Origin of the sequence: Pantoea sp. JK, assembly GCF_026130245.1 — a bacterium.
Classification (GTDB): Bacteria; Pseudomonadota; Gammaproteobacteria; order Enterobacterales; family Enterobacteriaceae; genus Pantoea; species Pantoea trifolii.
In genome coordinates this window covers 57,672-115,342 of sequence record NZ_JAINFN010000005.1, presented here as the reverse complement: position 1 = coordinate 115,342, position 57,671 = coordinate 57,672, and the positions used below count along the sequence as shown (strand labels likewise).

The 57,671-nt window shown below is 55.3% G+C and carries 52 protein-coding genes and 1 other RNA gene (2 of these 53 cut by a window edge); 16 read left to right on the top strand and 37 right to left on the bottom strand.

The genetic code is table 11. The features are described 5' to 3' along the window. The 4 genes from PanJK_RS12860 to PanJK_RS12845 all read right to left on the bottom strand — a co-directional run. Positions 1–384 carry the beginning of a bifunctional tRNA (adenosine(37)-C2)-methyltransferase TrmG/ribosomal RNA large subunit methyltransferase RlmN gene (locus PanJK_RS12860; protein ID WP_007884898.1) on the bottom strand. It extends 786 nt beyond the left edge of the window, so the window shows 384 of its 1,170 coding nt (coding positions 1–384); its start codon is at positions 382–384; its stop codon lies off the left edge, out of view. A gap of 188 nt (positions 385–572) precedes the next feature. After that, entirely contained in the window at positions 573–1,004 is a 432-nt protein-coding gene (ndk, locus tag PanJK_RS12855) for a nucleoside-diphosphate kinase (protein ID WP_007884899.1), read from the bottom strand. A gap of 168 nt (positions 1,005–1,172) precedes the next feature. After that, the gene (gene pbpC, locus PanJK_RS12850; RefSeq protein WP_265300187.1) at positions 1,173–3,497 is read right to left on the bottom strand and encodes a peptidoglycan glycosyltransferase PbpC; all 2,325 of its coding nucleotides are present in this window, start codon (positions 3,495–3,497) and stop codon (positions 1,173–1,175) included. Between the two features lie 6 nt (positions 3,498–3,503). Beyond that, positions 3,504–8,390, bottom strand: coding sequence for an alpha-2-macroglobulin family protein (locus PanJK_RS12845; protein WP_265300185.1), 4,887 nt, complete (start codon positions 8,388–8,390; stop codon positions 3,504–3,506). Between the two features lie 147 nt (positions 8,391–8,537). Between PanJK_RS12845 and sseA the strand changes: the two genes are divergently transcribed. Further along, on the top strand, positions 8,538–9,377 hold the full coding sequence (gene sseA / locus PanJK_RS12840; RefSeq protein ID WP_265300183.1) for a 3-mercaptopyruvate sulfurtransferase: 840 nt from the start codon (positions 8,538–8,540) through the stop codon (positions 9,375–9,377). Between the two features lie 43 nt (positions 9,378–9,420). Here sseA and sseB read toward each other — a convergent pair whose 3' ends face one another. The 5 genes from sseB to trmJ all read right to left on the bottom strand — a co-directional run bounded on the left by sseB (position 9,421) and on the right by trmJ (position 14,344). Further along, positions 9,421–10,188: an enhanced serine sensitivity protein SseB gene (sseB, locus tag PanJK_RS12835; protein WP_179449864.1), complete on the bottom strand. Its 768-nt coding sequence runs from the start codon at positions 10,186–10,188 to the stop codon at positions 9,421–9,423. A gap of 49 nt (positions 10,189–10,237) precedes the next feature. Beyond that, positions 10,238–11,524: an aminopeptidase PepB gene (gene pepB / locus PanJK_RS12830; protein ID WP_265300179.1), complete on the bottom strand. Its 1,287-nt coding sequence runs from the start codon at positions 11,522–11,524 to the stop codon at positions 10,238–10,240. Between the two features lie 62 nt (positions 11,525–11,586). Continuing rightward, positions 11,587–12,759: an IscS subfamily cysteine desulfurase gene (locus PanJK_RS12825; RefSeq protein ID WP_265300176.1), complete on the bottom strand. Its 1,173-nt coding sequence runs from the start codon at positions 12,757–12,759 to the stop codon at positions 11,587–11,589. Between the two features lie 208 nt (positions 12,760–12,967). Continuing rightward, positions 12,968–13,465, bottom strand: a complete 498-nt coding sequence (gene iscR, locus PanJK_RS12820) for a Fe-S cluster assembly transcriptional regulator IscR (protein WP_008108287.1) — start codon at positions 13,463–13,465, stop codon at positions 12,968–12,970. Between the two features lie 135 nt (positions 13,466–13,600). Further along, positions 13,601–14,344: a tRNA (cytosine(32)/uridine(32)-2'-O)-methyltransferase TrmJ gene (trmJ, locus tag PanJK_RS12815; RefSeq protein ID WP_008108285.1), complete on the bottom strand. Its 744-nt coding sequence runs from the start codon at positions 14,342–14,344 to the stop codon at positions 13,601–13,603. Positions 14,345–14,465: 121 nt separating this feature from the next. Here trmJ and suhB point away from each other — a divergent pair, with 121 nt between their 5' ends. After that, complete coding sequence (gene suhB, locus PanJK_RS12810) at positions 14,466–15,269, top strand: inositol-1-monophosphatase (RefSeq protein ID WP_008108283.1); 804 nt, start codon at positions 14,466–14,468, stop codon at positions 15,267–15,269. A gap of 35 nt (positions 15,270–15,304) precedes the next feature. Here the strand turns inward: suhB and PanJK_RS12805 are convergent, their stop codons facing one another. The 3 genes from PanJK_RS12805 to PanJK_RS12795 form a co-directional block, all read right to left on the bottom strand. After that, the gene (locus PanJK_RS12805) at positions 15,305–16,318 is read right to left on the bottom strand and encodes a hypothetical protein (protein ID WP_256697125.1); all 1,014 of its coding nucleotides are present in this window, start codon (positions 16,316–16,318) and stop codon (positions 15,305–15,307) included. A gap of 190 nt (positions 16,319–16,508) precedes the next feature. After that, on the bottom strand, positions 16,509–17,489 hold the full coding sequence (locus PanJK_RS12800) for a nickel/cobalt transporter (RefSeq protein WP_265300170.1): 981 nt from the start codon (positions 17,487–17,489) through the stop codon (positions 16,509–16,511). Beyond that, on the bottom strand, positions 17,480–18,106 hold the full coding sequence (locus tag PanJK_RS12795; RefSeq protein WP_061717983.1) for a DUF1007 family protein: 627 nt from the start codon (positions 18,104–18,106) through the stop codon (positions 17,480–17,482). Before PanJK_RS12795 ends, PanJK_RS12800 begins: the two co-directional genes overlap by 10 nt. Positions 18,107–18,261: 155 nt before the next feature. Between PanJK_RS12795 and csiE the strand changes: the two genes are divergently transcribed. Beyond that, the gene (csiE, locus tag PanJK_RS12790) at positions 18,262–19,530 is read left to right on the top strand and encodes a stationary phase inducible protein CsiE (protein ID WP_265300167.1); all 1,269 of its coding nucleotides are present in this window, start codon (positions 18,262–18,264) and stop codon (positions 19,528–19,530) included. On the opposite strand, the gene PanJK_RS12785 is transcribed toward csiE, so the two are convergent. Together PanJK_RS12785 and glyA are read right to left on the bottom strand one after the other, a co-directional pair. After that, positions 19,527–20,666 carry a 3-phenylpropionate MFS transporter gene (locus tag PanJK_RS12785; RefSeq protein WP_265300165.1) on the bottom strand — a complete coding sequence of 380 codons (1,140 nt, stop codon included), beginning with the start codon at positions 20,664–20,666 and terminating at the stop codon, positions 19,527–19,529. The two genes, csiE and PanJK_RS12785, sit on opposite strands and share 4 nt — an antisense overlap. Positions 20,667–20,795: 129 nt before the next feature. Further along, on the bottom strand, positions 20,796–22,049 hold the full coding sequence (glyA, locus tag PanJK_RS12780) for a serine hydroxymethyltransferase (RefSeq protein WP_176971039.1): 1,254 nt from the start codon (positions 22,047–22,049) through the stop codon (positions 20,796–20,798). A 339-nt stretch (positions 22,050–22,388) separates the two neighbouring features. Between glyA and hmpA the strand changes: the two genes are divergently transcribed. After that, positions 22,389–23,573, top strand: a complete 1,185-nt coding sequence (hmpA, locus tag PanJK_RS12775) for an NO-inducible flavohemoprotein (RefSeq protein WP_265300162.1) — start codon at positions 22,389–22,391, stop codon at positions 23,571–23,573. A 48-nt stretch (positions 23,574–23,621) separates the two neighbouring features. On the opposite strand, the gene glnB is transcribed toward hmpA, so the two are convergent. The 5 genes from glnB to purL all read right to left on the bottom strand — a co-directional run bounded on the left by glnB (position 23,622) and on the right by purL (position 31,969). Beyond that, positions 23,622–23,960 carry a nitrogen regulatory protein P-II gene (gene glnB / locus PanJK_RS12770; RefSeq protein WP_007886217.1) on the bottom strand — a complete coding sequence of 113 codons (339 nt, stop codon included), beginning with the start codon at positions 23,958–23,960 and terminating at the stop codon, positions 23,622–23,624. Positions 23,961–24,035: 75 nt separating this feature from the next. Then, on the bottom strand, positions 24,036–25,367 hold the full coding sequence (gene glrR / locus PanJK_RS12765) for a two-component system response regulator GlrR (RefSeq protein WP_256697131.1): 1,332 nt from the start codon (positions 25,365–25,367) through the stop codon (positions 24,036–24,038). A gap of 2 nt (positions 25,368–25,369) precedes the next feature. Beyond that, complete coding sequence (qseG, locus tag PanJK_RS12760; protein ID WP_265300131.1) at positions 25,370–26,041, bottom strand: two-component system QseEF-associated lipoprotein QseG; 672 nt, start codon at positions 26,039–26,041, stop codon at positions 25,370–25,372. Positions 26,042–26,044: 3 nt separating this feature from the next. Next, positions 26,045–27,472, bottom strand: a complete 1,428-nt coding sequence (locus PanJK_RS12755; protein ID WP_256697133.1) for a sensor histidine kinase — start codon at positions 27,470–27,472, stop codon at positions 26,045–26,047. Between the two features lie 606 nt (positions 27,473–28,078). Next, on the bottom strand, positions 28,079–31,969 hold the full coding sequence (gene purL, locus PanJK_RS12750; protein ID WP_265300128.1) for a phosphoribosylformylglycinamidine synthase: 3,891 nt from the start codon (positions 31,967–31,969) through the stop codon (positions 28,079–28,081). A gap of 270 nt (positions 31,970–32,239) precedes the next feature. Between purL and mltF the strand changes: the two genes are divergently transcribed. Continuing rightward, the gene (gene mltF / locus PanJK_RS12745) at positions 32,240–33,697 is read left to right on the top strand and encodes a membrane-bound lytic murein transglycosylase MltF (RefSeq protein ID WP_256697136.1); all 1,458 of its coding nucleotides are present in this window, start codon (positions 32,240–32,242) and stop codon (positions 33,695–33,697) included. On the opposite strand, the gene tadA is transcribed toward mltF, so the two are convergent. Next, entirely contained in the window at positions 33,694–34,188 is a 495-nt protein-coding gene (gene tadA / locus PanJK_RS12740; protein WP_008101500.1) for a tRNA adenosine(34) deaminase TadA, read from the bottom strand. The genes mltF and tadA overlap by 4 nt on opposite strands. Positions 34,189–34,252: 64 nt before the next feature. Next, complete coding sequence (gene yfhb, locus PanJK_RS12735) at positions 34,253–34,891, bottom strand: phosphatidylglycerophosphatase C (protein WP_008101503.1); 639 nt, start codon at positions 34,889–34,891, stop codon at positions 34,253–34,255. Between the two features lie 167 nt (positions 34,892–35,058). Between yfhb and PanJK_RS12730 the strand changes: the two genes are divergently transcribed. Both PanJK_RS12730 and PanJK_RS12725 read left to right on the top strand, forming a co-directional pair. Further along, positions 35,059–35,898, top strand: coding sequence for a MurR/RpiR family transcriptional regulator (locus PanJK_RS12730; protein ID WP_256697137.1), 840 nt, complete (start codon positions 35,059–35,061; stop codon positions 35,896–35,898). Between the two features lie 55 nt (positions 35,899–35,953). Then, positions 35,954–36,202: a YfhL family 4Fe-4S dicluster ferredoxin gene (locus tag PanJK_RS12725; protein ID WP_008101505.1), complete on the top strand. Its 249-nt coding sequence runs from the start codon at positions 35,954–35,956 to the stop codon at positions 36,200–36,202. Here the strand turns inward: PanJK_RS12725 and acpS are convergent. The 11 genes from acpS to rpoE all read right to left on the bottom strand — a co-directional run bounded on the left by acpS (position 36,199) and on the right by rpoE (position 45,545). Continuing rightward, positions 36,199–36,579: a holo-ACP synthase gene (gene acpS / locus PanJK_RS12720; RefSeq protein ID WP_061718003.1), complete on the bottom strand. Its 381-nt coding sequence runs from the start codon at positions 36,577–36,579 to the stop codon at positions 36,199–36,201. The two genes, PanJK_RS12725 and acpS, sit on opposite strands and share 4 nt — an antisense overlap. Then, positions 36,579–37,310, bottom strand: coding sequence for a pyridoxine 5'-phosphate synthase (gene pdxJ, locus PanJK_RS12715; protein ID WP_265300121.1), 732 nt, complete (start codon positions 37,308–37,310; stop codon positions 36,579–36,581). Before pdxJ ends, acpS begins: the two co-directional genes overlap by 1 nt. A gap of 70 nt (positions 37,311–37,380) precedes the next feature. Next, complete coding sequence (recO, locus tag PanJK_RS12710; protein WP_008101510.1) at positions 37,381–38,109, bottom strand: DNA repair protein RecO; 729 nt, start codon at positions 38,107–38,109, stop codon at positions 37,381–37,383. Positions 38,110–38,112: 3 nt separating this feature from the next. Then, on the bottom strand, positions 38,113–39,018 hold the full coding sequence (gene era / locus PanJK_RS12705; protein WP_008101512.1) for a GTPase Era: 906 nt from the start codon (positions 39,016–39,018) through the stop codon (positions 38,113–38,115). 49 nt (positions 39,019–39,067) lie between these two features. Further along, positions 39,068–39,748, bottom strand: a complete 681-nt coding sequence (rnc, locus tag PanJK_RS12700) for a ribonuclease III (protein ID WP_036620136.1) — start codon at positions 39,746–39,748, stop codon at positions 39,068–39,070. 118 nt (positions 39,749–39,866) lie between these two features. Continuing rightward, entirely contained in the window at positions 39,867–40,838 is a 972-nt protein-coding gene (gene lepB / locus PanJK_RS12695) for a signal peptidase I (RefSeq protein ID WP_265300116.1), read from the bottom strand. 9 nt (positions 40,839–40,847) lie between these two features. Further along, a complete protein-coding gene (gene lepA / locus PanJK_RS12690) occupies positions 40,848–42,647 on the bottom strand; it encodes a translation elongation factor 4 (protein ID WP_256697141.1) in 1,800 nt (599 codons plus the stop codon). A gap of 218 nt (positions 42,648–42,865) precedes the next feature. After that, a complete protein-coding gene (gene rseC, locus PanJK_RS12685) occupies positions 42,866–43,330 on the bottom strand; it encodes a SoxR-reducing system protein RseC (protein WP_008101521.1) in 465 nt (154 codons plus the stop codon). Next, positions 43,327–44,283, bottom strand: coding sequence for a sigma-E factor regulatory protein RseB (gene rseB, locus PanJK_RS12680; protein WP_256697143.1), 957 nt, complete (start codon positions 44,281–44,283; stop codon positions 43,327–43,329). Before rseB ends, rseC begins: the two co-directional genes overlap by 4 nt. Further along, complete coding sequence (rseA, locus tag PanJK_RS12675; RefSeq protein WP_265300111.1) at positions 44,283–44,939, bottom strand: anti-sigma-E factor RseA; 657 nt, start codon at positions 44,937–44,939, stop codon at positions 44,283–44,285. The genes rseB and rseA overlap by 1 nt, the downstream gene beginning before the upstream one ends. A gap of 27 nt (positions 44,940–44,966) precedes the next feature. Further along, positions 44,967–45,545 (bottom strand): RNA polymerase sigma factor RpoE, encoded by a 579-nt coding sequence (gene rpoE, locus PanJK_RS12670; protein WP_007886161.1) that lies wholly within the window; start codon positions 45,543–45,545, stop codon positions 44,967–44,969. A 441-nt stretch (positions 45,546–45,986) separates the two neighbouring features. On the opposite strand from rpoE, the gene nadB reads away from it, so the two are divergent. Then, positions 45,987–47,624, top strand: coding sequence for an L-aspartate oxidase (nadB, locus tag PanJK_RS12665; RefSeq protein ID WP_265300107.1), 1,638 nt, complete (start codon positions 45,987–45,989; stop codon positions 47,622–47,624). Here the strand turns inward: nadB and trmN are convergent. Next, a complete protein-coding gene (gene trmN / locus PanJK_RS12660; RefSeq protein ID WP_265300105.1) occupies positions 47,590–48,339 on the bottom strand; it encodes a tRNA(1)(Val) (adenine(37)-N(6))-methyltransferase TrmN in 750 nt (249 codons plus the stop codon). The genes nadB and trmN overlap by 35 nt on opposite strands. Before the next feature lie 141 nt (positions 48,340–48,480). Here trmN and srmB point away from each other — a divergent pair, with 141 nt between their 5' ends. Next, complete coding sequence (gene srmB / locus PanJK_RS12655; protein ID WP_256697146.1) at positions 48,481–49,809, top strand: ATP-dependent RNA helicase SrmB; 1,329 nt, start codon at positions 48,481–48,483, stop codon at positions 49,807–49,809. 186 nt (positions 49,810–49,995) lie between these two features. On the opposite strand, the gene grcA is transcribed toward srmB, so the two are convergent. Next, positions 49,996–50,379: an autonomous glycyl radical cofactor GrcA gene (gene grcA, locus PanJK_RS12650; protein ID WP_008101535.1), complete on the bottom strand. Its 384-nt coding sequence runs from the start codon at positions 50,377–50,379 to the stop codon at positions 49,996–49,998. A gap of 265 nt (positions 50,380–50,644) precedes the next feature. Between grcA and ung the strand changes: the two genes are divergently transcribed. Next, the gene (gene ung / locus PanJK_RS12645; protein WP_265300101.1) at positions 50,645–51,322 is read left to right on the top strand and encodes a uracil-DNA glycosylase; all 678 of its coding nucleotides are present in this window, start codon (positions 50,645–50,647) and stop codon (positions 51,320–51,322) included. Positions 51,323–51,367: 45 nt separating this feature from the next. Here the strand turns inward: ung and grpE are convergent, their stop codons facing one another. Beyond that, the gene (gene grpE / locus PanJK_RS12640; RefSeq protein ID WP_154155627.1) at positions 51,368–51,946 is read right to left on the bottom strand and encodes a nucleotide exchange factor GrpE; all 579 of its coding nucleotides are present in this window, start codon (positions 51,944–51,946) and stop codon (positions 51,368–51,370) included. Positions 51,947–52,068: 122 nt separating this feature from the next. Between grpE and nadK the strand changes: the two genes are divergently transcribed. The 3 genes from nadK (at position 52,069) to bamE (ending at position 55,229) form a co-directional block, all read left to right on the top strand. Further along, positions 52,069–52,947, top strand: coding sequence for an NAD(+) kinase (gene nadK / locus PanJK_RS12635; protein WP_008101540.1), 879 nt, complete (start codon positions 52,069–52,071; stop codon positions 52,945–52,947). 85 nt (positions 52,948–53,032) lie between these two features. Further along, positions 53,033–54,694 (top strand): DNA repair protein RecN, encoded by a 1,662-nt coding sequence (gene recN / locus PanJK_RS12630; RefSeq protein WP_265300097.1) that lies wholly within the window; start codon positions 53,033–53,035, stop codon positions 54,692–54,694. A gap of 187 nt (positions 54,695–54,881) precedes the next feature. Next, positions 54,882–55,229 carry an outer membrane protein assembly factor BamE gene (gene bamE / locus PanJK_RS12625; RefSeq protein ID WP_061718027.1) on the top strand — a complete coding sequence of 116 codons (348 nt, stop codon included), beginning with the start codon at positions 54,882–54,884 and terminating at the stop codon, positions 55,227–55,229. Positions 55,230–55,283: 54 nt separating this feature from the next. Here bamE and PanJK_RS12620 read toward each other — a convergent pair whose 3' ends face one another. Together PanJK_RS12620 and PanJK_RS12615 are read right to left on the bottom strand one after the other, a co-directional pair. Continuing rightward, complete coding sequence (locus tag PanJK_RS12620) at positions 55,284–55,574, bottom strand: RnfH family protein (protein ID WP_265300094.1); 291 nt, start codon at positions 55,572–55,574, stop codon at positions 55,284–55,286. Continuing rightward, positions 55,567–56,001, bottom strand: a complete 435-nt coding sequence (locus PanJK_RS12615) for a type II toxin-antitoxin system RatA family toxin (RefSeq protein ID WP_008101549.1) — start codon at positions 55,999–56,001, stop codon at positions 55,567–55,569. Before PanJK_RS12615 ends, PanJK_RS12620 begins: the two co-directional genes overlap by 8 nt. Positions 56,002–56,160: 159 nt before the next feature. Between PanJK_RS12615 and smpB the strand changes: the two genes are divergently transcribed. The 3 genes from smpB to PanJK_RS12600 all read left to right on the top strand — a co-directional run. Next, on the top strand, positions 56,161–56,643 hold the full coding sequence (gene smpB, locus PanJK_RS12610; protein WP_007886141.1) for an SsrA-binding protein SmpB: 483 nt from the start codon (positions 56,161–56,163) through the stop codon (positions 56,641–56,643). 44 nt (positions 56,644–56,687) lie between these two features. Beyond that, positions 56,688–57,050: a transfer-messenger RNA gene (ssrA, locus tag PanJK_RS12605) on the top strand. Between the two features lie 204 nt (positions 57,051–57,254). Next, positions 57,255–57,671, top strand: partial view of an integrase gene (locus tag PanJK_RS12600; protein WP_265300088.1) — the 5' end (the start) only. It continues 825 nt past the right edge of the window; 417 of the gene's 1,242 nt are visible here — the first part of the coding sequence; the start codon lies at positions 57,255–57,257; its stop codon lies beyond the right edge, outside the window.

Genomic DNA, 57,671 nt, shown 5'->3' with positions numbered 1-57,671 from the left:
TACCTGCGAAGAGACGCACAAGGTTGCGCGATCCGCTTCAGGGATATAGACGGTTTCAACCAGTTGGTCGCCCACGCGAATCGCCCATTTAATGGTGCCATCGGTGGAACGCATCTCTTCCGCCACTTCCGGCGCACGGATTTCAGCGCGCTGCATCAGCTTACCGCGCAGCACTTTGTTGATGTCGGTCATCTGCTCGAAATCATCGCAGCAGTAGTGATACATCCACTTCATGACCTGATCGGCACGGAACGGCTTTTCGCCCATCTCAAGAAAGAATTCACGCATCTGCTGACGGTTAAGATCCAGCAGGTTAATTTTTTCGTTTTTTGGGGAAACAACCACGGGGGAAGCGGACGACGGCGTCACAATCTGTTCGGACATAATGTTCTCTGGCCTCGTTGTTACACGTTACGGCTCTGGTTAATAGTAGGAAAAAAACAGCGCCCTCGCTGAGGCGGGCTCAACAAGGGCGTATAATTGTACTAAATCTGCTGCATGATGCCAGGGGAACCGTTTTACAGATGTTGAACAGCTGTAAAGACGCGTGTCCGCTTAGGCGATCAACGCACTTAGCGAGTGCGTGGGCAGACTTCGTTTTCTGCGAAGAAGTACGCGATTTCGCGTGCTGCAGATTCAGCAGAGTCAGAACCGTGGGTTGCGTTCTCGGTGAAGCTGTCCGCGTAATCCGCACGCAGAGTACCTGCCAGCGCGTTGTCTGGGTTAGTTGCACCCATCAGATCGCGGTGACGCTGAACGGCGTTTTCGCCTTCCAGTACAGAAACCACAACTGGACCAGAAGTCATGAATTCAACCAGACCATCAAAGAATGGACGGCCTTTATGCTCAGCGTAGAAGCCTTCAGCCTGCTCTTTGGTCAGGTGCAGCATTTTTGCGCCAACGATTTTGAAGCCCGCGCTTTCAAAACGGTTATAGATTGCACCAATCACGTTCTTAGCGACGGCGTTTGGTTTCACGATTGAGAAAGTACGTTCGATTGCCATGTTGACCTCTAGTTAGCATCCTGAAGAATCCGGGAGCTCCTCCCGGTAAGAAAACGCGCCGATTATAGGGATATCACAGCGCGTTGCCTATTAGCGATTTGCGGAATTATTGAAAATAATTGATTTTTGTCGGGGCGCGCAGGCAAAAAGTATGCCATATCCATGCACTCAACCGCGGATAAATGACACCGATGAGAGTTGCCCCGCTTCATCCATCACCACCAGTTGATAACTGCCCGGCTCATCCAGCACCAGCGCCGCACCCTTATTATTCGCGTCCCGCTCCAGTGGCTGCCCGTTTAAAAACCACCAGCGCTGCTCACCTTGTCCGCCCTGCACCGCGACCGGCATCACCAGTACCACTTTGCCCGGCAGCGGTTGCACGCGCTGGCCGTTGATCACACCGGTAATCACCATCGGCGGCGCGTTCCCCTGATTGAGCGGCGGACAAGCGGGATCGATCGGTGGCAAGCGCTGCGCACGGCGTTCAGCAACCGGCAGCCAGGGTTCCAGCGGCAGCGGCCACATCAGGCGCTCGTGACTTTGTGCATCCGGGCAATCGGCCGCCACGCGTAATCCCCGGCGGTTCTGCCAGTAGCGCTGGCGCAAACCATTAACGCCTTCCTGCCCCGGCGCCAGCAGCGTTGGCGGCACGGTTTGATTCAATACCCAACTCTGACGACGTTGACGACAGTTCTCGTCGCCGAGGGGCAACGGCTGACCGCCAGGCCAGCAAATGTTCATGGCGCTGACCGCTTGCGGACGCGGATCGCGCGACGCACCGTTCACCGGCATATGTCCTGCCAGCAAATTATTGACCTGATTCATCACCGGCACCGCCGAGGCAAAACCAAATTGCCCGACGACCGGCGTCGCATCGGGTCGCCCAACCCACACGCCAATCAGATAGCGCGGGGTAATGCCAATCGTCCATGCATCGCGATAGCCGTAGCTGGTCCCGGTTTTCCACGCCAAAGGCGCAATCTCCGGCACCGCGCCGCTGGCCGGCGGTTGCGCCGCGCCAGCCAGAATGCGCCGCACAATCCATGCTGCGCCCGGCGACAACAGCGGCCTCTCCTGCAGCGGCTGTGTCGTCAGCCAGCGCAACTGCGCCGCGTTGCCGTGACGGGCAAAGGCGCTGTAGGCCGCCACAATCTCATCCATGCGTGCGCCGGTGCCGCCCAGCACCAGCGACAGATTGGGTTCTGCACCGGCAGGAAAGCGCAGATTCAATCCGACGTTACGCAAGCGCGCGGCGACGGTTTTTGGCCCCAGCGCATCCAGCAACTGCACCGCCGGGAGATTGAGCGATCGCTCCAGCGCATCGCTGGCGCTCACCGGTCCGTGAAAGCCCGAGTCAAAGTTGCCGGGACGATAGTCACCGAAGCGGCGCGGCACATCCTGCAGCAGCGATTCGCCATGAATTAGTCCATCGTCCAGCGCCATGCCATAGACAAAGGGCTTCAGCACCGATCCTGGCGATCGCACGCTGGCGATCATATCGACGTGACCAAAACGGCTGTCGTCATTGAAATCCACCGAGCCGACATAGCCGCGCACTTTCATATTTTGGTGATCCACCACCAGCAGCGCTAGCGAAGTGCGCGGCGGCAAGTTGCTTTTCAGCGACGCTGCCAGATTCTCCAGTTCGCGCTGCAGCGACACATCAAGGGTTGAGGTGATTTTGTTGTCGGGTGACAGCGACAATAAGCGTCGGGCCAGCAGCGGCGCACGTTGCGGCATTTGGCGCGGCGGCAGCCACACTGCTTCTTGTTTGATATCGGCGACATCCTGCACTGACCAGACGTGATATTGCGCAAGGCGATCCAACACTTTATTGCGTGCGGCTTCGGCGCGCTGTGGCCAGCGGTCCGGACGCAGGCGGCTTGGTGCCTGTGGCAGCACCGCCAGCAGCGCCGCTTCACCTTTGGTGAGCTGGGACGGCGGTTTGCCCAGCCACATCCAGCTTGCCGCGCCAACGCCCTCAACCGTGCCACCAAAAGGGGCACGATTGAGATACAGCGTGAGGATATCGCGTTTGGAGAGATGATATTCAAGCTGCAGCGCGCGCCACGCCTGCACCACTTTACCGCGCAGCGTGCGCGGTTGCGGATCGATAAGCCGCGCCACCTGCATGGTGAGCGTGCTGCCGCCGGAGACCACGCCGTGATGCAGTACGTTCTGCCCGACGGCACGCATAATCGCCATCGGATTGATGCCGGGATGCTGCCAGAACCAGCGGTCTTCGTAGGTCAGCAGCGCCTCGATATAAGCGGGCGAGACATCCTGCAGCGTCACCGGATAGCGCCACACGCCTTGCTGGTCAGCAAAGCGCCACAGTGGCGTACCGTCTTCGGCTACTACCACGCGCGCCGGCTGCAAATCACGCAGCGGCAATGGCGTAAGTCGATCCAGCAGCCATAGCGCGGCCAGTAAAATCAGTAAAAAAAGTGGCAGCCAGCGCCACCGCTTTAGTCGCTTACTTCCAGACATTAAGGGTTAACGCACATTGAGTTTTTCCGGCGTGCTGCCAATCGCGCGCCATTCCGGCACATACATCGATTCCACCTGCGGCGGAGGCAGGCGATAGCTGCCCGGCGTCACCGCACGCGCCAGATACAACAACGTGCCCGGCGTGTAGCCATCCAGCGCCAGCGCGGCGACAAAACGGTCGTCACGGAATTCGATATGCTTAATGTTGGCTTGCTGCATATCCATCATGCTCTCTTTCAGCGCATCGGCGCTGTCGCCTAAACTGGCGCTGCTGTCGCTCAGGTTCTGGTTTTCCAGCTCAAGTCCAGCAGGCAGCAGATCCACCACCAGCGCATCACTGACGCGCTCGCTGGCCGCGACTTTGAGCCGCACCACCAGCAGTTCGCCACTTTTCAGGTTGGTGAGATCCGCTGGCTTACCATCCAGCGTGAAGTACTCACGACTGATCTGCAGCACGTTGCTCATCGGCGACGGTGCGGTGCGCGGATAGCCCACCACATTTAGCGTGCCGTAAAGCGGCGACGAATTGTCGCTTTTCACCGACACGCCCTGACGCAGCTGATCTTCCGTCATACCAATATTGAGCGGCTGATTGCTGCTGAGCGGTTCCGCTTTGCCTTGTAGTGTCGCCTGCCAGCTTTCGCCTTTATGCTGCTGCAAGGTGCGGGCGGCGAGGAACAACGCGTTGTTTTCCTGCGTCGAGAACCAGCGCTGTCCGTGCACCGCTTTCGCCAGATCGATCAGCAACGGACCTTGCATCTCCGGCAGCAGCTGGTTTTCCGTCAGCAGCGACAGAATCAGCGCGCGATCGCGCACCGGGCTGCCGTAATCGCCGAGCCAGTTGTTCGGCTTACGTTCCAGGCCAATGCCCTGCGCCAGCGCCAGTTGTGCACGCTGTTGATCGCCCATCAGCTTCAACGCCACGCCAAGCTGCACCATCGTCAGACCCGATTTCGCCTGATCGCGTTTTTCATACAGCGCACGCAACGCACCGAGCGGTGCCTGCTGCTGACGTGCCAGCACCAATCCGGCATAGGCCTGCACGCTGAAACGCAAACCATCGGCATCGCTGCTCCAACTGGTTTCGATCTGCGTGGGATCCTGCAGATAGCGCAGCAGACGCTCGTCGGCACGGGTAATCACGCCATCCGGCACGCTGTAGCCGGCTTCGCTGGCGCGCAGCAGGAAATCAGTGACGTAAGCCGTCAGCCAAAACTCTTCCTGACTCTCTTTGCTCCACAAACCAAAGCTGCCGTTGCCGCGCTGCATGCCGGCAAGGCGCGCGATGCCAGTATCAATCGAGGCACGACGCGCTTCATCATTGCTGGTTTTGATGCCCATCGCCGTCAACTGCGCATGGTTGGTGAACACCGACGGCCAAATGCCGCTGGCGGTCTGTTCAAGGCAGCCATAAGGATAGGCATACAGCGAACTGATATAGCTGGCGATATTCAGCGGTGGACGGTTGCTGAGCGACAGCTGTCCGCTCAAAGTATCCTGCTGCAAGCCGTTGAAGGCGCTCGCCATCACCTGCCAGCTTTGGCCGGTTTGCATCACGTTATCGAAGCTTAGCGTTTGTGCCGGATAAGCCGGACGCACGCCAATTTTCCATTTGCGCTCGCTGGCTGCCAGCGTTTCGCCCGGCAAACTCATGCCGGACACCTTGACCTGCACATCGCCCTCACCAAAGCCGCCCTGCGCTTTGACCGGAATTTGCCAAGTGGTGCGCGCGCCTTTCGCCAGCTGCAAGCTGGCGGGGATCTGGCCGTTGAGCGCGATCTGGCCACTGGCCGTGACGTTGATTTTCAGCGTCTGCGGTTGATCGGTGAGGTTGGTGAGATCCAGCGCCAGCGTGGATTGATCGCCGCTGGCAAGGAAACGCGGTGTCGCCAGTTCACTGATCAACGGCGCAGCGACCACCAGCTTGCGATCGGCCGAGCCGAAGCTGTCGGCGCTCCACACCTGCGCCATCAAACGCAATTCGCCATTAAACGCCGGAATTGGCAGTTCCAGCGTACCTTCGCCGTTGGCATCCAGCGTTACAGGCTGCAATTGCTGCGCCACAATCTGCACCTCGGTGACCGGTTTTTTACCGCCGCGCGACAGCGCATCCGCATCGTCGCCGTCACCGCCAAAGCGCAGCGCGGCCAGCTTGCCACCGCCTTCAATCAGCTGACCAAACACATCGTACTGATCGGCGTTATAGCGCTTGCGGCCAAAAAACGCGTCCCAAGGGTTCGGGGTTTTGTAATCGGTAATGTTGAGCACGCCGCTGTCCACCGCCGAGAGCAATACCTGCACCTGCTGCGGCAACGCGCCACCTTCACGGCTGGCTTTGACCTTCACTTTTAGCGTCTGCTCAGGACGGATTTTATCTGGCGCGTCGAGCGCTACGCTGAGGCGACGCGCTTCGGTCGCCATCGGCAGATGCAGCAAGCCCACCGCACGTTTCGGCGTGACGCCGCTGGCTTTGTCGCCATCACGCACCACGATGGCGCTGAGATAGAGATCGTGTCGCTTCCAGCTGTCGCTAATCGGTACATCAATGGTTGCGCCGCCGGCCGGAACCTCCAGCGGTTGCCACCACAGCGTGCCGCTGCTGGATTCCACCATCAGATAACCTTTACCGGCAGCAGGCGATTCCACCTGCACGTGCGCGGTGTCGCCCGCCTGATAGGCGGTTTTATCGATTTTCAGTTTGACCTGATCCGGACGCAGCGCGCCGGTGCCGTTGGTGTTGTCCTGCCACCCATATCCGGCCTGGAAGCGCACACTGCTAATGATGTTGTCGCCGGCATGCACTTCCAAGCGATAGGTGCCCCACTCCACCGGGAAGCTCACTTTCTGGCTGCCGCCCGCCGCAATGGTGATGCGCTGCTGCTCCTCCTGCAGATCCTTTTGATCGAAGCGCGACTGCCAGCCTTCGCTGTCGGAGAAGCTCCAGTAATAGTCGCGGCGTTCGTGGATCAGGCGCACATCAAGATCTGACGCCGCCAGTTTTTCGCCCTGCGGATTGGCGTAGACCACGTCGAACTCCGCAAGGCTGTTTTCCGCCACGGTCGGCTCATCGTGATAACGGTCGCTACGATAGTCATACACCGATTCGCTGTTAAACAGCGGACGAATGCCGGGCAGCGCCGGAGCCGGCCAAATTGCCTGAGTCGCACGGCGCGTCACCGGACGGCCGCCGGTCTCCAGCAGGCTGGCTTGCAGAATCAGATTGAGCGGCGAATGGCTCTCTTTCCAGCTGCTCTCAACGTTGAGTTGCAACTTGCCGCGCTCATCCAGCTTCTCGTCCACATCATCGAGCGAACGTTTCAGCTCTTCAGTGATGTCGCCAAATTGATAGCCTGGCAGCGCGGCAACCGCTTCACGTGCCGGGCGCAGGAACAGCTGCCCCTGCAACTCGTTACCTGCGGCAGGCGCACCGTACAAATAGCGGCCTTCGACCGCAAAAGTAATGTCGTCATCCGACGCCACCGGCTGCGCGCGGTTGGTTAGATCCAGTGACATGCGCTCCGGCAGGAAGTCTTCTACATGGAACGGCCAGCTGCGCGGCTGGTTGTCGCCGCTGTTGATGCGCAGCGTCCATTCGCCAGTCATTGCGGAAGCGGGCAAGGCGAAGCGATGTTGATAGATGCCGTTATCTGGCTGCCAGACAAAGGTCTGCGACACTTCGCCATTCGGCTGCACCACGTCGGCTTTCACCGGCTGCGGCGGCAACGGTTTGCCATCAGCATCACGCAGCAGCGCGTTAACGATCACCGTTTCACCTGGACGATAGAGATCGCGCGGACCAAATACGAAGAACTGTTTGTCATAGCCTTGCTGGCCATCAATCGGAAATTCAGCCAGATCCAGCGCCGGACGATTGAGATCGATCAGCGAGGTTTGGCCCTTTTGCGTTGCCAACAGCAGTTTGCCTTTGGCATTCGCCGGCAAGCGCAGATGACCGTTGCTGTCGCTGGTGCCGCTGGCGAGTTGTTTGCCTTTTTCATCCAGCAATTGCACGCTAACGTCAGCCAGCGGCGCGCCGTTGAACAGGCTTTGGGCGAACAGTTCCAGCTGTTCGGGGAATTGATGCAGCGACAAACCGATGTCGCTCAATGTGAAGAGTGTCGCCGGCTGCGTGTAGTTGTAGGTTCCGGCCTGTTTCATCACCGCCAGATAGACGCCCGGCTGTTTCAGCGCCTCGACATCGCCCAGCGGCAGCTGCATTTTCTCGCGCGTGTTGCGCGCCGGATTGAGATCGAAGCGTGCGCCGTAAACCAGATCGGCATTTTTCAGCAACTCACGCGATTCCCAGTACGACATGTTGTTGCCGTAATCCCACTGGGCGAGAAAATCGGCCAGCGAGGCACTTTTCACGCGGAAGAAATCGACGTCGACGTTATTCACATTTAATGCCAGCACCGGCAAACCCTGCGTCAGACGCAGCGGCAGCAGCGATCCGCGACTGGCAAAACCCACCATCGGCTGGATATCGCGCGTGGTGAGTGTTTGATTAAATGGCGTGGATAAGGTGCTGCCATCGGCCGCTTTGAGACCGGCATCGACGTTAACCGTCAACTTGCGCGACGGTTCAGGATGGCGAAAACGCAGCGCTTTACCGTTTTGCGCCAGCTCCCAGCCGCCGTCGACCTTGCCGCTTTTATCATCGGTAATGTGCACGTGCGCGGCAAAATCCTGTTTGCTATCAAGCGGCGCGTTGAAGGTCAACACCAGCGCCGCAGCGCCGTCGAGTTGCAGTTCGGAGAGATCGATAACGGACAGCGATTGCGGCGTTGTTGCTGCAGTTGCCGTTTCCTGCGCGTGAATCGTCGAGGTTAAGCCGCCCAGTAATAGACCACCGATCAGCGCGCTGAGCAGCAGCCGGTTAAAACGTTTTGCCATGGTAATTCCCTCACCAGTCCCAGAAGTTAAGAAAACGTAATTTCGCGCAATTTCACATCAACCCGCCAACTTTAGCAATCACACCCTTGAGATAGCGTTCACATTCCCGGACACTGGTCGTTTCCCGTTTGCTGAGAAGAGGTTGCTATGACAGCCATATTTGTGTCCGCTGATTGGTTGAAAGAACATTACACCGAGGAAACATTGCAGGTGCTTGACGCCCGCATGTTGCCGCCTGGCCAGGAAGCCGTACGCGATCTGCAGGCTGAATATCTGGCTGGCCATCTGCCGAATGCCCCGTTCTTTGATATCGAAGCGTTGTCCGATCACACCTCGCCTTATCCGCACATGATGCCGCGCGCCGAATCCTTTGCGGTGGCGATGCGTGAATTGGGCGTCAGCCAGGATAAACATCTGGTGGTGTATGACGAAGGCAATCTGTTCTCGGCACCGCGCGCATGGTGGATGCTGCGCGCCTTTGGCTGCGAAAATGTGTCGATTCTGGCCGGAGGATTGCAGGGCTGGAAAGCGGCTGGTTTCGATGTCGCCACCGGACCGGTTAGTTTGCCGGAGGGCGAATTCGAAGCGACTTATGATGGCACACAGGTGAAACGCCTGACTGACGTGCTGCTGATCAGCCACGAAGGCGGCGCGCAAATTATTGATGCACGCGCGGCCAACCGTTTTAACGCCGAAGTGGATGAACCGCGTCCGGGATTGCTGCGCGGGCATATTCCTCACAGCCTGAACGTGCCGTGGAACAGTTTGGTGGTAAATGGTGAACTGAAACCGGCAGCGGAACTGCGCGATCTGTTTGCTCTGGCGGGCGTAAAACTGGATCAGCCCGTGATCGCCAGCTGCGGGTCGGGTGTTACGGCGGTGGTGGTGATTCTGGCGCTGACGTCGTTGGGTGTGCGGGATGTGACGCTGTACGACGGTTCGTGGGGCGAATGGGGCAGCCGCGACGATTTACCGATCGAGAAGTGATAGCAGGTCGCCATAAATGGCGACCCTACATGTAAGGTGCGGATTATATAATCCGCTGACTGCCCTTGAAATCGCGCAGGAAACTGCCCCAGCGACGTTCATAGAATGGCGTGATGTGGGCAGTAAAGAAGTGGCTTACGCCGCGATCTTCATTCACCACTTCACAGATATCAATCGGCGCATCATCGGCCAGCGTGTCTGTTGCTACGCCGCCCGCCGCCTGAATAATCTCATCGATATCGCTATCGGCTTCGATACCAATCAGCAGGTTGGGTTCTTCGGTGGCACTTTCGCGAATGCTGGCGATGTAAGCACGGCGCACCTGCTTGTACTTGGCAAACAGCTGCGTCAGTGAATCAATCATCTGCGCTGGCGGCTCGGCCACTTCGGACAACAGCAGCGCCTGGCCACCTTCCAGCACGGTTTGCTGGCTCAGCGCACTGCCCTCTTCGCCAATCAAATGGGCGATTTCACCCGGCGAAAACTCTTTGCCCGCAGGCAGCTTCGGATTGAGGAACAGCGTTTCGCCTTGCGTAATCTCAAACAGCGTACGCACCGGCATGCGCAGATAAGGCTGCTCATCTTTGATTGCCTCGCCCATCGCTTCTTCGGAGGTGAAGAACGGGATCACGCTGCCACCACCCTCTTTTTCCCAATGCTGTAATTCCACCGGCGAAGTCGCATCAAACTGCTCAGCGGGACTTTCGCCTGGCACCCAAACATCGGCTTCCAGCAGCAGCTGGAAAAATTCCGGACGGTGCGCAGGCTCGGTGGCCGCCAGCTTCAGCACCTCTTCAAGACGGTTACTCATTTATCGTATTCCAAAAAAGACGGCAAGCTTACGCCTGCCGTGATGAGGACTATTTTAGTAACAGATTGGCGACGGTGCGCACACCCAAACCGGTCGCACCAGCGGACCACTGATCCACCGCGCCTTTGCGATACGTCGCGGAGCAGTCAATGTGCAGCCAGCCTTGCTGATATTTGCTGACGAAATGCGACAGGAACGCCGCCGCGCTGCTGGCACCTGCCGCATGTGACGGGCTGGCAATGTTATTCAGATCGGCAAAGTTCGAAGGCAGATGGCTGCGATGAAACTCGGCCAGCGGCAAGCGCCAGAAGGCTTCGTTTTCGCCGGTCGCGCTGCCAAGCAGCGATTCCGCCAGCACATCGTCAAAGGTAAACAGCGCGTGGTAATCGTTGCCCAGTGCGGTTTTTGCCGCGCCGGTCAGCGTTGCCGCATCGATTAGCAGTTCCGGATTCTGCTCGCTGGCATCAATCAGGCCATCAGCCAATACCAGACGACCTTCCGCATCGGTGTTCATCACTTCCACGGTTTTACCGTTGCGATAGCGAATGATGTCGCCCAGACGGAACGCGTTGCCGCTGACCATGTTGTCGGCGCAGCACAGATACAGTTTCACGCGCTTATTCAGACCGCGTGAAATCGCCAGCGCCAGTGCGCCGGTCAAGGTTGCCGCGCCGCCCATGTCGGACTTCATCGAGTCCATAAAAGCGCTTTGCTTCAGGCTGTAACCGCCGGTATCGAAGGTGATACCTTTACCGACCAGACACGCGTAAACCGGCGCACTTTCATCGCCGCTTGGGTTGTAATCGAGCGCGAGTAATACCGGCGAGCGGGTAGAACCGCGACCCACGGTGTGAAGTCCGGCATAACCCTGCTCGCGCAGATCGTCGCCTTTGGTGATGCGATAGCTCACCGCTTTGCCGCCCACTTCATTGATCAGATCAACCGCGTTGTGTGCCAGTTGCTCTGGGCTGAGATCTTCCGCTGGCAGGTTGATGGTGTCGCGCACCCAATCGACAATCTTCAGGCGACGCGCAAATTCAGCCTGATCGGCCTCATTAAATTCCGGCCACTCGACCTGACGTTTGCCTTTCGGGCTGCGATAGCCTTGCCAGAATGCCCAGCACTTCTCCAAATCCCAGCCTTCGCCCTGCAGGCCGACGTGACGAATGCCCTGACCGTCCAGCTTGCGACCCGCGCGCTGGATGCTCATCAGCGCATCTGCGCCAGTCAGGTGAATGGTCATGCCACTTTCGTTGCTGCTCAGCAGCGCTTTTTCACCCCAGCGCGCGTCGGCGGCCTGGGAGCTGAGCGTAATTATCATCGGTTGTGTTGTCATCGCGTGGCTCCGTTTGCGTTAGGTGTCACCTTGCGCCAGAACCGGCGCAAGGGGTGCATGAATTAGCGGGCGTTTGTTGCAGGCGAGAGCGCCCGCAGACGGGTTACCGCTTTGTTGACCAGCTCGATAGCGTACTCAATTTCCTCTGCGCTGGTGAAGCGTCCGAGCGAAAAACGCAGCGAGCTGTGTGCCAGCTCCTGTTCGACGCCCATCGCGCGCAGCACGTAGGAAGGTTCGAGACTGGCCGAGGTGCAGGCGGAACCGGATGACAGCGCCAGATCTTTCAGCGCCATAATCAGCGATTCGCCATCGACGTGGGCAAAACTGATATTGAGGATGTTTGGAGCGCCCTGATCCAGCGAACCGTTGAGGTTCACGTTACCCAGTTGACGAATGCCACTCCACAGACGCTGGCGCAACCCGGACAGACGCGCCATTTCGCTGCTCATCTCTTCACGTGCAATGAGGTAGGCTTCGCCCATGCCGACAATTTGATGCACCGGCAATGTGCCAGAACGCATGCCGCGCTCGTGGCCGCCACCGTGCATTTGCGCATCTATTTGCAGACGCGGTTTACGGCGCACCCACAGCGCGCCGATGCCTTTCGGTCCATACAACTTGTGCGCCGAGAAGGACATCAAATCCACTGGCAGTTCAGTGACGTCTATCGGCAGTTTGCCAACGCTTTGCGTGGCATCAACGTGGAACAGGATGTCACGCGCACGGCACAGCGCGCCGAGGGCGGCGATATCCTGAATCACACCGGTTTCATTATTAACGTGCATCAGCGACACCAGCACCGTGTCGTCGCGCAGTGCAAATTCGAGCATCTGCGGCGTGACGATACCGTCGCTGCCCGGCTGTAAGAAAGTGACATCAAAGCCTTCGTGCGCCAGTTGCTGGCAACTGTCGAGCACCGCTTTGTGTTCGGTTTGGCTGGTAATAATGTGCTTGCCGCGCGCCTGATGGCATTGCGCTGCACCTTTAATCGCAAGGTTGTCCGCTTCGGTCGCGCCGGAGGTAAAGACGATTTCACGCGGATCGGCGTTGACCAGCTCCGCAATCTGATTGCGAGCTACATCAACAGCTTCTTCGGCCTGCCAGCCAAAACGGTGGGAACGGGACGCGGGGTTACCGAAAGTGCCATCCATCGTGAGGAACTGCATCATTTTGGTGGCGACACGCGGATCCGCAGGCGTAGTGGCTGCGTAATCCAGGTAAATCGGTAATTTCATTGCGCTAAAACTCCGTATAAAAAATCATACGTCTTTATAGCACGAATCGGCCTTTCCAGTATGAACCCGTCATGCTTCAAGTTATAGGTGCGTTGGCTGCACTCACTCACCCCAGTCACATACTTATGTATGCTCCTGGGGATGCGCTCGCTTGCCGCCTTCCTCTAACTCGGATCATTTAGGGTTGGGAAAACCACGCTAAGCTATATTACGCGCGCAGATTAACGTTGATGGTTTCTTGCACACGATGCTGCTGGAAGCGGCGATTATCGACCGTGTTCTGGCGATCGGCCACTTCGAGGATTTCCTGATTATTCACCAGTTCCGCCAGCGTGATGTTGTTGAGGAAATCGCTAATGCGCTCACTCAGGTCACGCCACAAAACGTGGGTCAGGCAACGCTCGCCGCCCTGGCAGCCTTCTTTGCCCTGGCATTTGGTGGCGTCGACAGATTCGTCAACGGCGGTAATTACCGCGCCCACAGCAATCGCGCTTGAATCTTTACCTAACAGATAACCGCCACCTGGACCACGAACGCTGGCCACCAAGCCGTGCTTACGCAGACGCGAGAATAACTGCTCCAGATAGGACAACGAGATGCCCTGACGCTCAGAAATGTCAGCTAGCGGCACCGGGCCCTCATTGGAGTGCAGTGCAACGTCCAGCATAGCGGTTACGGCATAACGTCCTTTGGATGTCAGTCTCATAGCATACAACCTCGTAAGCGTCCGTCCGGTTATCGGCGGGTTATCTGATGAATTGGATGCAGTCTGACATTCCTGAGTAAAACGGTCAACTATTTAACCGAGTAATTTACTCAACTATTTAACCAGGTGTTTTACTCAACTATTATCCACATTCCCTTTGCGCTTTTCGAACGATGCCATCATACCGCGCAGGATGTTCAGTTCATCGCGTTCCGGACGCGCACGCGTATATAAACGACGCAGCTTGCTCATCACCTGGCTTGGCGTACCTTCACGGATAAAGCCGCTGTTCAGCATCATCTGCTCGATGTGCTGATAGAAGCGCTCGAGATCGTCAACCAGAGGATACGGTGACTCGACAGCTTGCTCCGTCGGCGCGGCTTTTTCCTGCGCGTCCAGCCAGGCCATGCGCACTTCGTAAGCGATGATCTGCACCGCCATCGCCAGGTTCAGTGAGCTGTATTCCGGATTGGCCTGAATCGCGACGTGATAGTGACACTTCTGCAACTCTTCGTTGGTCAGGCCGACGCGCTCGCGGCCAAACACCAACGCAACCGGTGCCTGCTGGCCCTCTTCCACGCTCTTAATGCCGCACTCACGTGAATCCAACATTGGCCACGGCAGTGAACGTGAACGTGCGCTGGTGCCAACCACCAAACTACAGCCGGCAATGGCTTCATCCATGGTATCGACAATGCGCGCATTACCAATGACATCGCTGGCACCGGCGGCGAGGGAAATGGCCTGTGAATCCGGTTTCACCAGCGGATTGACCAGATAAAGGTTGGTTAAGCCCATGGTTTTCATCGCGCGTGCGACCGAGCCCATGTTGCCCGTGTGCGAGGTTTCTACCAGTACGATTCGGATATTCTGCAGCATAATTAGAAGCGGTCAGGGAAATGATGGCGCGCATCCTAACATAAAAAGAGGACATTTGCTGAACACACTGATATACTCCGCGCCGTTTTCCCCGTTCTTTAACATCCAGCGAGAGATACCGATGCATCCGATGCTCAACATCGCCGTGCGCGCAGCGCGCAAGGCCGGAAATTTAATTGCCAAGAATTATGAAACCCCGGACGCAGTTGAAGCTAGCCAGAAAGGCAGCAACGACTTCGTTACCAATGTTGACCGTGACGCAGAACGTCTGATTATCGAAGTAATTCGTAAATCGTACCCGAAACACACCATCATCACCGAAGAAAGCGGTGAACTGGCGGGCGAAGATCAGGACATTCAATGGGTAATCGATCCGCTGGATGGCACCACCAACTTCATCAAGCGTCTTCCACACTTCTCAGTATCTATCGCTGTGCGCATTAAAGGCCGCACCGAAGTCGCTGTGGTTTACGATCCAATGCGTAACGAACTCTTCACCGCCGTACGCGGTCAGGGCGCCCAGCTGAACGGCTATCGCCTGCGCGGCAGCACGGCTCGCGATCTGGATGGCACCATTCTGGCTACCGGCTTCCCGTTCAAGTTGAAGCAGCACGCAACGCCATACATCAACATCGTTGGCAAACTGTTTACTCAGTGTGCCGATTTCCGTCGCACCGGTTCAGCGGCGCTGGATCTGGCTTACACCGCTGCGGGTCGCGTTGATGGTTTCTTTGAGATTGGCCTGAAGCCGTGGGATTTTGCCGCGGGCGAACTGCTGGTGCGTGAGGCGGGCGGCCTGGTGACTGACTTTACCGGCAACCACGGTTACGTGATGTCAGGTAACATCGTTGCGGGTAACCCACGCGTAGTGAAAGCGATGCTGGCATCGATGCGTGAAGAATTGAGTGAAGCGCTGAAGCGCTAAGTGAGAAAAGGCGGCTGAATCAGCCGCCTTTTTTATTACCGACGTTCGTGACTTAATACCTGACGCGGTTGCGTCTTGCGTCCTACGCGTCCCATCAAGGCCGCCAGTACCGCTTCAATCACCAGCATGAAGAAGGTGAACCAGCTTGCTTTCGCCGTCGCGGCAGCCGCTTGCTCAGCCACTTCACGCGCTTTCTGCTCCGCTTGCTGTTTCAATTGCTGATATTGCTGTACGGCTTTTTTGTAGCTCTCTTCAGTCTGCGTCACAATCTGCTCAACTTCCTGATCGCTTTTACCGGTACGCGCTTTAATAATATTTTTCAGCGCATCACGATCGGCAGCCTGCAATGTATCTGAATGACGATTCATAACGCCTTTCAACCAATTAGCCAGATCATTATCAGCATTCTGTGGATTTTGTGCGGTTTGTTCCGCTTGATTTTGCGCATTATTGGCTTCGTTATTTACATCCTTTTGCAGATTCTCAGGTTGTAATTCTGACTTACCCGTTTGACGCAGCGTGGTTTGTAATTCGTTTTTTAAATCATCTAAATTGATATTACTTTCCTGCAGCTTCTCTTTTGCCATATTGGTCAGTGATGGCGCAGCTGCGGAAATTCCATTGCCCACGGCATTTACGCCAGCACCTAAAATATTAAAGGCACCGCCAATAACGCCAGTCGCAAGGGTAATGGCAAGCCATAATGTCAAAATGGTGCTGACGCCAAACATTAATAATCCGTGCATCGCCCCTTCGCGCTGTGCCAAACGTCCCGCCACATAGCTACCGACGGCCATGGCAATCAGCATACTCACGCCAGTCCAGATTAATGCACCGGTTCCCAGATGCTGCAGCGGATTTTGTTCCTGTTGTGGATCGATGGATGTTGCACCAATCGCAGTACCTAATATCCCCAATAAAAGATGAATGATTAGCGCAGCGATAACGCCGGCAAACACTGCGCTCCAGGAAATACGCTTTAATGGTAGGCCGCCATGCACTTCGTGCACCGTATCCACGCTGCCATTATTAATCCGAGTTTCAGGCATCGTTTTCTCCTCGCAGAATGTTTTTCTGAAATATTATAATTTCTCAATTCACCAGAGCATTGACTGGTGTAATTTATCTTAGACAGAGAAATCTATTTTCACCAGCACACCAGGAGGAGATATTTAATTAACTATTGAGGGGGGAACACTTGCAGAAGTGGGTTATTTACACTACCCAAACATCCTAATTTCAAAAAGGACGAATTCCGCCGCCAATGCCCGGTGAAGCACTTTGCCATAATGCAACGCCCGCAACGATTAACAGCACGCTGCCCAATAAGGCGAGCAGCGGAACCAGCAGCCTGGCCGCAGGATGGCTGCCGCCAGCCTGTCCTAAACGTTGCGCCAGCACACGGGAACGCTGCACTAACAAGCCGAGCGCCGAAACCGTCAACGCCGTGCCCACCGCCATCGCCACGGCAGAGGCAACGCCCCACGCATAAACGCCGATCACTTTGGCAAACAGCAGCATCATGATGGCACCGGAACAGGGCCGCAGCCCCATGGAAAACACCACCAGCGCCTGCGTTTTAGCGCTAACCGCCTGATCCATTTGCGCAGCGCTAGGCAGATGTGCATGACCGCAGCCGCAGTGTTCATCATGCTGATGTGTAGGACGAATAGAGTGGATCTGCAGCTTTGGCTGAGGGCGCAATTGCTGGCGCAGCGATCGTAATGCACGCCAACCGACCCAAACACCCAGCGCGACAATGAGCAGATAACTGCCCTTCTCCAACCAGTAACTGCCGAGATGCATCTGGCGTGACGAGGTTTGCAGCACCACCAGCATCAGCGTCACCAAACCAATCGCCACGCCGCCCTGCAGCAATGCCGCCAATAGCGTCAGTTTCATGCTGGTTTTCAACTTTGCCGGATGAGTGGCGAGGAAGGTGGTGATCACCACTTTGCCGTGTCCCGGCCCCAGCGCATGCAACACGCCATACACAAGGCTGAACAGCATCAGCGTCACACCCGCCTGCTGCGGTTGTTCAGCGACCTGCTGCAACAGCTGCGTCATCTCGCGATTCAGGACTTTTTGCCACAGCACGCTTTGCAGCAAAATCTGCGACCAGTGCTGCCACAGCAGTACGCTCGCCAGCAGTAATAACGCCGCCATCAGCCACAGCGGCCATAAACGACGTGAGCGGGAAGGCAGTGAAATCAGTGACATGTCAGCGTTACCGTTTGGGCGAATTGCTGGCCAAGGTCCATATCCTCCGGCGGCGCATCGGCTTTATCCAGCGACAGCGCATATTGCTTCAGCGAGTCATCCGGTTTCGGCGTGTGCAGTTCGATTTGGCAGTGCGATTTAACGGTGTCGTCCATGGTTAATGCCTGTGGATTATCGTAATACATATCAACGAAATAGCTGGGATCAAAGGTCTGAATACGATACTGCTTCGCACTTAATAACTGTGGCTCGCCAAACGGCACGATGAACTCCAGCACCGCTTTGTTGCCGTTACGCGATAAGTTGTACTCTTTCGGCAGGTTGAGGAATTTAACCCGATTCTTGTCCTGCCACACTTCAGTGAAATAGTGCTGACCGAGCACGTTGGCCATCACCTGCGCCGCCAGCTTTTTCCATACCACATCGCCAGGTTTGGCCTTACCTGCGTCGTACAGCAGATCGGCGGAGGTAATCTCATCCATGGTCCACACCATTTTCATGCCGCTGAGATGTTGGTTGTCACTGATGAACTCGGTTTTCATGTCAATAAAGCTGTGCGGATGTGACCAGGCTGCGGTGCTGAACAACAGCGTAAACGTAATGAGTGCAATTTTCATGTGTTATAAAGTAACAATTTTAAAGTGAAGTGTAGAGTGGTCCAGAAAAATTGTGACCCGCCCTAAAGCTCTGAACAAAAGTCACGACAAAGTGCAAGGTTACCGCGTGGAGTTAGCTATTCTTAGCTCAAAAGTGACCTGCGGATAAACCATTGATGAGTTCTGCACCTTCCTCTGCACCACTCTTCAGCCGCTCCCAGCGTCGTTGTCATCTGTTACTGCTGCTATTTCTGCCCGCTCCCGCGTTGACGCTTGAAAAGCTCTGCCAGTTAAATGGCGTGGCGCCTGTTGTCGCCCGACAGGATATCGCGGATGTGGGAGAGGAGATACAGCGTTACCATCAACTGGAGCTACACCAGATGGTCGATGGCAGCTTCCGCATTCATGGGACGGAACTGGACAGGCGGCTGTGCCTGATCCACTGGCTGCGACGCGCGCTGCGTTTGTCGCAGGATTTTGTCTGCGAGCATTTTGCCCCGGTGCTGCGTCAGCGCTTGAAAGTACTGAAAATCGAGAAAGCGCTGTGGGATGAAACCAACCTGCAGGCGCTGATCCAGCACTGCAGTTTGCGCCTGGCGCGCGACTTCAGCGCACGCGACCGCCTGTTTCTGCAAATCTTCATGAAGTATTCGCTGTGTCAGCGACAAAACGCGCTGTTCAATGAAGGGCAACGCGCATGGCTGGCGGAAAAAGCCGAACGTGCTGCCGCCGACGACGTGATTCATCACTGGCAGAAACGCTGCCACATAGCGCCGGATGTGAGCGAAACCGACTTCTGGACGTTGTTGTTTAGCTTGATTCACGCGCCAACCGCTACGCAACTGGAACATCCACAAGCGGTAAAGCTGATGCAGTCAGTGGAAGCGCTGATTACGCGCTTTGAGCAACTGGCACAAACCACCTTCAAAAATCGATCCGAACTTACTCAGCAACTCTTTACGCATCTGGCGCAGGCGCTGGATCGCAGTCATTTCGCCATCGGCATTGATAACAGCGTGGCGCTGGATGTTGCACGGCTCTATCCACGCCTGTTGCGCACCACTGAACGCGCACTTGAGCATTTCAGCCGTAATTTTGCCACGCGCTTTAGTGCTGAAGAGGTGAGTTTGGTGGCGGTATTGTTTGGTGCCTGGCTGATGCAGGAGAGTGCATTGCAGGAAAAGCAGGTGTTGCTGCTGACAGGCGCGGATGCCGCGCTGGAGCAGTTGCTGGAGCAGCAGCTACGGGAAATGACGCTGCTACCGATTAACATCAGCTATCAGGACGTTGTGCATTTTCAGCGTGAAGGCGCGCCGCGCGATATCGCGCTGGTGATCACGCCGTATGCCATTTCGTTGCCGCTGTTTTCACCGCCGCTGATTCAGGCTGAGCTGCCGCTGAGTAGCCATCAGCAGCAGCGCATTCGCCAATTGCTGGAGAGTTAAGCGGCGCGTGGACGCAGGAACAGCGCCGGCAGCGCCACTAACGCCATCACCCAGAACAGATGTCCTTGCAGATGAGCAAACAGCACACCACAAATCATGGTCATCACCGCAATCCCGCCGCCCATGGCCAGCGCCGAGTAGAGCGATTGCAGACGAATCACTTGCGCACCTTTGCGCGCGGCAATAAATCGCATCGCCGCTAAATGGCAGACGGTAAAGCTGCCGCAGTGCAGAATCTGCGCCACGATCAGCAACGGTAAGGCGGTGCTGGAGCCGAGCATCGTCCAGCGGATGATGGCGCACACGCCTGATAACAGCAGCAAATCGCGCGCGCTCCAGCGGCGGAACAGTCGGCTGCTAAGAGCAAAGATGATGATTTCTGCCACCACGCCCAGCGACCATAAATAGCCGATAATCGATGCGGCATAACCGCTCTCCTGCCACCAGATGGCGCTGAAGCTGTAGTAAGCCGCATGTGCGCCCTGCAACAATGTCACGCATAACATAAAGCGCCACACCGCATTTTCGCGCAGCAAATCACGCCATGCCTGCCAGCCACCGTCGGTGGATGTCTGACGTTCACTGCCCTGCGGCTTCGTCGCAGGCGTTAACATCATCCCACCCAACATGCCGATCGCGCCCAGTGACAGCAGCACCAGAATCGCCTGAGACGAGAACGCAGTAACTAGCATACCGGTTAAGGCAGAACTGATGACAAACGCCAGCGACCCCCACAAACGAACCGGACCATAAGTCAGACCGATTTGCTGCGTCCAGGTGGCGGCCAGCGCATCACTTAACGGCACCAGTGGTGAGAAAAACAGATTAAAGCCGATCATCACGAACAGCAGCCACATCCACTGTTGCCCCAGCCAATAACCGATGGCGAACAGGCAGGTCATTAGCGACAGCAGACGCAGCGCGGTGATCAGCTGTGAGGGATTTTTTACCTGCGAGGCAATCAGCAAACTGCCGACAAAACGCGCCACCATGCCACAACCCAGCAGCAGGCCGATTTTTTCCGCATCGAGTCCGGTGCCTTTTAGCCAGACGCTCCAGAAAGGTAGGTAAATGCCGTAACAGAAGAAGTAAGTGAAGTAGCCCAAACCGAGCCATTTGGCGGAGCCGATTGCCATATTCCCTCCAGCAAAAATGCTGCTGAGCAGCACGAGTGGCCGCTACTTTGTCAGAGCGCTGCCGCGACGGCAATAAAAAAAGGATGGCTTGCGCCATCCTTTTATGAACTGCATCGACCAGCGTAAAGCTTACGCGTACACCGGCAGACGGCTGCAGATTTCCAGCACTTTCTGTTTAGTACGTTCGATGGTCGCTTCGTCGTTGATGTTGTCCAGCACGTCAGCGATCCAGCCAGCCAGCTCGCGAACGTCAGCTTCTTTAAAGCCACGGCGCGTCACCGCTGGGGTACCGATACGCACGCCAGAAGTCACGAATGGGCTCTTCGGATCGTTGGGTACGCTGTTTTTATTTACGGTAATGTTGGCACGGCCCAGAGCGGCATCGGCTTCTTTACCGGTCAGGTTTTTGCTGACCAAATCGATCAGGAACAAGTGGTTGTGTGTGCCACCTGAAACGATGTTGTAACCGCGCTCCAGCAGAACTTCCACCATCGCTTTCGCGTTCTTAGCCACCTGCTGCTGATAAGTCTTGAACTCTGGCTCCATCGCTTCTTTGAACGCCACCGCTTTACCCGCGATCACGTGCATCAGAGGACCGCCCTGACCACCCGGGAACACCGCGGAGTTCAGTTTTTTATACAGGTCTTCGTCACCGTTTTTCGCCAGGATCAGGCCGCCGCGCGGACCCGCCAAGGTTTTATGGGTAGTTGAAGTCACGATGTGCGCATGAGGAACCGGGTTCGGGTAAACGTCTGCCGCGATCAGGCCCGCAACGTGTGCCATATCAACGAACAGGTACGCGCCGACGCTGTCTGCGATTTCACGCATTTTGGCCCAGTCACACACGCCAGAATAAGCAGAGAAGCCGCCGACGATCATTTTTGGCTTGTGAGTTTGCGCCAGTTCAGCCAGCTCTTCGTAGTTGATTTTGCCGGTTTCATCGATGCCGTAAGGGATAACGTTGTACAGCTTACCTGACAGGTTCACCGGAGAACCGTGCGTCAGGTGACCACCGTGCGCCAGGTTCATACCCAGAATGGTGTCGCCCGGCTGCAGCAGCGCAGTATATACCGCGAAGTTGGCCTGAGAACCCGAGTGCGGCTGCACGTTAGCGAAATCTGCGCCGAACAGCTCTTTAGCGCGATCGATCGCCAGCTGCTCAACGATATCGACGTATTCACATCCGCCGTAATAGCGTTTGCCCGGATAGCCTTCGGCATATTTGTTGGTGAGCTGTGAACCTTGGGCCTGCATTACGCGTGGGCTGGTGTAGTTTTCAGAAGCAATCAGTTCAATGTGCTCTTCCTGACGCACTTTCTCTTGCTCCATAGCCTGCCACAACGCGGCATCATAATCGGCAATGTTCATATCACGCTTTAACATCCGGACTCTCCTGACTCAGCTAACTTTTTAACGGCAGTTTAGGCCCCGGCTAGGGGGCGAAGGCGAACAGTGTAAACGGTTTTGACAGGTGACGGTAGCGTCAATCCCCTCTTTTTGCGCAAACGATTGGCATGGCGCTGGAACGGGTTTTTTACGCTTTTTTGCAAACCGGAAAATCACGAAATTTGCTCACTTTCATCGCGAAAGAATTTCAGCTTTGCGGGCCAGCTCGCACCTCTTTTGCTTAATCCTTAATCACAACAGGGGATTTACAGGCGCTGCGATTACTCATAAGATGCATTTAAAATACATGTTTAAATTCACCTTGAGGATTTCACCATGCTCGACGCGCAAACCATCGCCACCATCAAATCGACCTTGCCCGCCATTGCCCAGATCGGTCCGCAACTTACCGGCCATTTCTACCAGCGTTTACTGACGCAACATCCTGAACTGAAAAACGTGTTCAACATGAACAATCAGCGCAGCGGCAATCAGCGGGAAGCATTGTTCAACGCCATTGTGGCGTATGGCAGCAATCTGGAAAATTTGGCCGTGCTGTTGCCGGCAGTGGAGAAAATTGCGCAGAAGCATGCCAGCCTGAACATTCAGCCTGAGCAGTACGCCATTGTCGGTGAAAATCTGCTGGCGACGATTGATGAGCTGCTGCATCCGGGTGAAGAGGTGTTGACCGCGTGGGGCAAAGCGTATGGTGTGCTGGCCGATGTGTTTATCCAGCGTGAAGAAGCCATCTATTCAGCCTCCGAAGAGAAAACCGGCGGCTGGCGCGGAGCGCGTGATTTCCGTATTCGCGCCATCAATCAGGAAAGTTCGGTAATCAAGAGTTTTGAACTGGTGCCAAACGACGGTCAGCCGGTGGCAACCTTCCTGCCGGGACAGTATCTGGCGATCAGCTTACAACCGGCAGGTTTTGAAAATATCCAGCATCGCCAGTATTCGCTGACGCACCAGCCCAATGGGCAGTTTTATCGCATCGCGGTTAAACGCGAAGCGCTGGGCAGCGTGTCGGGCTGGCTGCACGATAACGCGCAGGTGGGCGATATCGTGCAGTGCGCTGCGCCAGCCGGTGATTTCTTCCTGCAGGCTGAAGCCGCTACGCCGATTACGCTGATCTCGGCTGGCGTCGGTCAAACCCCCATGCTGGCGATGCTGGCTAACCTGGCGCAGCAGCAACATCCGGCGGCGGTTAACTGGCTGCACGCCGCAGAAGCCGGTTCGCAGCATGCATTTGCCGAAGAGGTGAAATCCCTTGGCGAACGCCTGCCAAACTTCACCAGCCACGTTTGGTATCGTCAGCCGGAAGGTGCAGACGCCGGACGTTACGACGCGCAAGGCTTGATGGATTTAGCAAGCGTATCCGCCGCGCTCAATCAGGCCGATCGTCAGTTCTGGATCTGTGGTCCACTGCCGTTTATGCAGTTTGTCGCGCGTCAACTGGTTGACGCCGGCATCAATGCCGATCGCATCCACTACGAAGTGTTCGGCCCGCACAAGGTGCTGTAAAACAAAAACCTGCACAAGGCAGGTTTTTCAGGCAATGCGCGAAGGGGCTTAAATCGCCTCTTCGTCCTCTTCACCGGTACGGATACGCACCACGCGCGCCACGTCAAAGACAAAGATTTTGCCGTCACCGATTTTGCCGGTCTGCGCGGTTTTCATAATGGTTTCTACGCAGGTATCGACGATATCGTCACCCACCACCATTTCGATTTTCACTTTTGGCAGAAAATCAACCATGTACTCAGCGCCGCGATACAGCTCAGTGTGACCTTTCTGACGACCAAAGCCTTTCACTTCACTGACCGTCATCCCGGTGATGCCCACTTCAGCTAACGCTTCACGTACATCATCGAGTTTGAATGGTTTGATAATTGCATCGATCTTTTTCATGACAGATCCTTTTTAACTCCCTCCATGATGGACGGATAAATATAGTATACGTGTTCCTGCCGCCGCCGCAGCAAGCTACTCTTTAAATTCGCTGGCGTCCAATTCATGGCGCGACAGCAGCTTATAGAATTCAGTGCGGTTACGTCCAGCCAGACGCGCAGCGTTGGTGACATTTCCTTTGGTCATCTGTAGCAATTTACGCAAATAGTTGAGCTCAAACTGATTACGCGCTTCGACGAAAGTGGGCAACGCGGTATTTTCGCCCGCCAGCGCCTGTTCAACCAAAGCATCACCGATCACCGGCGCGGTACTCAAGGCGACGCACTGCTCAATCACGTTGACCAGTTGGCGCACATTGCCCGGCCATGCCGCGCTGACCAACCGCTTCATTGCATCCACCGAGAAGCTACGCACAAAAGGTTTATGGCGATCGGCCGACTGGCGCAGCAGATGATTTGCCAGCAGCGGAATATCTTCAGCGCGCTCGTGCAGCGCGGGAATCTTCAGGTTCACCACGTTTAGGCGATAGTAGAGATCTTCGCGGAAACTCTTCTTCTCCATCGCTTTGGGCAAGTCGCGGTGCGTCGCGGAAATAATCCGCACGTTGATATCCAAATCGCGGTTGCTGCCTAACGGCCGCACTTTGCGCTCCTGCAGCACACGCAGCAGTTTCACCTGCAGCGCCTGCGGCATGTCGCCAATCTCATCGAGAAACAGCGTGCCGCCCTCGGCCGCCTGGAACAGACCTTCACGTGCGCTAACCGCGCCGGTAAAGGCGCCTTTAGCGTGGCCAAACAGCTCGGACTCTAAAAGCTGTTCCGGCAGCGCACCGCAGTTGATGGCGATGAACGGCTTAGTGGCGCGCGGGCTGGCGGCATGAATTGCCTGCGCCAGTACCTCTTTACCGGTGCCACTTTGCCCATTGATCAACACGCTGACGTCAGATTGCGCCACCATGTGCGACTGGTCCAGCAAACGCAGCATCTGCGGATTGCGCGTCACAATCGCTTCACGCCAGCAGTCATCGCTGATCGGCGCGCGCTGGGCCAGCGCTTCATCTATCGCTTTGTACAAGGCGTCACGATCAACCGGTTTGGTCAGAAAACTGAACACGCCTTGTTGCGTGGCGGATACCGCTTCCGGGATCGATCCGTGCGCGGTGAGAATGATCACCGGCAAGCCCGCATGACGTTTCTGCACTTCGCCGAACAGCGCCAGACCATCCATTTCGTCCATGCGCAGGTCGCTGATCACCAGATCGACCTTCTCTTTTTGCAGATGGCGCAGGGCTTCTGGCCCGCTGGCGGCCGTCGCGACCTGATAGCCTTCACTGCTTAGGCGCATGCCAAGCAGTTTCAATAAGCCCGGATCGTCATCCACCAGCAATAAACGTGCGGCTTGTTTCATGGTTACTGATCCTCACTTTGCACATCGCTGCCGCCGTGCGATGTGTCGCTGCTGTCGGGCGCTTTGCGCGACGATAGCTGGCGTTCAATATCGGTTAAACGCTCTAACTTGCGTTGGGTATCGGCCAGCGACTGACGCATTTTGGTTTGCTGCTGTCGCAGGTTATCCATCTCCGCATCATTACTCTGCTGCAAAGCGGCGTAGCGTCCACGCGCTTCACTCAGCTCCAGTTGAGCCGCCTGATTGCTGCGCCACAGCTGCAACAACGGACGCACCGCCGCCGGATACGCCGCGCTGTAACCGTCTAAGGTGGTGACAAAATCACGGCGCTCAACCGGCGTGACGTTACCGTTAGCGAGCAAGATGCCCTGCTTGAAGGCGCGCGCCCAGCCTTGCACCGGCCAACGACGTGCTTCAGCCCGCGCTTCGGCCGGCGATAAGCGCTCGGCGCAATCCATGGCGCGCTGCCAATAGAGCGGATTGCCGGCGGAGGCTGGCGTTTCGATTTGCCACACGTTTTGGCAATCGGCCGCCAGATAATCCGGCAAGCGCACGTCCGGTTCTGGCACGCTGACGCCATTATGCTGCGTACGATCTTGTGACGGTGCCTGGCAGGCGCTGAGGCCCAAAACCAGCACGGCACTGGCCACAAGTTTGAATAGGGTTAATTTCATTAATCAGGCATTCCCGGCGCTGGTCGTCAGAATGATACGAAAACAGACATCCGCATCCTTGCGTGTTACCAACTGCAGATCGCCGTGCATCCTGCGCAGACAATCTTTGGCGATGCTCAAACCCAGCCCGCTGCCTTTAACCGGCCCTTTGCGCTGTTGGCTGCCCTGATAAAAGGGCTCAAAAATCATCGCCTGCTCTTCAGCCGGAATCGGTGTGCCGGTGTTTGCTACCTCAATCCACACCTGGTTGCCCTTCTGCTGGCTCTGCAGCCAGATGTTACCGGATTCGCTGCCGTAGTTCACGGCGTTCGAATAGAGGTTATCAATCACTCGCTGCAGCAGCGTCGCTTCCGCCAGACAATGATGCACTTGCAGATCAACATGAGTCGTCATTTCACGCGCATTGGCGGGCAACGAGTGCACTTTTACCACCGAATCAATGATTTCATTTAGCGCCACGGGCTTCAGCGCCATTGGGCCATCGGCCAGTTTGCGGTTGTAATCGAGTAACTGCTCGATTAGCCGCTGTAAATGGCGGCTGCTGGTATCGAGGATTGCCACCACTTCCTGCTGCTCGGCATTCAGGGGACCAGCGACCTGATCGGCCAGCAGTTCAGTGCCTTCACGCAGGCTGGCGAGCGGCGTTTTCAGCTCGTGCGACAGATGACGCAAAAATTCGTGGCGCTGCTCTTCCAGCCAGCTTAAACGCTCACTCAGCCAGACGATGCGCTGCCCCAGCGAACGGATCTCACGCGGCCCCCGGAAGCTACCGCTATCGCCCAGCGCTTTACCTTCGCCCAGGCGATTGATCATACGTTCGACCCGTTTCACCGGACCGATGATCATTCCCGTAAACAGCAAGACCAACACCAGGCTTATCAGGAACAATATCAGCGCCTGCCAGCCAAAAAACTGACCGCGATCGGCGATTTCACGCTGCAGCTGTAAACCGCGCGAAAACACCACTTCGCGCGTTGCCTGCACCATTTGCGTATTGTTATCTGAAAAGCGCTCCAACGCGCTGGCGGCTTGTGCCTCAGGATTGCCGTTGTCGCATTGCAACTGCTGCAGCTGCGGCAAGGTGGTTTGCAGCACTTTAAAAGAGGGCAGATCGGGTAAACTGGCGGCGTGGCTGCTGAGCATTTGGCCGTAGCGCGTCCATTGCGTTTGATACAGCTTCGCCAGCGACACATCGCCGAGCACGCAATATTGACGATAGCTGCGCTCCAGCTCCAGCGCGGTTCGCGCCATCGCTTCACTGCGACGCACATCGGTAAAGGTGTTGCGGTTGGTATCGGCTGCCTGGTTGCTTAATGCCGAAAGACTTTCCCACGCTTGCCACGCCAGAACTAATAACGGCAGCAGAACCAGCAGGAAAGCCATTAACACTAACTGCCGCAGAGATCGGGGAAACAGACGCCATTTCATCACAACCGCGCTTCCTTAAATGTGAGCTGCAGGCATGCTAGCGAAGTATCAAAAGGGAAGAAAGGCCAGATATGAAAACGGCAGGCCTTTTGGCCTGCCGTGGGAGCGACGCCGCAGCATCGCTTGCAAATTAGGTGGAGCCTAACTCAACGTTGCGTCCGATGTTTGATAACGTTGTAGAGCAAACGATTATCGGTGAGGTGGACGACAGGCTCCGTTTGGTGCGTCATTCGGTTTTTATGAGCTCAGCCGCTAAAGCGGGGCAATCATAAACAGGTGAATGAGCCACGCAAGGAGTATAGCAAGTATCGTGCCAATAAATAAATAGCATTTATTATCAGAGAAATACCAGACAGGAAGCGGGATCCGGGAGAAAAGCGGACCGGACGGTCAGTGAAAAGTGTCGCTGATTAGCAACGAGTTTAGTACGCTAATTTACTCGCTATATAAATCAATAATTTAAGTGTCACCTTTTGGCGACAACATAAAGGCGGGATTGTCGTTGTTTTCCGACAGTTGGGAACCCATGCGGATGTTAGCAAGGTCGCCATGAATGGCGACCTTACGAGAGATGTGAAAAAGGCCGCTGTTTAGCGGCCTTTGTTTTGCTTATCCCAACTGCTTGCGCGCGTTGCGGAAGATACGCATCCACGGGCTGTCTTCGCCCCACTCCGCCGGATGCCAGGAGTTGCTCACGGTACGGAACACACGCTCTGGGTGTGGCATCATAATGGTGACGCGACCGCTTTCGTTGGTTACCGCAGTGATGCCGTTAGGCGAACCATTCGGGTTGGCCGGATAGCTTTCTGTCACTTTGCCGAAGTTATCGACGAAGCGCAGCGCCACTAAACCTTTGCTCTCCAGCTGTGCCAGATGCGCGCCGTCACGCACTTCGACAAAACCTTCACCGTGCGATACCGCGATTGGCATATGCGATCCGACCATGCCATCCAGCAGCAGCGATGGACTCGCCGCGACTTCAACCAGGCTGAAACGCGCTTCAAAACGCTCGGACTGGTTGCGCACAAAGCGTGGCCACAGCTCGCTGCCTGGAATCAGTTCACGCAGGTTCGACATCATCTGGCAACCGTTACACACGCCAAGTGCCAGCGTTTGTGGGCGATGGAAGAAGTTCTCGAACTCATCACGCACGCGGCCATTGAACAGAATGGATTTCGCCCAGCCTTCGCCCGCGCCCAGCACATCACCGTACGAGAAGCCGCCGCAGGCGACCAGCGCCTGGAACTCTTCCAGACCGCGACGACCAGCCAGCAGATCGCTCATGTGCACATCAACCGCAGTAAAGCCTGCACGATGGAAGGCGGCAGCCATTTCCACGTGTGAGTTAACGCCCTGCTCACGCAGCACTGCCACACGCGGACGTGCGCCCGTCGCAATCATCGGTGCCGCAACATCTTCTTCTGGCTTGAAGGTCAGATGAACGTTCAGACCTGGGTCGTTATCGTCTTTTTTCGCTGCATGCTCCTGATCGGCACAGGCTGGGTTATCACGCAGACGCTGCATCTGCCAGGTGGTTTCTGCCCACCAGGTACGCAACGTGGTACGGCTTTCGCTGTACACCGCGCTGTCGCCAGAACGGATCACGAAGCGATCGCCCGGCAACGCTTTACCAATCACATGCAGGTTAGCGCTCAGGCCGTGGTCAGCAAACACCTTCTCGACTGCTGCACGATCCGCTGCATTGATCTGCAACACTGCGCCGAGCTCTTCGGTGAACAAGGCGGCTAACGCATCGCTGCCCAGCGCGGCGATATCGGCTTCGATACCGCAGTGACCGGTGAAGGCCATCTCCGCCAGCGTGACCAACAGGCCGCCGTCAGAACGGTCGTGGTAAGCCAGCAGTTTCTGCTCAGCCACCAGCGCCTGAATGGCATTGAAGAAGCCCGCCAGCTGCGTGGCGTCACGCACGTCGGCAGGCTTGTCGCCCAGCTGACGATAAACCTGCGACAGCGCGGTCGCGCCAAGCGTGTTCGCGCCGTTGCCGAGATCCACCAGCAACAGCAGGTTGTCTTGATCCGCTTGCAGCTGTGGCGTCACGGTGCGACGCACATCTTCAACGCGCGCAAAGGCGGTGATCACCAGCGACAGCGGCGAGGTCATTTCGCGCTGTTCGTTGCCATTCTGCCAGCGGGTTTTCATCGACATCGAGTCTTTGCCTACCGGAATGGTGATACCCAGCGCCGGACACAGCTCTTCGCCGACCGCTTTCACCGCAGCGTACAAGCCGGCGTCTTCGCCCGGGTGACCAGCAGCGGCCATCCAGTTTGCGGACAGCTTCACGCGTTGCAGCGAACCAATTGAGGTTGCAGCGATGTTGGTTAGCGCTTCACCGACGGCCAGACGACCTGAAGCGGCGAAGTCGAGCAACGCCACTGGCGCGCGCTCGCCGAGGGAGAAGGCTTCACCGTGATAGCTATCGAGGCTGGCGGTGGTGACGGCGCAGTTCGCAACCGGAATCTGCCACGGACCTACCATCTGATCGCGCGCGACCATGCCGGTTACGCTGCGGTCACCAATGGTGATCAGGAAGGTTTTTTCTGCCACGGTCGGCAAGTGCAGCACGCGATTTACCGCATCCGCTACGCTAATGCCGTCACGCTGCAGCGCATCACCTTTAGCCTGCTGGCTGGCAACATCACGCGTCATCTTCGGCGTTTTGCCCAGCAGCACGTCAAGCGGCATGTCGATTGGCTTGTTGTCGAAATGGCTGTCGGCGAGGTTCAGATGCAGCTCTTCGGTGGCTTCACCGATAACGGCATAAGGTGCGCGTTCACGCTTACACAGCTCGTCAAACAGCGCCAGTTGTGCAGGGGCAACCGCCAGTACATAACGTTCCTGCGACTCGTTACACCACACTTCCAGCGGGCTCATGCCTGGCTCATCGCTGAGGATGTCGCGCAGGTTGAAGTTACCGCCACGATTACCGTCGCTCACCAGTTCTGGCATCGCATTCGAAAGTCCGCCCGCGCCGACGTCGTGGATAAACAGAATCGGGTTGGCTTCGCCCAGCTGCCAGCAGCGGTCGATCACTTCCTGGCAACGACGTTCCATTTCTGGGTTGTCGCGCTGTACTGACGCAAAGTCGAGATCGGCATCTGATTGGCCAGACGCCATCGAAGATGCCGCGCCGCCGCCCAAACCGATGTTCATCGCCGGTCCACCCAGCACGATCAGTTTGGCGCCCACCACGATTTCGCCTTTCTGCACGTGATCGGCACGGATGTTACCGATGCCGCCCGCCAGCATGATTGGCTTGTGGTAGCCGCGCAGCTCCACGCCATTGTGGCTGTTGACGCGCTCTTCATAGGTACGGAAGTAGCCGTTCAGGGCAGGACGACCAAATTCGTTGTTGAACGCCGCGCCGCCCAATGGGCCTTCGGTCATGATATCCAGCGCGGTGACAATGCGATCCGGCTTACCGAAATCCTCTTCCCACGGCTGTTCAAAGCCTGGAATACGTAGGTTCGATACCGAGAAACCGACCAGACCGGCTTTTGGCTTGGCGCCACGTCCGGTTGCGCCTTCGTCACGAATCTCGCCACCGGAACCGGTCGCGGCACCCGGCCACGGTGAAATGGCGGTTGGGTGGTTATGGGTTTCGACCTTCATCAGGATATGTGCTTCTTCCTGATGGAATTCGTATTCGCCCTTCTGCGCATCGGCGTAGAAGCGGCCAACCTCGGAACCTTCCATTACCGCAGCGTTGTCTTTATAGGCAGACAGCACGTGCTCAGGATTATGTTCAAAGGTGTTTTTGATCATTTTAAACAGCGACTTCGGCTGCTTTTCGCCGTCGATAATCCAGTCGGCATTGAAAATCTTGTGACGACAGTGCTCAGAGTTTGCCTGCGCAAACATGTAGAGCTCGATGTCGTTCGGATTGCGGCCCAGCTTAGTAAAGGCATCAAGCAGGTAATCGATCTCATCATCGGCCAGCGCCAGGCCCAGCGTGGTGTTGGCCTGCTCCAGCGCGCTGCGACCGGCGCCCAACACGTCAACGCTCTTCAGCGGCTGCGGCTGATGGTGAGCAAACAGCTGCTGCGCATCGTTGAGGTCAGCGAACACCGTTTCCATCATGCGGTCATGCAGCAGGCTAGCCAGTTGCTGCCACTGTGCTTCCGTCAGCTCAGGCGCCTGCACATAGAAGGCCATACCGCGCTCGAGACGCAATACCTGTGGCAGATCGCAGTTGTGGGCAATGTCGGTGGCTTTCGATGACCACGGAGAGATAGTGCCGGGACGCGGCGTTACCAGCAACAGACGCCCTTGTGGCGCGTGTTCGGCGAGAGAAGGACCGTATTTCAGCAGGCGTTGCAGGCGGGCTTGCTCATCCGCGCTGAGCGGTGCACTAACATCGGCAAAATGGACGTACTCGGCGTAAATATCACTCACCGGAAGGTGAGCGTCCTGAAAGCGGGTCAGCAGTTTGTTTACACGAAATGCCGACAGAGCGGGCGAACCACGCAGAATTTCCATCATTAAAGATCTCTCGTCTTTGAAGTGCCGGGCGACGCTTCATTGGGCGCAACAGGGGAAAACGGGCGGTATTATAGAGAAACAGCACGGGTTACGAAACCGTTTGCGCATAAATTCTGGCACCTGGCGTTTGGCTGAATTTTGCACAATTCTTGCTATAAAAGTTGCCCTGCCCCTTTTTGTTGCGCAAAATGCCCCTCGCTCTGGGAGTTAAAACAACATAAATACTGCCTTTAAAAGACAGAGGCCTGTGAGCCATTACGAGACAACTATTTGAAACGCCTAAAAATAAACTATCTGTTTATCGGTCTGATCACCGTGCTGCTTGCGCTAGCATTGTGGCCTTCCATCCCGTGGTACGGGGGCGGAACAGACGCGCTATCACAGATCAAATCACGCGGAGTGCTGCGCATCAGTACCGTTAACTCTCCGCTGACTTACTACACCATTAACAATGCACCAGCCGGTATGGATTACGAGCTGGCGAAGCGCTTCGCCGATTACCTGGGCGTGAAACTGGAAGTTGAGGTGCGTCCTAACCTCGGCGATCTGTTTGACGACCTCGATGACGGAAAAGCGGATTTGCTGGCTGCCGGCTTGATCTACAACAGCGAGCGCCTCGCACACTACCAAAGTGGCCCGAGCTACTATTCGGTGTCGCAGCAGCTGGTGTACCGCATTGATAAGCCCCGGCCGAAGAATCTGGGCGATCTCAAAGGCCGCCTGATTGTGCAGTCCGGTTCGGCATATCTGTCAACTTTACGTTCCGCCAAAGCTGACAGCTATCCCGATCTCGACTGGGCTATCTCCACCGATCAGGGCCAGAAAGCGCTGCTTGAAGCGGTTGCCGACGGCAAACTCGATTATACGGTGGGCGATTCGGTCACCATCGGCCTGCTACAGCGCATTCATCCGCAGCTGGCGGTGGCATTTGATGTGACCGATGAAGAGCCGGTAACCTGGTATTTGCCGCGTAACGATGACGACAGCCTGAGCGCTGCGATGCTCGACTTCTACAGCCAGATGGGCGAGGAAGGCACCATGGCGCGGCTGGAAGAGAAGTATCTCGGCCACGTTGGCACCTTTGACTACGTTGATACCCGCACCTTCCTGCGCGCCATTGATAACACGCTGCCGGATATCAAACCGCTGTTTGAGAAATATTCTGCCAGCATGGATTGGCGTTTACTGGCGGCGATCTCTTATCAGGAATCGCACTGGAATCCGCAGGCTACGTCGCCAACCGGCGTACGCGGCATGATGATGTTGACGCGCAATACCGCCGATAGCCTCGACGTTGACGATCGCCTCGATCCCGAACAGAGCATTCGCGGCGGCAGCGAATATCTCAAGCGCATGATGGAGAAAGTGCCGGAGACCATTCCGGAAGAGGAACGTATCTGGTTCGCGCTGGCGGCATATAACATGGGCTACGCGCACATGCTGGACGTGCGCAAGCTGACGGCAAAACAGGGCGGCAATCCGGACAGCTGGGCCGATGTGAAGCTGCGTCTGCCAATGCTCAGTCAGAAGCGCTACTACACGCAAACCACTTACGGCTATGCGCGCGGCCACGAAGCCTATAACTACGTTGAGAACATCCGTAAGTATCAGATCAGTTTGGTGGGATATTTGCAGGAGCAGGAGAAGCGTTTAGCGCAGCAGTCTGCGCTGGAAGCGGAATTAGGCGCCGGTTACCCGGCGGTCGAACCGAAAATTGCGATGAATTAACCGGTGCGCTGCGCCTGACGCAGCGCCTTCTTCTGCTCGCGACGCATGCGGAAGAAGTCACTCAGCATCCCGGCACACTCTTCCGCCAGCACGCCGCAATCAATCTGAATTTGATGATTCATGCCGGGATGACCAATCACATCCAGCAGTGAACCGGCCGCGCCGGTTTTCTCATCTTTAGCGCCATACACCAGCCGCGTGATGCGGCTGTGCACCATCGCACCGGCGCACATCACGCAGGGTTCCAGCGTGACGTACAGCGTGGTATCCAGCAGACGATAGTTTTCCAGTACTTTGCCGCCCTGGCGCAGCGCCATGATCTCGGCATGTGCGGTAGGATCGTGCTGACCAATCGGCCGATTCCAGCCTTCGCCAATCACCTTGTCACCCTGCACCAGCACCGCACCAACCGGCACTTCGCCCTGCTCCCACGCGCGCTTCGCCAGTTCCAGCGCATAACGCATCCAATATTCATCAGTTTGTGGGTTCACCGGGCAGCTCCTGCGGACATTTAAGGCGGCGCATTATAGCGATGCTGCTGCCGGAATCGAAGCGTTATTCCAGCTGTTGCAGCTCACCGCTTGGCGTGACGCGCCAGCGGTGCTGACAGAAGAACAGCAGCGGGTTGTCCTGTTTGCTGTCGCTGTAGCCGCTATACAGTTGCAGCGGCGTGCCGATTTTCTCCTCCAGCTGCGCCACCTTTTCATGGCCGAGGCAGCGCATTGACAGCAAACGTCCGCCACGGCCCGGTTTCATCTGGCTAGCGATCAACTGCACGCGCGGTAAGAAGGCCGAATCGAAATAGACTTGCTCCACCAGCGACTGCGGCGAACCGGTAATCAGCCAGACATCGGCATCGTTACTGCTGAGGTAGTCGGTAAGCCGCTGCTGCACCACCGGAAATGCGGTAACACGCTGGCGGAACCACTCGGCGAATTCAGCCTCACGCTGGCGCAGACGTGTTTCGCTGTGGCCGAAAGTGATCGCCCACAGTAATAAACTCATCGGCCAGCGTGCGGCGCGGCCTTTGAACAACATGCCGAGACCGATCACCGGCAACAGCGGCACCACCAGCAGCAGATTGATCGGCTGACGTCGCAGCAGATAGCGCATAAAGGTGCCAAACATGTCTTGCTGATGTAGCGTGCCATCGAGATCGAAAAACACCACGCGTCGTTGTGTACCCTTTGTCAAACAGCACTCCTTCTCTATCCTTCGCGGTTTCTGCACTACAGTGTAGCCAGCTTCGGCGTTCGAGGCGAAAGCTGCTATTTTTAATTCCAATGACTACAATGCCATTTGAATAGTTTATTCTTCGCGTTTACGCGCTGTTTGCGGATAAAGGAATTAAGGATCGAACCATGAGTTCATTGCTGCGCATTCGTCAGCTCTACCCGCGACTGGCGCTAAATGAGCGTCGGCTGGCGGATTTTTTGCTGTCGCAGCCGGATCGTGCACGGCATCTCAGTTCACAAAAACTCGCCGAGGAATCGGGCGTCAGCCAATCCAGCGTGGTGAAGTTCGCCCAAAAGCTCGGCTATAAAGGCTTTCCGGCGCTAAAGCTGGCGCTGAGCGAGTCGATGGCCGATCGCGATGCGATTACCGTGCATAACCATATTCTCAGCGACGATCCGCTGAAAGTGGTTGGCGAAAAGTTGCTGACCGAGAAGATCTCGGCGATCCGCGCCACGCTGGATATCAACAGCGAAGAGAAGCTGCTGCTAACCTTGCAGCTGCTGAAAAACGCTAATCGTATTTTGCTGGTCGGCATCGGTGCGTCCGGTTTAGTGGCGAAAGATTTTTCGTGGAAGCTGATGAAGATCGGCATTAATGCGGTGGCGGAACAGGATATGCACGCCTTGCTCGCCAGCGTGCAAGCAATGGCGCCAGGCGATGTGCTGCTGGCGATCTCCTATACGGGCGAACGCCGCGAAATCAATCTGGCGGCGCAGGAAGCCGCGCAGGTCGGTGCCGATGTGTTGGCCTTCACCGGTTTTACGCCGAATGCCCTGCAGCAATGCGCCACGGTTTGCCTCTACACCGTGGCGGAAGAGCAAAGCACGCGTAGCGCGGCGATCTCGTCGACCAGCGCGCAGCTGGCGCTGACCGATCTGTTGTTTATGGCGCTGGTACAAAACGATCCCGAACGCGCCTCCAGCCACATTCGCCACAGCGAAGAGTTGGTGAAAAAGCTGGTCTGATGAGATCAGGCGCGTATAATACCCGCGCCTTTTCTGCTGTTATTGGACTTCCGCTATGGCCCTGCTCATCACCACTAAATGCATCAATTGCGATATGTGCGAACCTGAATGCCCAAACCAGGCAATCAGCTTAGGCGATGCGATCTATGAGATTGACGTCGACCGCTGCACCGAGTGCGTGGGCCATTATGATGTGCCGACCTGCCAAAGCGTCTGCCCGATTGATAACACCATTATTCTCGATCCACAGCACCCGGAAAGCCGCGAGGCGCTGTGGGAGAAGTTCGTGGTGTTGCACCCTTAGTTCTCGATAATCACCGTTGCGCAGGCGTAATGGCGTTCATCCGCTAACGTCACATGCACGTGCTTCACGCCGAGCTGGCTGGCAATCACTTTGGCCTGCTCAAAGAAACGTAATCCCGGCTTGCCCAGCGCATCGTTGTAGACTTCGAACTGATTGAACGCCAGCCCACCGCGAATGCCGGTGCCGAAGGCTTTTGCTGCCGCCTCTTTCACCGCAAACCGTTTGGCAAGAAAGCGCACCGGTTGCTGGTGCGCCTGATATTGTTGCCACTCGGCTTCGCTTAATACGCGGCGTGCCAGACGGTCGCCGGAGCGCTCAATGACGCCCGCAATGCGCTCGATCTCTACGATATCGCTGCCGAGTCCGAGAATGGCCATTAGCGACGCGCTTCCCGCATCAGCTGCTTCATTTCGCTGACCGCATCTGCCAGACCGCTGAACAGCGCACGACCAATAATCGCATGGCCGATATTCAGCTCGTGCATTTCCGGCAGTTCAGCAATCGGCTGCACGTTGTGGTAGGTCAAACCGTGGCCGGCATTCACTTTCAGGCCAAGGCTGGCGGCGAAAGTCGCGGCTTTACGAATGCGTGACAGCTCTGCCTGGCGCGCGAGACCTTCGGGCGCTTCGGCATAGGCGCCGGTATGAATTTCGATGTAAGGCGCGCCGCTGGCAACCGCTGCTTCAATCTGGCGGTGATCGGCATCAATAAATAACGAAACCAGAATGCTGGCATCGCTCAACAGGCGCACCGCAGCATTGATTTTATCCTGCTGGCCCGCCACATCCAGCCCGCCTTCGGTCGTCACTTCCTGACGTTTTTCCGGCACCAGACAAACAAAGTGCGGCTTGATTTCGCAGGCAATGTCGATCATCTCGTCAGTGACCGCCATCTCCAGATTCATGCGCGTCTGGATGGTGTCACGCAGAATGCGCACATCGCGATCGGTGATGTGGCGGCGATCTTCACGCAGATGCACGGTAATGCCGTCGGCGCCGGCCTGCTCAGCTACAAACGCGGCCTGCACCGGATCGGGATAGTTTGTGCCACGTGCATTACGTACGGTGGCAATGTGGTCAATGTTGACGCCTAACAGCAACTCAGCCATGACAATCCTTAAATGTGTTCAGTGTGTTTGCAGTGTACCGCGCTGAATATATCAGGCGGTACGACCAGCGCTAGTCGTTTGCCACATCGGGTTTCTTTTTTGGCACAAACTGGCGAAACAGTTCCTGACTCTTCAGCGGCTTACCGCCAAGATAGGGCTTCAGCGCCATACGCGTAAAGCGTTTGGCGGCGCGTAGAGTATCGGCATCGGGGAATTCGCGTTCCCACAACGCCCGCAGCTGGCGGCCGGTAAAGCTGCGCTGATTGACCACCAAACTGGCGATGAAGCCCTTCTCTTCGCGGTAGCTGTAGGTCATGCCGTCAGCAACCTCTTCCCCGCTGCCGGCGCAATGCAAAAAATCCACGCCGTAGCCGAGATGTCCAAGCAGCGCCAGCTCAAAGCGGCGTAGTGCCGGTTCAGGCGAGCCGTTGCCTGCCGCCAGCGTTTGGATGCAATTCAGGTAATCGAAGAACATGTCAGAGAAGGGAATTTGCTGCTCCAGCACCCGCGATAGCAGCTCGTTGACGTAGAGTCCGCAATAGAGCGTGATGCCGCTGAGCGGCAATGCCAGCGAAACGGCTTCGGCATTGCGCAGCGTTTTGACGTCACCGCGTCCGCCCCAGCGCACCAGCAGTGGCGTAAAGGGTTGCAGTGCACCTTTCAATTGAGAGCGGCGCGAGCGGGCGCCTTTGGCAAGGACGCGGACGCGCCCTTCACTTTCGCTGAACAGATCGAGGAGCAGGCTGGTTTCGCTGTAGGGGCGACTGTGCAGCACAAAGGCGCGTTGCCAGCCTTCCATCAATTAACCTTCGTCAGAGTAACCTAAGCTGCGCAGCGCACGTTCATCGTCCGCCCAGCCAGATTTCACTTTAACCCACAGTTCGAGATGCACTTTCGCTTCAAACATCTCTTCCATGTCTTTACGCGATTCAATGCCGATGGTTTTGATCTTGGCGCCTTTATTGCCGATGACCATCTTCTTCTGGCCTTCGCGCTCAACGAGGATCAAGCCATTGATGTCGTAACCGCCGCGATCGTTAGACACAAACTGCTCAATTTCTACGGTAACGGAGTAAGGTAGCTCAGCACCAAGGAAGCGCATCAATTTTTCACGGATGATCTCAGACGCCATAAAGCGCTGTGAGCGGTCAGTGACATAATCTTCCGGGAAATGGTGCTCAGATTTTGGCAGGCATTTGCGCGCAATTGCTGCAATAGCATCAACGTTTTTGCCGCTTTCCGCAGAGATCGGTACGATTTCGAGGAAGTTCATCTGCTGGCTGAGGAACTGCAGATGCGGCAACAGAATGCTCTTGTCCTGAATGTTGTCGACTTTATTGATCGCCAATACCACTGGAACTTTGTTATCACGCAGCTTGTTGAGCACCATCTCATCGTCTGGCGTCCAGCGCGTGCCTTCAACTACAAAGATCACCAGCTCAACGTCACCGATGGAGCTACTGGCGGCACGGTTCATCAGGCGGTTGATCGCCCGCTTCTCTTCCATGTGCAGCCCTGGCGTATCCACGTAGATCGCCTGATAAGCGCCTTCGGTGTGGATGCCCATGATGCGGTGACGCGTGGTTTGCGGCTTGCGTGAAGTGATCGACACTTTCTGCCCCAGCAACTGGTTCAGCAAAGTGGATTTACCGACGTTTGGTCGGCCTACAATCGCGACAAAGCCGCTATATGTTTCGAGTTCGCTCATTCGAGTCCTGACTTGGGCAGCGTCGCTGTCGACGCTGCGATGTGACTATTTATTCGAGGCCAAGCTTAATTAACGCCTGTTCGGCGGCTGCTTGCTCGGCTTTACGGCGGCTGGAGCCAATGCCCACCACCGGTTCTGCCATGCCACTCACCTGACAGTGAATGGTGAATTCCTGATCGTGGGCTTCGCCACGCACCTGCACCACCAAATACGATGGCAGTGGCAGATGACGTCCCTGCAAATACTCCTGCAGGCGCGTTTTCGGATCTTTTTGTTTATCGCCCGGACTGATCTGTTCCAGTCGCGAGTGATACCAGTCGAGAATTAACTTTTCGACGGTTTGAATGCTGCTGTCGAGGAAAATGCCGCCGATCAAGGCTTCAACGGTATCCGCGAGGATCGATTCGCGACGGAAACCGCCGCTTTTCAGCTCGCCCGGACCGAGGCGTAAACATTCGCCAAGGTCGAACTCGCGCGCCATCTCCGCCAGCGTATTGCCGCGCACCAAGGTGGCACGCATGCGGCTCATGTCGCCTTCGTCCACGCGCGGAAAGCGGTGATAGAGCGCATTGGCGATCACGTAGCTGAGAATAGAATCGCCAAGAAATTCAAGACGTTCATTGTGTTTGCTGCTGGCGCTACGGTGCGTCAGTGCCTGCTGCAATAAATCCGGATGAGTAAAAGTGTAGCCCAGTTTGCGCTGCAGCTTGTTAATGACGATGGGGTTCATGCTATTCCAGTTGTTCTGTGCGTCTATCACTGCATACGAAACAGGGCTGAGGTTCCAACCTGTTCTGTTTGGTGTGCACTGGCCTCCCGAAAGAGAGGCCAACCTTTTTTGAAGCTAATTAGTGAATCCCACCAATGCGGCTAAAGCGCACGCCGGTCGGCCACTGTCCTTCTTGTTTTTCGAAGCTCATCCAGATAGCCACCGCTTTGCCGACCAGATTCTTCTCGGGCACAAAGCCCCAGTAGCGGCTGTCGGCGCTGTTATCGCGGTTATCGCCCATCATGAAATACTGCCCTTGCGGCACAATCCAGGTCGATTGCGGCTGGCCCGGCTGCTGATAATACATGCTTGCCTGACTTTGCGCTTCGTTTACCAGCAAGATATCGTGCGTTACGTTGCCCAATGTCTCTTTACGGGTGCCGAGACGCAGGCCGCCCTTCATGGTTTCGCCCTGCGGTGCCTGGAAGAAGCCGTTGCCGGTTTCATTGCCATCAAAGCCGCTGAAGGTCTGAATGAAGTTGCTTGGCTCAACGTTAGTGTAAGTCACCGGCAGCGCCGTGTCGCAATTGCCGCTGCTGCAACCCGGATTGATGGTCAGGGTTTTGCTGTAAGGATCAAACACCACTTTGTCGCCCGGCAAGCCAATCACGCGCTTGATGTAATCCACGCTTGGGTCTTTCGGGTATTTGAATACCGCGACATCACCGCGCTGCGGATGGCCGGTTGGGATCAGCGTGGTTTGAGTAATCGGATCTTTAATGCCGTAAGCAAACTTCTCCACGAGGATGAAGTCGCCAATCAGCAGCGTTGGCATCATTGAGCCCGATGGAATCTGGAACGGCTCAAAAATAAACGAACGTACGATCAATACCACCGCCAGCACCGGGAACACCGATGCGGTGGTTTCTACCCAACCCGGCTGCGCGGCTACTTTCGCCAGCGTTTTACTGTCGAGTGCGTTGCCAGCCTGCGCTTGCGCAGCAGCCTGCTTCGCACGACGCGCCGGTGCCCATTTAAAGCGATCGATACACCAGATAATGCCAGTGACCAGTGTGGCGATCACTAAAACCAGGGCAAACATGTTAGCCATTAAAAATCCTTATTTGCTGTCTTTACCGACATGCAGAATGGCAAGGAATGCTTCCTGCGGCAGCTCAACGTTGCCGACCTGCTTCATTCGCTTCTTACCGTCTTTCTGCTTCTGCAACAGTTTCTTCTTACGGCTCACGTCACCGCCATAGCATTTCGCCAGGACGTTTTTACGCAGCTGTTTTACCGTTGAGCGAGCGATAATGTGGTTGCCGATTGCCGCCTGAATCGCAATATCAAACTGCTGACGTGGGATCAGATCTTTCATCTTCTCCACCAGATCGCGGCCACGATATTGTGAGTTATCACGGTGAGTAATCAGCGCCAGCGCATCAACACGTTCTGAGTTAATCATCACGTCGACACGCACCATGTCAGAGGTCTGGAAACGTTTGAAGTTATAATCCAGCGAGGCATAACCGCGCGAGGTTGATTTCAGACGGTCGAAGAAGTCGAGAACCACTTCCGCCATCGGAATCTCATACGTCAGCGCAACCTGCTTGCCGTGGTAAACCATGTTGGTTTGCACGCCACGTTTTTCGATACACAGCGTAATGACGTTGCCGAGGAACTCCTGCGGCAGCAGCATGTGACACTCCGCAATCGGCTCACGCAGCTCAGCAATATTGTTCAGCGGTGGCAGCTTCGACGGGCTATCAACGTAGATAGTTTCGCCGTCGGTGGTTTCCACTTCATACACGACGGTTGGCGCGGTGGTGATCAGATCCAGATCGTATTCACGCTCCAGACGCTCCTGAATGATCTCCATGTGCAGCAGACCGAGGAAGCCGATGCGGAAACCGAAGCCCAGCGCCGTTGAGCTCTCTGGTTCGTAGAACAGTGACGCATCGTTGAGGCTCAATTTGCCAAGCGCATCACGGAACGCTTCATAGTCGTCAGAGCTGATCGGGAACAGACCGGCGTAAACTTGTGGCTTCACTTTCTTGAAGCCTGGCAACACGTTCTCCGCCGGATTGCGCTGCAAGGTCAGGGTATCGCCCACTGGCGCGCCGAGGATGTCTTTAATCGCACACACCAGCCAGCCTACTTCACCGCAGTTCAGTTCATTGCGATCAACACGCTTCGGCGTGAAGATGCCGAGGCGGTCAGCGTTGTAGCTTTGACCGGAGCTCATGACTTTAACTTTGTCGCCTTTGCGCAGCGTGCCGTTCTTAATACGAATCAGCGAGACCACACCCAGGTAGTTATCGAACCAGGAATCGATGATCAGCGCCTGCAGCGGACCTTCCGGATCGCCTTCTGGCGGCGGGATGTCACGCACCAGACGTTCCAGCACGTCGGGTACGCCAACGCCGGTTTTCGCCGAGCAACGCACCGCATCGGTCGCATCAATGCCGACGATATCTTCAATCTCTTCCGCTACGCGCTCTGGATCGGCGGCAGGCAGGTCGATTTTGTTCAGTACCGGTACCACTTCCAGATCCATTTCCATTGCGGTGTAGCAGTTTGCCAGCGTCTGCGCTTCAACGCCCTGCCCTGCATCGACCACCAGCAATGCTCCTTCACACGCCGCCAGCGAGCGGGAAACTTCATAGGAGAAGTCAACGTGACCGGGAGTATCGATAAAATTGAGCTGGTAAGTTTCACCGTTCAGCGCTTTGTAATCGAGCGTCACGCTCTGCGCTTTAATGGTAATGCCGCGCTCACGTTCCAGATCCATGGAGTCCAGAACCTGCGCCGCCATCTCACGATCGCTCAGGCCACCACAAATTTGAATCAAACGGTCAGAGAGCGTTGATTTGCCGTGGTCAATGTGAGCGATGATGGAGAAATTTCGTATGTGCTTCATTTATATGAATATCTTCACGTAGAAAATCAGTGGGAAACTTGAGCACGGACACATTCAGGAAAGTGAGCTTTACCCGGAACCCTGTCGGCCTCATTAATGACGACGCATATTACACTGTTAACGCCGCGCGTTAAAGAATGGAACTGTGGGGAATCGCAACAGATTTCAGCGGTTAAGCCGATTGAGAAAGGCCGCATCAAATGCGGCCTGGACGGGGATCACGCTTCGCTTTCCACGCGCAACGCATCAGGCGGTAACGCAACGCTAAGAATCACCGGCTGGAAAGCCTCGCGATCGCCGAAGAGTTTGGATACACCTTTTGCTACGATAAAGCCGCCGATGCCGCCTAAGAGCGCGCCACAGGCCGCAGCCAGATCGCTGGCGAACAGCATTTGGAAGATGCCCGCCACTAAAAACAGGCCAAACAGCGGCGTCATGTAAACCAGCAAAGCGGAACCCAACAAACTGCTTTCGCGGATGCCTAACTCGATGCGCTGGCCGGGTTGCAACGGCTCCGCACTGGCGATAGTCATCACGTGGGCATTTTTCGGCCCCAGCTGATTAAGCGCGTGGCTGCCGCAGCCTTTACGCGCTGAGCAGCTGTTACAAGACGTTTTCGCTTCCGTGTGCAGGGTGGCAATGCCTTCTTTCCACGCCACCACGGTGGCCCATTCTCTCATCATTTTGGTGAACCCGAATCTATGCTGTCCGCAATACGTTTAGCCGTGGCTGGCGGTAACTCGCCCACCACCGTGATTTCGTTATTATTGCGTACTTCTGTCTGCACCGTACGACGCCCAGTGCGCAATGCCTGCACGCTGCTGCTTTTATCGGCTGGCGTAACGTTGATGGCGAAGCTAAACAGACCATCGCTGTACAGGCGCGATTCGACCGTTTTGTTCATCGACGGGATATCACGGCGACTTTGTGAGATCAGTTTCATGCCCGCCGGGAGCCAGCCTGGCTGCCAGCTGAGTTCAACTTTATCACCCGCCGGTAAAGACAGCGATGGCGGCAAGTTGGCCTTCTCCAGCCCTTGCATCAAGTTGCGCACGCCTTCATCGACGGCAAAGCTGATGACGCGGAACTGCTCCAGCGTTTCACCATCACGATCGAGCAGATCGATGCGCAGCGGCAATTTGGTATCCACATCCAGCCACACGACATAGCTGTAGCGCGTGCCATCACGTGACACGATGCGCACCACTTCGCACATTTGATCGGCCATGCGCGAGCGACCAACAGGAATGAAATCATAGGCTTCACCCAAACGGGAGAAGTCGGCAAACATCAAACCAGGTAACGCATCGATGATGTGATTGCCCGGCAGCGAGAAGGGATCTAATCCCGGCTCGAAATAGCTGATGTCGTTTCCACGCTGGATCACTTCACGGCGCGGCCCGTCCATCTGCAACAGTTGGGCGAAGATACGATTGTCGATAACCGCGTGGCGATAACGCAGGGATTCAATGCCGAGACGCGAGACATTGATGTAGGCAAATTCGTAGTTAAGGTTCTGGCTTGCCTGCTCCATCTGTTGTAACAACACCCCGGACGCAGAGGTCTGCGCCGAGGCGATAGATGAGCAAAACAGGCTGCCTGCCAGCAGGCTAACGGCACACCAAAGCTGCTTCATTACTGCTGCTGAGTTCCTAACGACTGATTTCCGGGAACATTAGCCTGAGCCTGTTGCGGATCGTTTTTCTCAAACTGAACCTGATCGGCATGCAGACGACGTTGCAGTTCATAATCCTGTAGCATGGCATTGACGCGACGACGCTGCTCCTGCACCTGCTGATTAGAGCTGTTGGTGTCAAAGGCTTCAGAAGGCACGCCTAAGCTAACCGGAGAAGCTTTACCCATCATCGGCAAGGTATTGAATGCCGGTGAATCGGACGCTTCAGTCGCGCTGCCGGTGGGTGAACTGTTGTAGTGCTGAACACCGACAATCACCGCCAGTGAAACACAAGCAGCAACACCGACTTGCGTCAGCTGTGCCGCCCAACTGCCACCGCGACGCCAGAACGGCATCTTCTCGTAACGTGACGGCTCAGGCTGCGCTTCAGGGATCAGCGAAGTGACTATGCGTGCCGGCTCGTTTTCGATGGCCGCAGCCACACGTGCGGAGATATCAAAATGCAGCACTTCTCCGATATCACCTCGTAAGGTGTCGCGGATGAGATGGTAGCTTTCCCAGCTTTGCTGAAGATCCGCATCCTTAGATAACGACGCCAACAGCTCGTTATCTAATGTTTCACCATCCATTAAAGCGGAAAGTTTTTCTTTCTGCATGCCTTGGTACCCTTCCAGTAGCCGTTATCACTGACGTTGGATAAGCGGTTGAACTTTATTATCAATAGCCTCTCGTGCACGGAAGATACGCGAACGTACGGTACCGACCGGACAATCCATGATGACGGCAATCTCTTCGTAACTCAGGCCATCCAATTCCCTGAGGGTAATGGCCATACGAAGATCTTCGGGAAGCGCCTCAATGGTACGAAAGACGATTTGTTTCAGTTCCTCAGACAACATTAAGTTCTCAGGGTTCGAAATTTCTTTCAGTGCACCTGCACTTTCGAAATTTTCCGCATCAATTGCATCCACATCACTGGATGGCGGACGTCGCCCCTGAGCAACCAGATAATTTTTTGCTGTATTGACCGCGATGCGGTACAGCCATGTATAAAAGGCGCTGTCGCCACGGAACGATTCCAGTGCGCGATACGCTTTAATAAAAGATTCCTGAACCACATCAGGCACATCGCCTGACGGAACATAGCGTGAAACCAGGCTCGCCACTTTATGCTGGTATCGAATCACCAGTAAATTAAAGGACTTTTGATCTCCCTTCTGAACCCGCTCAACGAGAACCTGATCCGTTAACTGCTCGCTCATCCGAGGTAATATCTCCCCAAAACTTTTTTATGCGTAAGTGAACTGCCAGCACATCTCATTGTTCTGAGCAAGCATGCGCTTAGAGTGACCAAATGGTCTGAAGTTCACTACGACCAGAATTTTTCCGTATCGGAACCACGACATCATTGTTGTTGATTGTCTTTCAGTGTAGCGACTTGCCACGCTGGTGGTGTCTTTTGCGGCACCGATAATCGCTGGCAGAGTACCTTATGACGCCGTCATTTTCACCTTTATTACCTGAATTTTCAGAGTGTTTGATATAAAAAACACGTTGTGCGCAATTTCAGAGTTAACTTACTGAATTCACGTTATTATCTTCCTTTGCTGAATAATTTTTCCGCGCAATTTGTTCAAAATACTTCACAGCATCCCCATCCGGGCTTATGCTCAAGCCACCTTTTGTTTAGTAAATTAAACACCATGACTTCTCTCCCGGAATATCAGTGTGATGTCCTCATCGTCGGCAGCGGTGCGGCAGGTTTATCGTTAGCGCTGCGCTTAGCGCCGCATTATCAGGTTACCGTGCTGAGTAAAGCGCAGGTGAATGAGGGCTCAACGCTGTATGCGCAGGGCGGGATTGCGGCGGTGTTTGACGAAACAGACAGCATCGAATCACACGTTGAAGACACGCTGGTTGCCGGCGCAGGTTTGTGCGACCGCGATACGGTGAGCTTTATCGCCAGCAACGCGCGTCACTGCGTACAGTGGCTGATTGATAACGGCGTCGCCTTCGACAAAGAGCCGCAGGCTGATGGCGAAGCGCGTTATCACCTTACGCGCGAAGGTGGACACAGTCATCGCCGCATTCTGCACAGCGCCGATGCCACCGGCCGCGCGGTAGAAACCACGCTGGTAAGCCGGGCGTTGAGCCATCCCAACATCCGCATTATCGAACGCACCAATGCGGTGGATTTGATTCTCTCCGATAAGCTTGGCCTGCCCGGCAAGCGTCGCGTGGTTGGCGCGTGGATTTGGAACCGTAAGCGTGAGCAGGTGGAAACCTGTCGCGCGCGCGCCGTGGTGCTAGCCACTGGCGGCGCAGCAAAAGTCTATCAGTACACCACTAATCCGGACGTAGCGTCTGGCGATGGCATTGCCATGGCATGGCGCGCCGGTTGCCGCGTGGCGAACCTCGAATTCAATCAATTCCATCCCACCTGTTTATTCCATCCGCAGGCGCAAAACTTTCTGCTGACGGAAGCACTGCGCGGAGAAGGCGCCTGGCTGTTGCGTCCTGACGGCACGCGCTTTATGCCTGACTTTGATGAGCGTGCCGAGCTGGCGCCGCGCGATATTGTGGCGCGCGCCATCGATCATGAGATGAAACGGTTAGGCGTCGATTGTATGTATCTTGACATCAGCCACCAGCCGGAAAGCTTTGTGCGCGCGCACTTCCCGATGATTTACGAAAAGTTGCTGACCTTTGGCCTCGATCTCACCAAACAGCCGATTCCAATTGTGCCAGCAGCGCATTACACCTGCGGCGGCGTGATGGTCGATCGGCAAGGCCGCACTGACGTGGATGGGCTGTACGCGATAGGTGAAGTGAGCTATACCGGCTTGCATGGCGCAAACCGTATGGCATCCAACTCTTTGCTGGAGTGCCTGGTCTATGGTTGGTCAGCGGCTGAAGATATGATCGCACGCTTGCCGGACGTCGCGGCGGTCGAGCATCTGCCCGCGTGGGACGAAAGCCGCGTTGATGATGCCGATGAACGCGTAGTGATCCAACATAACTGGCATGAACTGCGGCTATTCATGTGGGATTACGTGGGCATTGTGCGCACCACTAAGCGTCTGGAGCGCGCACTGCGGCGCATTAATTTGCTGCAACAGGAGATCGACGAGTACTACGCGCACTTCCGTCTCTCTAACAATTTGCTCGAGCTGCGCAATCTGGTGCAGGTCGCCGAACTGATGGTGCGCTGTGCGCTGGAGCGTAAGGAGAGCCGAGGGCTGCACTTTACCCTCGACAATCCCGATTTGCTGGATGAAGCGTTACCAACCATCCTGCAGCCCGAAGTTAGCGGAATAGGTAAAAGTCTTTCACGAGGCTGAGCCAGTCGGCTGAATAGCTTTTATCTTCATCACGAATGGCGAGACGTTCCAGCAACGTTTCGCCGGCGGAGGGCGAAAAGCCCAACACCACGCGATTCGGCGGGCGCTGCGCATAGGCAGCGACATCGTAGCGATAACGCAGATGCCAGCCATCCGCCAGCGCCAGTGAAATCAATGCTTCGCCTGCTTCAGCCGGCAGCACCACACAAAATAGTCCTTCCTCTTCAATCAACTGGGCGGCACAGCGCAGCAGCGTGAGATGGTCGAGTGTGGCGGTGCTGCGTGCGGTATCACGCGCGACACTGCCTGTTGCCATGCCGGGCGCAAAAAACGGCGGGTTGCTGACGATGAGCGAAAAGCGTTTTTCACACTGCTCGCTCCAGCTGACAATATCCTGATGGTGCACATGAATGCGATTTGCCCACGGCGAGGCCTGCATATTTTCCTGCGCCTGTTGCGCCGCACTGGCTTCCAGTTCGACCGCATCAATCTCTACCGAATCGGGCGTGCGTTGCGCCAGCATCAGCGCTATCAACCCGCTGCCGCAGCCAATATCGAGGATACGACGCGTACCTGCCACTGGCGCCCAGGCCCCGATTAACACGCCATCGGTGCCGACTTTCATCGCACAGCGATCGTGCGCCACGAAAAATTGCTTAAAGGTAAAACCATCTTTTCTTAACGTCGGCCGCACCTGCGGCTGGTCCTGAGACATACTTCACTACCATTGAATTTTTTACTGCCGGAAGTGTAACGTGGTGGCGATGGGAATTCACCTGCGCCTGTAATACCTACACAAACAGATGAAGATTATATTCGTTCTGTCTATAATCAGCGCCCCAAACTGAGGTAGACCATGACCGTAACCACATTCTCCGAACTCGAACTCGACGAAAGCCTGCTACAAGCTTTGCAGGAAAAAGGCTTTACTCGCCCTACTGTTATTCAGGCCGAGACCATTCCTGCCGCGCTGGAAGGCCGTGACGTTCTGGGTTCGGCTCCAACCGGGACGGGGAAAACTGCAGCGTTTTTGCTGCCCGCTTTGCAGCACTTGCTCGATTTCCCGCGCAAGAAATCAGGCCCACCACGCATTCTAATCATCACCCCAACGCGCGAACTAGCGATGCAGGTTGCCGATCACGCGCGCGAACTGGCTAAACACACGCATCTGGATATCGCCACCATCACCGGTGGTGTGGCGTATATGAACCATGCCGAAGTGTTCAGCGAAAACCAGGACATCGTCGTCGCGACTACTGGCCGTTTGCTGCAGTACATCAAAGAAGAGAACTTTGACTGCCGCGCAGTAGAAACGCTGATTCTTGATGAAGCTGACCGTATGCTCGATATGGGCTTCGCGCAGGACATCGAGACCATCGCCGCAGAAACCCGCTGGCGCAAACAGACGCTGCTATTCTCGGCGACGCTGGAAGGCGATCACATTAAAGACTTCGCCGAGCGTTTGCTCAACGAGCCAGTCTTTATTGAGGCCGACCCAAGCAAAAGCGAACGTAAAAAGATTCAGCAATGGTATTACCGCGCCGACGATCTGCAGCATAAAAACAAGCTGCTGATTCACCTGTTGAAACAGCCAGACGCCACCCGCGTCATCGTATTTGTGCGTAAACGTGAACGTCTGCATGAGCTGGTCACCTGGCTTCATGAAGCCGGCATTCGCACCAGCTATCTCGAAGGCGAAATGGTGCAGGTTAATCGTAACGAAGCGATCAAACGTATGAATGATGGCCGCGTTACGGTGATGATTGCCACTGACGTTGCTGCGCGCGGTATCGACATTGACGATATCTCGCACGTGATTAACTACGATTTGCCGCGCACCGCCGATACCTATCTGCACCGCATCGGCCGTACCGCGCGTGCAGGCCGTAAAGGTACCGCCATCTCGCTGGTTGAAGCGCACGATCACGTGCTGCTGGGCAAAATCACCCGTTACATCAACGAGCCGTTGAAAGCGCGTGTGATTGATGAGCTGCGTCCGGAAAGCCGTGCGCCAAGTGCTAAAGTGACGGGAAAACCGTCGAAAAAAGCCCTTGCGAAGCGTCAAGAGCGTAAAGAGAAAGAACAAGAGAAACCGCGCGTCAAACAACGCCATCGCGATACCAAAAATGTGGGTAAACGCCGCAAGCCAAGCGGTAGCGATACACCCGAGTCTGGTGCGGAATAAAACAGCACTCGCTGTAATTAATCGCCTCTTTTGAGGCGATTTTTTTGTTTTAAGCGTAGCGAAAAAGCACTTTCGCTATCAAATGCCCTCAAGCAGCCTTCTTTTAAACTCGGCCTATAAAAAAAGCCGCGCCAATCAACATTGGCGCGGCTTGTATTGCTGTGTGTCTTTTCGTCAGCGCTGCAATTACAGGCTTTCGGTGAATGTACGTGTAATCACGTCACGCTGCTGCTCTGGCGTCAGCGCGTTAAAGCGCACGGCATAGCCAGATACGCGAATGGTCAACTGCGGATATTTTTCCGGATGATTGACGGCATCTTCCAGCGTTTCGCGACGCAGCACGTTGACGTTCAGATGCTGACCACCTTCGATGCGCACCTGCGGCTTCTGCTCAAGTGGAATTTCACGGTAAGCGATTTCGCCGAGGTCGCTGATAGCAACAACCTGATCTTCCGCGAAATCCCCTTTGGCGCACAGGCAGCGCGCTTCGGCTTTATCATCGTCCAGCAGCCAGAATGAGTTCAACAGCTGTGGATTATTTGCCTGAGTAATTTGAATACCGGTAATCATAGTAGGTCTCCAGGGCTTTACGCTGTCGCAACCGGACAGCGAGGTTCATAAGGTTTTGGAATGCTGTGGTATATCACTGCAAGAAACCCGCCGTTTTGACCTGTATCAATTTCGTCCAGTCACTATTGCAAGCTGAAAACCTAACAACATGATTCATAACAACTTCACTCGATAACTTTTTACGTAAATATTCAAATTATTTTTACCCTTCTGCTGTTGAGTCCGACACGTTAAGCTAGGCGCACTATTTTGCAGGGAGTCAATGATGGCTGAGAAGCTGACCTGGCACGACGTGCTGGCTGAAGAGAAAGAGAAACCTTACTTCGTGGAAACGCTGAAAGCGGTGGCCAATGAACGCGCTGCTGGCGTAACGGTGTATCCGCCGCAGAAGGATGTGTTTAATGCCTTCCGGCTGACCGAACTGGGCGATATCAAAGTAGTGATTTTGGGCCAGGATCCTTATCACGGCCCAAATCAGGCGCATGGTCTGGCCTTTTCTGTGCTGCCCGGCGTGGCGATCCCGCCGTCATTACTGAATATGTACAAAGAGCTGGAGCAGGATATACCAGGCTTTGTGCGCCCTACGCACGGTTTTCTTGAAAGCTGGGCAACGCAAGGCGTGATGCTGTTGAACACCGTGTTAACGGTGGAAGCCAGCAAGGCCCATTCGCACGCGCGCTTCGGCTGGGAAACTTTCACTGATAACGTCATTAGCGCCATCAATCAGCATCGCGAAGGGGTGATTTTCTTGCTGTGGGGTTCGCATGCGCAGAAGAAAGGCAGCATCATTGATACGCAACGCCATCATGTATTGAAAGCGCCGCACCCTTCCCCGCTCTCCGCGCATCGCGGCTTTTTTGGCAGCAAACACTTCTCAAAGGCGAATGCGCTGCTGAACCAATCAGGCCAGTCACCCATCGATTGGATGCCGGTGCTGCCTTAAAAACAAACGGCCGCATTAAGCGGCCGTTGTTATGATAGCGACGGATTAGCCTTTGGCTTTGGTCACTGCCACCATCGCCGGACGCAGCAGGCGACCGTTGAGGGTGTAACCGCGCTGCATCACCATCAGCACGTGATTGGGTGCCATCTCTTCTGATTCCATCATCGACATCGCCTGATGGATCTCTGGATTGAATGGCACATTGGTTTCGCCAACCACTTCCACGCCAAACTTACGCACCGCGCCCAGCAGCGACTTCAGCGTCAGCTCGATACCTTCAATCATTGAAGCCAGTTCAGCGTTATCTTTGTTTGCGACTTCCAACGCGCGCTCCAGGCTATCGATCACTGGCAGCAGCTCGTTGGCAAATTTTTCCAGCGCAAATTTATGCGCCTTTTCCACATCCATTTCAGTACGACGACGGATATTCTCGATTTCCGCCTGCGCACGCAGCTGAGCATCACGCACGCCGGTTTGCGACACGGCTAACTCGGCTTCCAGTTGCGCGATACGCTCATCACGCGGATCCACCTCAGCGGTTGTCTCTGCGTCCACGTGCTGCTGATCCTGTTGAATTTCGTCTGAGACTTGCTCGTTTGGGGTGTTCTGTTCTTTACTACTCATGAATTTCTCCGCGTTTTGCACATTCATCTCGCTGGTTGGCTTATTATGGGGATCAGTTTGACGGTTTCAAGTAAACCCATCACATTGCCTGGCCGTTTTGGCTTATAAGGAACTCGCGCTAAATGAACAAACACTTTAACTGCATCGGGATTGTCGGCCATCCGCGCCATCCTACTGCGTTAACCACCCATGAAATGCTCTGGCGCTGGCTAACGGCAAAGGGTTATGAGGTGATTGTCGAGCAGCAGATTGCGCGCGAACTGGATTTGAAAAATGCCGAAACCGGCAGCCTTGCGGATATTGGTCAACGCGCTGATTTAGCGGTTGTAGTAGGTGGCGATGGCAACATGCTGGGTGCTGCCCGCGTGCTGGCGCGCTATGACATCAAAGTCATTGGCATTAACCGTGGCAATCTCGGTTTTCTGACCGATCTCGATCCGGACAACGCGCAGCAGCAGCTGGACGATGTGCTGCAGGGCGATTACTTCGTCGAAAGTCGCTTCTTGCTCGAGGCGCAGGTGTGCAAAGAAGATTGCTCGCCGCGTATTGGTAGCGCCATCAATGAAGTGGTGCTGCATCCCGGTAAAGTCGCGCACATGATTGAATTCGAAGTCTATATTGATGAGGTGTTTGCCTTTTCACAGCGCTCCGATGGTTTAATTATCTCCACGCCAACCGGTTCAACCGCCTACTCGCTCTCGGCGGGCGGTCCCATTCTGACGCCGTCACTGGATGCCATTACGCTGGTCCCGATGTTCCCGCATACGCTCTCAGCGCGTCCGCTGGTGATCAATAGCAGCAGCACCATCCGCCTGCGTTTTTCTTCCCTGCGCAGCGATCTGGAGATCAGCTGTGACAGCCAGATTGCCTTGCCGATTCAGGAAGGTGAAGACGTTCTGATTCGCCGCAGCGCTAATCACCTCAATCTAATCCATCCAAAAAATTACAACTATTTTAATACCTTAAGTTCAAAGTTGGGTTGGTCTAAAAAATTGTTCTGAAAATCAGCACTGACTACTTTACTGTATAAAAAACCAGGATATACTGTATGTAAAACCATATCTGTTTTTACATACAGGTGATTCTATGCTGGCACAACTGACCATCAGTAACTTTGCTATCGTTCGTGAACTGGAGATCGACTTTCATCGTGGTATGACCGCGATCACGGGTGAAACCGGCGCAGGTAAATCTATCGCCATCGATGCGCTAGGCCTGTGTTTAGGCGGACGCGCTGAAGCAGATATGGTGCGTCAGGGTGCCAGTCGCGCGGATATCTGCGCCCGCTTCCAACTCAAAGCTTCGCCTTCCGCACAGCGCTGGCTGGTGGAGAATCAGCTGGATGAAGGCAATGAGTGTCTTCTGCGTCGTGTTATTAGCGCGGATGGTCGTTCGCGTGGCTTTATCAACGGCACGTCGGTGCCGCTGTCGCAGCTGCGTGAACTCGGTCAATTATTGATTCAGATTCACGGCCAGCATGCCCATCAGCTGTTGCTCAAATCCGATCACCAAAAACATCTGCTGGATGCTTATGCAGCCCACGATCATTTGCTGTCTGACATGCGCCAGCACTATCAGCGCTGGCATCAGAGTTGTCGCGCGCTGGCGCAGCATCAGCAGCTCTCGCAAGAGCGTGAATCACGTCGCGAGCTGCTGCAATATCAGTTGAAAGAACTCAATGAATTTGCCCCGCAGCTGGGCGAATTTGAACAGATTGATGAAGAGTACAAACGTTTGGCGAACAGCGGCCAGTTGCTGTCCACCAGCCAGCAAGCATTGCAAATTCTCGCCGATGGTGATGACACCAACCTGCAGAGCCTGCTGTATAGCGCCCGTCACATGCTGGGTGAACTGGTGACGTTGGATAATAAAGTCAGCGGCGTGTTCAATCTGCTGGAAGAAGCCGCAATTCAGCTCAGCGAAGCCAGCGATGAATTGCGTCACTACTGTGAACGTCTGGATCTCGATCCCAATCGCCTGCATGAGCTGGAGCAACGTCTGTCACGGCAGATCGCGCTGGCGCGTAAGCATCATGTCTCACCTGAAACCTTGCCGGTGCTTTATCAGCAGCTGCTGGATGAAGCAGAACTGCTTTCGCAGCAAGAGAGCGATCAGGAAACCCTGCAATCTGAAGTCGTCGCGCACCATAAAGCCGCGCTAGCAAGTGCTGAAAATCTGCATCAATTGCGTGAACACTCTGCTCAAGAGTTGAGCCAGCTGATTACGCAAAGCATGCGCACGCTGGCGATGCCGCACGGCCAGTTTGCAATTGTGCTGGAGTTCAATGCCGATCAACTTACCGCAGATGGCGCAACGCGTATTGATTTCCGTGTCACGACTAACCCAGGCCAACCGCTCCAGCCGCTGGGTAAAGTAGCATCCGGCGGTGAGCTGTCGCGTATTGCGCTGGCGATTCAGGTGATCACTGCACAGAAAATGGAAACGCCAGCGATGATCTTCGATGAAGTGGATGTCGGTATCAGCGGCCCAACCGCCGCAGTGGTAGGCCAAATGCTGCGTCAACTGGGCGAGTCAACCCAGGTGATGTGTGTGACACACCTTCCGCAGGTTGCTGGCTGCGGTCATCAGCACTTCTACGTCAGCAAAGAGACGGATGGCGCGATGACAGAAACCCATATGCAGCCGCTGGATAAACGCGCGCGTCTGCAAGAGTTGGCGCGTTTACTGGGCGGCAGCGAGGTGACGCGCAACACGCTGGCCAACGCTAAAGAACTTTTAGCCGCCTGATACCGCACTTTTTTCCTGGCTGGTGGTCATATGCTTGCTCTGTAGAGGTTTCAAATAGCGAAAAGGTTTATTATCATCGGCAGTTATGTCGTCTGAGTAATAAAGCCTGCCGCAGGCAGAGTTCAGAATTTGATGGCAAAAAAATAGCCTGCTGAAAGGCGTTTGGCCCCAGAAAAGGAATGTATAGATGCGCTGTAAAACGCTGACTGCCGCGGCAGTAGTAATGTTGATGATGACCGCTGGATGTTCCACCCTTGAGCGCGTTGTGTATCGTCCGGATATCAATCAGGGGAATTACCTGGTCGCCAACGATGTGTCGAAGATTCATAACGGCATGACGCAGCAGCAGGTTGCCTACACGCTCGGTACGCCGATGATGCGCGATCCATTTGGCAGCAACGTTTGGTATTACGTGTTCCGCCAGGAACCAGGTCATGAAAGTGTGAAACAGCAAACCCTGACGCTGACCTTTGACAGCAATGGAACGTTGACCAACATCGACAACAAGCCGAAGCTCACTGGCAAAGAAGGCTAAGTGAACGGCAATAAAAAAGGCGCTTAAGCGCCTTTTTTTGTTTTTACTTTCTGACTATTTCTTTTCAGCTGAACGCTCTGCGCGTTGACGCCGCAACTCTTTCGGATCGGCTATCAGCGGACGATAAATCTCAATGCGATCACCATCCTGCACGACATCAGCCAATTTTACCGGGCGGCTATAAATCCCGACCTTATTCGAGTTCAGGTCAATATCTTTACGCAGTGACAGCAAACCCGACGCCTTGATCGCTTGCTCAACTGTTGCGCCTTCCTGAAGCATGACGGCACGCAAATACTGCTTATCGGGCAGTGCGTAAACCACTTCCACGCTGATATCAGGCACGATAAACCTCTTTCGCGCGCTGGCTGAATGCCTGCACCATGCTGTTCGCCAGCTCTTTAAAGATGCGGCCGAACGCCATTTCTACCAGCATATTGGTGAACTCAAAATCGAGGTTCAACTCAACTTTGCAGGCATCATCACCCAATGAGGTGAAATGCCAGCCGCCTGTCAATTTACGAAACGGGCCATCAACCAACTGCATCAATATGCTTTGGTTGCTGATCAGCGTATTGCGCGTGGTGAAAGTTTTACTGATGCCGGCTTTCGAGACATCAACGGCCGCGGTCATTTGATCTCCGCTGTTATCCAGCACGCGACTGCCGGTGCAGCCCGGCAGAAACTGAGGATAAGCATCCACGTCATTCACAAGACGGTACATCTGCTCAGCGCTATAGGGGACCAGCGCTGAACGACTAATCTGGGCCATAATGGTTCCTGTTCATCACAAAACCATTGAATAATACCATTTTCGGTCACCAAACAAAAATTCACGGCTTTGCTTGCTGTGCTAAAATGGAGTGTTTTTTACCGCCCTGCAGGACAGGGGATGCGCCCATAAACTGAGTGATGTAGACTACGCCGCACTATGACAAAGAAAAAAGTTAACAAACCCGGTTCAGCCACTATTGCCCTCAATAAACGCGCACGTCATGAATACTTCATTGAAGAAGAGTTCGAGGCGGGTATGTCGTTACAAGGATGGGAAGTCAAATCACTGCGTGCCGGTAAGGCAAACATCAGCGATAGCTACATTCTGCTGCGTGATGGTGAAGCTTACCTGTTCGGCTCCACTTTCCAGCCGCTAGCGGTGGCTTCAACGCATGTGGTGTGTGACCCCACCCGAAGCCGCAAGCTGCTGCTAAAACAACGCGAACTCGATTCGCTGTATGGCCGCGTTAACCGTGAAGGCTTTACCGTGGTTGCACTGTCGATGTACTGGAAAAATGCCTGGGCCAAACTGAAAATCGGGGTGGCACGCGGTAAGAAAGAGCACGACAAGCGTGACGACGTTAAAGAGCGCGAATGGAAGATGGATAAAGCGCGTATTATGAAGAATTCAAAGCGTTAAGCGCTGGATCTTGACGCCACTTATCTGTAGTATTGAAATTTCTTGGGGCTGATTCTGGACTCGACGGGATTGTGAAGCCTTAGGAGCATGCCGAGGGGCGGTTTGCCTCGTAAAAAGCCGCAAAAAAATAGTCGCAAACGACGAAAACTACGCTTTAGCAGCTTAATAACCTGCTTTGAAGCCCTCTCTCCCTAGCTTCCGCTCTTAAGACGGGGATCAAGAGAGGTCAAACCCAAAAGAGATCGTGTGGATGCCTTGCCTGGGGTTGAAGCACTAAATCTAATCAGGCTAGTTTGTCAGTGGCGTGTCTGTCCGCAGCTGGCCGGCGAATGTAAAGACTGACTAAGCATGTAGTGCCGACGGTGTAGTAATTTCGGACGCGGGTTCAACTCCCGCCAGCTCCACCAAAATTCTCCATCGGTGATTACCAGAGTCATCCGATGAAGTCCTAAGAGCCCGCATGGCGCAAGCCCTGCGGGCTTTTTTGTGCCCTCAATTTGTCCCGCGAAGTCCGAACTAAACTAATTAAATCCGAACCTTTTAGGCACCTTGTTAGGCACCTCATAAAGCTTTATTGTTTTTGAGGTGCCTAAAACTATGGAAACCCGGTAATGGCAAGACAAACCAAACCTCTATCCGTTAAGGAAATCGAATCTGCCAAACCCAAGGAAGCGGACTATGTGCTCTATGATGGCGATGGCCTTGAGCTACTGATCAAATCCAGCGGAAGTAAAATCTGGCAATTTCGCTACATTCGCCCTGTCACCAAGAAACGTGCGAAGAAGAGCATAGGCCCCTACCCGGCAGTTACGCTTGCCGATGCTCGAAGCTATCGGGCAGAGTCTCGCTCACTCTTGGCGAAACAAATCGATCCCCGGGAACATCAGCAAGAACAACTGCGCAGTTCGCTTGAAGCCAAAACTAATACTTTCCAACTCGTGGCTGAACGTTGGTGGAATGTGAAGAAAGCCAGTGTGACCGAGGACTATGCAGAGGACATTTGGCGATCTTTGGAAAGAGATGTCTTT

Coding starts and splice junctions, on each gene's coding strand:
- ndk (WP_007884899.1), bottom strand. CDS start 1,004: ATGGCAATCGAACGTACTTTCTCAATCGTGAAACCAAACGCCGTCGCT.
- pbpC (WP_265300187.1), bottom strand. CDS start 3,497: ATGTCTGGAAGTAAGCGACTAAAGCGGTGGCGCTGGCTGCCACTTTTT.
- PanJK_RS12845 (WP_265300185.1), bottom strand. CDS start 8,390: ATGGCAAAACGTTTTAACCGGCTGCTGCTCAGCGCGCTGATCGGTGGT.
- sseA (WP_265300183.1), top strand. CDS start 8,538: ATGACAGCCATATTTGTGTCCGCTGATTGGTTGAAAGAACATTACACC.
- sseB (WP_179449864.1), bottom strand. CDS start 10,188: ATGAGTAACCGTCTTGAAGAGGTGCTGAAGCTGGCGGCCACCGAGCCT.
- pepB (WP_265300179.1), bottom strand. CDS start 11,524: ATGACAACACAACCGATGATAATTACGCTCAGCTCCCAGGCCGCCGAC.
- PanJK_RS12825 (WP_265300176.1), bottom strand. CDS start 12,759: ATGAAATTACCGATTTACCTGGATTACGCAGCCACTACGCCTGCGGAT.
- iscR (WP_008108287.1), bottom strand. CDS start 13,465: ATGAGACTGACATCCAAAGGACGTTATGCCGTAACCGCTATGCTGGAC.
- trmJ (WP_008108285.1), bottom strand. CDS start 14,344: ATGCTGCAGAATATCCGAATCGTACTGGTAGAAACCTCGCACACGGGC.
- suhB (WP_008108283.1), top strand. CDS start 14,466: ATGCATCCGATGCTCAACATCGCCGTGCGCGCAGCGCGCAAGGCCGGA.
- PanJK_RS12805 (WP_256697125.1), bottom strand. CDS start 16,318: ATGCCTGAAACTCGGATTAATAATGGCAGCGTGGATACGGTGCACGAA.
- PanJK_RS12800 (WP_265300170.1), bottom strand. CDS start 17,489: ATGTCACTGATTTCACTGCCTTCCCGCTCACGTCGTTTATGGCCGCTG.
- PanJK_RS12795 (WP_061717983.1), bottom strand. CDS start 18,106: ATGAAAATTGCACTCATTACGTTTACGCTGTTGTTCAGCACCGCAGCC.
- csiE (WP_265300167.1), top strand. CDS start 18,262: ATGAGTTCTGCACCTTCCTCTGCACCACTCTTCAGCCGCTCCCAGCGT.
- PanJK_RS12785 (WP_265300165.1), bottom strand. CDS start 20,666: ATGGCAATCGGCTCCGCCAAATGGCTCGGTTTGGGCTACTTCACTTAC.
- glyA (WP_176971039.1), bottom strand. CDS start 22,049: ATGTTAAAGCGTGATATGAACATTGCCGATTATGATGCCGCGTTGTGG.
- hmpA (WP_265300162.1), top strand. CDS start 22,389: ATGCTCGACGCGCAAACCATCGCCACCATCAAATCGACCTTGCCCGCC.
- glnB (WP_007886217.1), bottom strand. CDS start 23,960: ATGAAAAAGATCGATGCAATTATCAAACCATTCAAACTCGATGATGTA.
- glrR (WP_256697131.1), bottom strand. CDS start 25,367: ATGAAACAAGCCGCACGTTTATTGCTGGTGGATGACGATCCGGGCTTA.
- qseG (WP_265300131.1), bottom strand. CDS start 26,041: ATGAAATTAACCCTATTCAAACTTGTGGCCAGTGCCGTGCTGGTTTTG.
- purL (WP_265300128.1), bottom strand. CDS start 31,969: ATGATGGAAATTCTGCGTGGTTCGCCCGCTCTGTCGGCATTTCGTGTA.
- PanJK_RS12730 (WP_256697137.1), top strand. CDS start 35,059: ATGAGTTCATTGCTGCGCATTCGTCAGCTCTACCCGCGACTGGCGCTA.
- PanJK_RS12725 (WP_008101505.1), top strand. CDS start 35,954: ATGGCCCTGCTCATCACCACTAAATGCATCAATTGCGATATGTGCGAA.
- acpS (WP_061718003.1), bottom strand. CDS start 36,579: ATGGCCATTCTCGGACTCGGCAGCGATATCGTAGAGATCGAGCGCATT.
- pdxJ (WP_265300121.1), bottom strand. CDS start 37,310: ATGGCTGAGTTGCTGTTAGGCGTCAACATTGACCACATTGCCACCGTA.
- recO (WP_008101510.1), bottom strand. CDS start 38,109: ATGGAAGGCTGGCAACGCGCCTTTGTGCTGCACAGTCGCCCCTACAGC.
- era (WP_008101512.1), bottom strand. CDS start 39,018: ATGAGCGAACTCGAAACATATAGCGGCTTTGTCGCGATTGTAGGCCGA.
- rnc (WP_036620136.1), bottom strand. CDS start 39,748: ATGAACCCCATCGTCATTAACAAGCTGCAGCGCAAACTGGGCTACACT.
- lepB (WP_265300116.1), bottom strand. CDS start 40,838: ATGGCTAACATGTTTGCCCTGGTTTTAGTGATCGCCACACTGGTCACT.
- lepA (WP_256697141.1), bottom strand. CDS start 42,647: ATGAAGCACATACGAAATTTCTCCATCATCGCTCACATTGACCACGGC.
- rseC (WP_008101521.1), bottom strand. CDS start 43,330: ATGATGAGAGAATGGGCCACCGTGGTGGCGTGGAAAGAAGGCATTGCC.
- rseB (WP_256697143.1), bottom strand. CDS start 44,283: ATGAAGCAGCTTTGGTGTGCCGTTAGCCTGCTGGCAGGCAGCCTGTTT.
- rseA (WP_265300111.1), bottom strand. CDS start 44,939: ATGCAGAAAGAAAAACTTTCCGCTTTAATGGATGGTGAAACATTAGAT.
- rpoE (WP_007886161.1), bottom strand. CDS start 45,545: ATGAGCGAGCAGTTAACGGATCAGGTTCTCGTTGAGCGGGTTCAGAAG.
- nadB (WP_265300107.1), top strand. CDS start 45,987: ATGACTTCTCTCCCGGAATATCAGTGTGATGTCCTCATCGTCGGCAGC.
- trmN (WP_265300105.1), bottom strand. CDS start 48,339: ATGTCTCAGGACCAGCCGCAGGTGCGGCCGACGTTAAGAAAAGATGGT.
- srmB (WP_256697146.1), top strand. CDS start 48,481: ATGACCGTAACCACATTCTCCGAACTCGAACTCGACGAAAGCCTGCTA.
- grcA (WP_008101535.1), bottom strand. CDS start 50,379: ATGATTACCGGTATTCAAATTACTCAGGCAAATAATCCACAGCTGTTG.
- ung (WP_265300101.1), top strand. CDS start 50,645: ATGGCTGAGAAGCTGACCTGGCACGACGTGCTGGCTGAAGAGAAAGAG.
- grpE (WP_154155627.1), bottom strand. CDS start 51,946: ATGAGTAGTAAAGAACAGAACACCCCAAACGAGCAAGTCTCAGACGAA.
- nadK (WP_008101540.1), top strand. CDS start 52,069: ATGAACAAACACTTTAACTGCATCGGGATTGTCGGCCATCCGCGCCAT.
- recN (WP_265300097.1), top strand. CDS start 53,033: ATGCTGGCACAACTGACCATCAGTAACTTTGCTATCGTTCGTGAACTG.
- bamE (WP_061718027.1), top strand. CDS start 54,882: ATGCGCTGTAAAACGCTGACTGCCGCGGCAGTAGTAATGTTGATGATG.
- PanJK_RS12615 (WP_008101549.1), bottom strand. CDS start 56,001: ATGGCCCAGATTAGTCGTTCAGCGCTGGTCCCCTATAGCGCTGAGCAG.
- smpB (WP_007886141.1), top strand. CDS start 56,161: ATGACAAAGAAAAAAGTTAACAAACCCGGTTCAGCCACTATTGCCCTC.